At 67.7% G+C, this 57,671-nt stretch carries 47 protein-coding genes (2 of these 47 cut by a window edge); 18 read left to right on the forward strand and 29 right to left on the reverse strand.

Going from position 1 to position 57,671, the window contains the following annotated elements:
- The 4 genes from C7H75_RS14435 to C7H75_RS14450 all read left to right on the forward strand — a co-directional run.
- A protein-coding gene (locus C7H75_RS14435; protein ID WP_064079444.1) for a GNAT family N-acetyltransferase crosses the window boundary here: on the forward strand, window positions 1-704 show its 3' portion. The gene continues 79 nt to the left of window position 1, outside the view; only the last 704 of its 783 coding nucleotides appear in the window; its start codon lies off the left edge, out of view; the stop codon is at window positions 702-704.
- A gap of 39 nt (window positions 705-743) precedes the next feature.
- Window positions 744-1,331, forward strand: coding sequence for a hypothetical protein (locus C7H75_RS14440; RefSeq protein WP_106851498.1), 588 nt, complete (start codon window positions 744-746; stop codon window positions 1,329-1,331).
- A gap of 30 nt (window positions 1,332-1,361) precedes the next feature.
- Complete coding sequence (locus C7H75_RS14445; RefSeq protein ID WP_044991136.1) at window positions 1,362-1,976, forward strand: hypothetical protein; 615 nt, start codon at window positions 1,362-1,364, stop codon at window positions 1,974-1,976.
- A gap of 211 nt (window positions 1,977-2,187) precedes the next feature.
- Complete coding sequence (locus C7H75_RS14450; protein WP_106851499.1) at window positions 2,188-3,486, forward strand: HNH endonuclease signature motif containing protein; 1,299 nt, start codon at window positions 2,188-2,190, stop codon at window positions 3,484-3,486.
- A 198-nt stretch (window positions 3,487-3,684) separates the two neighbouring features.
- On the opposite strand, the gene C7H75_RS14455 is transcribed toward C7H75_RS14450, so the two are convergent.
- Together C7H75_RS14455 and C7H75_RS14460 are read right to left on the reverse strand one after the other, a co-directional pair.
- Window positions 3,685-4,890 carry a PucR family transcriptional regulator gene (locus C7H75_RS14455; RefSeq protein WP_106851500.1) on the reverse strand — a complete coding sequence of 402 codons (1,206 nt, stop codon included), beginning with the start codon at window positions 4,888-4,890 and terminating at the stop codon, window positions 3,685-3,687.
- A 105-nt stretch (window positions 4,891-4,995) separates the two neighbouring features.
- Window positions 4,996-5,358, reverse strand: a complete 363-nt coding sequence (locus tag C7H75_RS14460) for a hypothetical protein (RefSeq protein WP_081122213.1) — start codon at window positions 5,356-5,358, stop codon at window positions 4,996-4,998.
- Window positions 5,359-5,487: 129 nt separating this feature from the next.
- On the opposite strand from C7H75_RS14460, the gene C7H75_RS14465 reads away from it, so the two are divergent.
- The 3 genes from C7H75_RS14465 to C7H75_RS14475 are packed head-to-tail and all read left to right on the forward strand — an operon-like array spanning window position 5,488 to window position 8,232.
- Complete coding sequence (locus C7H75_RS14465) at window positions 5,488-6,528, forward strand: NAD(P)-dependent alcohol dehydrogenase (protein ID WP_005512597.1); 1,041 nt, start codon at window positions 5,488-5,490, stop codon at window positions 6,526-6,528.
- A complete protein-coding gene (locus tag C7H75_RS14470; RefSeq protein WP_233281766.1) occupies window positions 6,525-6,920 on the forward strand; it encodes a hypothetical protein in 396 nt (131 codons plus the stop codon). The genes C7H75_RS14465 and C7H75_RS14470 overlap by 4 nt, the downstream gene beginning before the upstream one ends.
- Before the next feature lie 55 nt (window positions 6,921-6,975).
- Window positions 6,976-8,232, forward strand: a complete 1,257-nt coding sequence (locus C7H75_RS14475; RefSeq protein WP_106852017.1) for an ion channel protein — start codon at window positions 6,976-6,978, stop codon at window positions 8,230-8,232.
- Here the strand turns inward: C7H75_RS14475 and C7H75_RS14480 are convergent.
- Together C7H75_RS14480 and C7H75_RS14485 are read right to left on the reverse strand one after the other, a co-directional pair.
- Window positions 8,225-9,901 (reverse strand): ammonium transporter, encoded by a 1,677-nt coding sequence (locus tag C7H75_RS14480; protein WP_106851502.1) that lies wholly within the window; start codon window positions 9,899-9,901, stop codon window positions 8,225-8,227. The two genes, C7H75_RS14475 and C7H75_RS14480, sit on opposite strands and share 8 nt — an antisense overlap.
- Window positions 9,902-10,074: 173 nt before the next feature.
- Window positions 10,075-10,383, reverse strand: coding sequence for a PepSY domain-containing protein (locus tag C7H75_RS14485; RefSeq protein WP_050804406.1), 309 nt, complete (start codon window positions 10,381-10,383; stop codon window positions 10,075-10,077).
- A gap of 143 nt (window positions 10,384-10,526) precedes the next feature.
- Here C7H75_RS14485 and glgX point away from each other — a divergent pair, with 143 nt between their 5' ends.
- The 4 genes from glgX (at window position 10,527) to treZ (ending at window position 17,770) form a co-directional block, all read left to right on the forward strand.
- Window positions 10,527-12,644 carry a glycogen debranching protein GlgX gene (gene glgX, locus C7H75_RS14490; protein WP_106851503.1) on the forward strand — a complete coding sequence of 706 codons (2,118 nt, stop codon included), beginning with the start codon at window positions 10,527-10,529 and terminating at the stop codon, window positions 12,642-12,644.
- Window positions 12,641-15,019: a malto-oligosyltrehalose synthase gene (treY, locus tag C7H75_RS14495; protein ID WP_084924395.1), complete on the forward strand. Its 2,379-nt coding sequence runs from the start codon at window positions 12,641-12,643 to the stop codon at window positions 15,017-15,019. Before glgX ends, treY begins: the two co-directional genes overlap by 4 nt.
- Window positions 15,020-15,131: 112 nt before the next feature.
- Complete coding sequence (locus tag C7H75_RS14500; RefSeq protein ID WP_064079393.1) at window positions 15,132-15,944, forward strand: mycofactocin-coupled SDR family oxidoreductase; 813 nt, start codon at window positions 15,132-15,134, stop codon at window positions 15,942-15,944.
- 65 nt (window positions 15,945-16,009) lie between these two features.
- Window positions 16,010-17,770: a malto-oligosyltrehalose trehalohydrolase gene (gene treZ, locus C7H75_RS14505; RefSeq protein ID WP_064079394.1), complete on the forward strand. Its 1,761-nt coding sequence runs from the start codon at window positions 16,010-16,012 to the stop codon at window positions 17,768-17,770.
- Here treZ and C7H75_RS14510 read toward each other — a convergent pair.
- The 5 genes from C7H75_RS14510 to C7H75_RS14520 all read right to left on the reverse strand — a co-directional run bounded on the left by C7H75_RS14510 (window position 17,751) and on the right by C7H75_RS14520 (window position 24,212).
- Window positions 17,751-18,488: a class F sortase gene (locus C7H75_RS14510; protein ID WP_233281767.1), complete on the reverse strand. Its 738-nt coding sequence runs from the start codon at window positions 18,486-18,488 to the stop codon at window positions 17,751-17,753. The two genes, treZ and C7H75_RS14510, sit on opposite strands and share 20 nt — an antisense overlap.
- 14 nt (window positions 18,489-18,502) lie before the next feature.
- Window positions 18,503-18,655, reverse strand: a complete 153-nt coding sequence (locus C7H75_RS25990) for a hypothetical protein (protein WP_175280036.1) — start codon at window positions 18,653-18,655, stop codon at window positions 18,503-18,505.
- A 4-nt stretch (window positions 18,656-18,659) separates the two neighbouring features.
- The gene (locus C7H75_RS14515; protein WP_106851505.1) at window positions 18,660-19,463 is read right to left on the reverse strand and encodes a class E sortase; all 804 of its coding nucleotides are present in this window, start codon (window positions 19,461-19,463) and stop codon (window positions 18,660-18,662) included.
- 33 nt (window positions 19,464-19,496) lie between these two features.
- Window positions 19,497-19,637, reverse strand: coding sequence for a hypothetical protein (locus tag C7H75_RS25995; RefSeq protein ID WP_005512581.1), 141 nt, complete (start codon window positions 19,635-19,637; stop codon window positions 19,497-19,499).
- A 150-nt stretch (window positions 19,638-19,787) separates the two neighbouring features.
- Window positions 19,788-24,212, reverse strand: coding sequence for a DUF5979 domain-containing protein (locus C7H75_RS14520; RefSeq protein WP_233281768.1), 4,425 nt, complete (start codon window positions 24,210-24,212; stop codon window positions 19,788-19,790).
- Here C7H75_RS14520 and C7H75_RS26220 point away from each other — a divergent pair.
- On the forward strand, window positions 24,187-24,690 hold the full coding sequence (locus C7H75_RS26220) for a hypothetical protein (RefSeq protein WP_233281769.1): 504 nt from the start codon (window positions 24,187-24,189) through the stop codon (window positions 24,688-24,690). The genes C7H75_RS14520 and C7H75_RS26220 overlap by 26 nt on opposite strands.
- Before the next feature lie 347 nt (window positions 24,691-25,037).
- On the opposite strand, the gene C7H75_RS14525 is transcribed toward C7H75_RS26220, so the two are convergent.
- Window positions 25,038-29,798, reverse strand: coding sequence for a CLIPPER-2 domain-containing protein (locus C7H75_RS14525; protein ID WP_106851506.1), 4,761 nt, complete (start codon window positions 29,796-29,798; stop codon window positions 25,038-25,040).
- A gap of 450 nt (window positions 29,799-30,248) precedes the next feature.
- Window positions 30,249-31,763, reverse strand: coding sequence for an MFS transporter (locus tag C7H75_RS14530; protein ID WP_064059199.1), 1,515 nt, complete (start codon window positions 31,761-31,763; stop codon window positions 30,249-30,251).
- 120 nt (window positions 31,764-31,883) lie between these two features.
- On the opposite strand from C7H75_RS14530, the gene C7H75_RS14535 reads away from it, so the two are divergent.
- Window positions 31,884-32,450 carry a TetR/AcrR family transcriptional regulator gene (locus tag C7H75_RS14535; protein WP_005512576.1) on the forward strand — a complete coding sequence of 189 codons (567 nt, stop codon included), beginning with the start codon at window positions 31,884-31,886 and terminating at the stop codon, window positions 32,448-32,450.
- Here the strand turns inward: C7H75_RS14535 and ilvA are convergent.
- From ilvA to C7H75_RS14550, 3 genes are all read right to left on the reverse strand, one after another.
- A complete protein-coding gene (gene ilvA, locus C7H75_RS14540; protein WP_084955187.1) occupies window positions 32,443-33,795 on the reverse strand; it encodes a threonine ammonia-lyase IlvA in 1,353 nt (450 codons plus the stop codon). The genes C7H75_RS14535 and ilvA overlap by 8 nt on opposite strands.
- A 73-nt stretch (window positions 33,796-33,868) precedes the next feature.
- Window positions 33,869-35,644 (reverse strand): pyruvate dehydrogenase, encoded by a 1,776-nt coding sequence (locus C7H75_RS14545; protein WP_106851507.1) that lies wholly within the window; start codon window positions 35,642-35,644, stop codon window positions 33,869-33,871.
- Window positions 35,645-35,739: 95 nt separating this feature from the next.
- Window positions 35,740-36,177 carry a nitroreductase family deazaflavin-dependent oxidoreductase gene (locus C7H75_RS14550; RefSeq protein WP_005512572.1) on the reverse strand — a complete coding sequence of 146 codons (438 nt, stop codon included), beginning with the start codon at window positions 36,175-36,177 and terminating at the stop codon, window positions 35,740-35,742.
- 163 nt (window positions 36,178-36,340) lie between these two features.
- Between C7H75_RS14550 and C7H75_RS14555 the strand changes: the two genes are divergently transcribed.
- A complete protein-coding gene (locus tag C7H75_RS14555) occupies window positions 36,341-36,586 on the forward strand; it encodes a hypothetical protein (protein ID WP_022596502.1) in 246 nt (81 codons plus the stop codon).
- 121 nt (window positions 36,587-36,707) lie between these two features.
- On the forward strand, window positions 36,708-37,595 hold the full coding sequence (locus C7H75_RS14560; protein ID WP_106851508.1) for a DUF5995 family protein: 888 nt from the start codon (window positions 36,708-36,710) through the stop codon (window positions 37,593-37,595).
- 46 nt (window positions 37,596-37,641) lie between these two features.
- Here C7H75_RS14560 and C7H75_RS14565 read toward each other — a convergent pair whose 3' ends face one another.
- From C7H75_RS14565 to rarD, 4 genes are all read right to left on the reverse strand, one after another.
- On the reverse strand, window positions 37,642-38,838 hold the full coding sequence (locus C7H75_RS14565) for a fatty acid desaturase family protein (protein ID WP_081181731.1): 1,197 nt from the start codon (window positions 38,836-38,838) through the stop codon (window positions 37,642-37,644).
- 59 nt (window positions 38,839-38,897) lie between these two features.
- Window positions 38,898-39,395 carry a DUF5994 family protein gene (locus C7H75_RS14570; protein ID WP_064058715.1) on the reverse strand — a complete coding sequence of 166 codons (498 nt, stop codon included), beginning with the start codon at window positions 39,393-39,395 and terminating at the stop codon, window positions 38,898-38,900.
- 216 nt (window positions 39,396-39,611) lie between these two features.
- Complete coding sequence (gene dnaE, locus C7H75_RS14575) at window positions 39,612-43,148, reverse strand: DNA polymerase III subunit alpha (protein WP_022596510.1); 3,537 nt, start codon at window positions 43,146-43,148, stop codon at window positions 39,612-39,614.
- Window positions 43,149-43,192: 44 nt separating this feature from the next.
- Complete coding sequence (gene rarD, locus C7H75_RS14580) at window positions 43,193-44,125, reverse strand: EamA family transporter RarD (protein ID WP_005512567.1); 933 nt, start codon at window positions 44,123-44,125, stop codon at window positions 43,193-43,195.
- A gap of 73 nt (window positions 44,126-44,198) precedes the next feature.
- On the opposite strand from rarD, the gene C7H75_RS14585 reads away from it, so the two are divergent.
- Window positions 44,199-45,224, forward strand: a complete 1,026-nt coding sequence (locus C7H75_RS14585; RefSeq protein ID WP_106851509.1) for an alpha/beta hydrolase — start codon at window positions 44,199-44,201, stop codon at window positions 45,222-45,224.
- 7 nt (window positions 45,225-45,231) lie between these two features.
- Here C7H75_RS14585 and C7H75_RS14590 read toward each other — a convergent pair whose 3' ends face one another.
- The 4 genes from C7H75_RS14590 to lspA are packed head-to-tail and all read right to left on the reverse strand — an operon-like array spanning window position 45,232 to window position 48,127.
- On the reverse strand, window positions 45,232-45,837 hold the full coding sequence (locus C7H75_RS14590) for a chorismate mutase (RefSeq protein ID WP_233281770.1): 606 nt from the start codon (window positions 45,835-45,837) through the stop codon (window positions 45,232-45,234).
- A 58-nt stretch (window positions 45,838-45,895) separates the two neighbouring features.
- Complete coding sequence (locus C7H75_RS14595) at window positions 45,896-46,570, reverse strand: hypothetical protein (RefSeq protein WP_005512564.1); 675 nt, start codon at window positions 46,568-46,570, stop codon at window positions 45,896-45,898.
- Between the two features lies 1 nt (window position 46,571).
- The gene (locus tag C7H75_RS14600) at window positions 46,572-47,498 is read right to left on the reverse strand and encodes an RluA family pseudouridine synthase (RefSeq protein WP_013416350.1); all 927 of its coding nucleotides are present in this window, start codon (window positions 47,496-47,498) and stop codon (window positions 46,572-46,574) included.
- Window positions 47,495-48,127, reverse strand: a complete 633-nt coding sequence (gene lspA / locus C7H75_RS14605; protein ID WP_005512562.1) for a signal peptidase II — start codon at window positions 48,125-48,127, stop codon at window positions 47,495-47,497. Before lspA ends, C7H75_RS14600 begins: the two co-directional genes overlap by 4 nt.
- A gap of 62 nt (window positions 48,128-48,189) precedes the next feature.
- On the opposite strand from lspA, the gene C7H75_RS14610 reads away from it, so the two are divergent.
- Window positions 48,190-49,140: a hypothetical protein gene (locus tag C7H75_RS14610; protein ID WP_005512560.1), complete on the forward strand. Its 951-nt coding sequence runs from the start codon at window positions 48,190-48,192 to the stop codon at window positions 49,138-49,140.
- On the forward strand, window positions 49,128-49,886 hold the full coding sequence (locus C7H75_RS14615; protein WP_013416351.1) for a sensor domain-containing protein: 759 nt from the start codon (window positions 49,128-49,130) through the stop codon (window positions 49,884-49,886). The genes C7H75_RS14610 and C7H75_RS14615 overlap by 13 nt, the downstream gene beginning before the upstream one ends.
- Before the next feature lie 82 nt (window positions 49,887-49,968).
- Here the strand turns inward: C7H75_RS14615 and C7H75_RS14620 are convergent, their stop codons facing one another.
- The 7 genes from C7H75_RS14620 to C7H75_RS14650 form a co-directional block, all read right to left on the reverse strand.
- The gene (locus tag C7H75_RS14620; protein WP_022596520.1) at window positions 49,969-50,457 is read right to left on the reverse strand and encodes a WKL family lipoprotein; all 489 of its coding nucleotides are present in this window, start codon (window positions 50,455-50,457) and stop codon (window positions 49,969-49,971) included.
- A gap of 140 nt (window positions 50,458-50,597) precedes the next feature.
- Entirely contained in the window at window positions 50,598-51,941 is a 1,344-nt protein-coding gene (locus C7H75_RS14625; protein ID WP_064058708.1) for a DNA polymerase IV, read from the reverse strand.
- 63 nt (window positions 51,942-52,004) lie between these two features.
- The gene (gene ileS, locus C7H75_RS14630) at window positions 52,005-55,172 is read right to left on the reverse strand and encodes an isoleucine--tRNA ligase (RefSeq protein WP_106851511.1); all 3,168 of its coding nucleotides are present in this window, start codon (window positions 55,170-55,172) and stop codon (window positions 52,005-52,007) included.
- A 248-nt stretch (window positions 55,173-55,420) separates the two neighbouring features.
- Window positions 55,421-55,675 (reverse strand): hypothetical protein, encoded by a 255-nt coding sequence (locus tag C7H75_RS14635; RefSeq protein ID WP_013416355.1) that lies wholly within the window; start codon window positions 55,673-55,675, stop codon window positions 55,421-55,423.
- Between the two features lie 43 nt (window positions 55,676-55,718).
- Window positions 55,719-56,576, reverse strand: a complete 858-nt coding sequence (wag31, locus tag C7H75_RS14640; RefSeq protein ID WP_005512552.1) for a DivIVA-like cell division protein Wag31 — start codon at window positions 56,574-56,576, stop codon at window positions 55,719-55,721.
- A gap of 114 nt (window positions 56,577-56,690) precedes the next feature.
- Window positions 56,691-56,993: a YggT family protein gene (locus C7H75_RS14645; protein ID WP_005512551.1), complete on the reverse strand. Its 303-nt coding sequence runs from the start codon at window positions 56,991-56,993 to the stop codon at window positions 56,691-56,693.
- A 117-nt stretch (window positions 56,994-57,110) separates the two neighbouring features.
- A protein-coding gene (locus C7H75_RS14650) for a cell division protein SepF (RefSeq protein WP_005512550.1) crosses the window boundary here: on the reverse strand, window positions 57,111-57,671 show its 3' portion. Its footprint extends 27 nt past the window's final position; 561 of the gene's 588 nt are visible here — the last part of the coding sequence; its start codon lies beyond the right edge, outside the window; it ends in the stop codon at window positions 57,111-57,113.

A 57,671-nucleotide genomic window follows, 5' to 3' on the forward strand; every position in this document is an offset into this window, starting at 1 on the left:
CCGACGACCAGGTGCTCGATCACCCGGTCCACTTCTCGCTGACCGGCGCTCACGCCCACCTCTCCCGCACCGTCGGTCGGGCGAATGCGTACGCCGACGAGGTGTCGACCTTCTGCTCGGTTCCGACCGACCCGCGACCCGAGGATTGGGAAGATCTCGCCCGCCTGCTCGGGGCCGGCGGCTTCGCCGATCTCTTCAGCTGCCCGGAACTCCCACCGGCACACTGGGAGCCGGTTTTCGTCCTCGACGGGTTGCAGATGCTGGCGCCGCCCACGGGCGTGCACCCTGCTACTGCCGAGGACGGGCTTGCCGCCGGATTCACGCTCGCCGAACTCGGTGACGCGGATCTGCCGGAAATGCTCGCGCTCGTGACGGAAACGCGTCCGGGTCCGTTCTGGTCGCGCACACCCGAGTTCGGAACCTACCTCGGGATCCGCCGGGACGGCGCACTGGTGGCCATGGCCGGTGAGCGCCTGCGCCCGCCGGGCTGGACGGAGATCAGTGCCGTCTGCACCGCACCGGACGCGCGCGGCCACGGCCTGGCCGCGCACCTGGTCCGAGCGCTCGCCGACCGGATCGCGGCCCGCGGCGAACGAGCGTTCCTGCACGTCGCCGCCACCAATGCCCAGGCGATCAGCGTGTACACCCGTCTGGGGTTCAGGCAACGGCGAAACGTGACGTTCCGCGGATTCCGAGTTCCCTGAGTAGCGCCGTGCATCGGGTGTCGCCGCCATAATCTTCGGATGGGCATTACGCGGTGTGCCGACCGGACGGTCGCGCGGTGGCTGGAGCGGTCGGACGAAGATTGGCGACATCTGGCGGCACGAGGTCCACGCGACTTCGAGAAGCACGCGCGCCTACGGTTCATTCCCGACCCGAGCTTTCCGGGGCAGTCAGAGGGCGACGTCCGGCGCGCCCCGGGCGCGCTGTCCGACAACGAACAGCTGGGCGTGGCTCTCGCGGAGTTGACGCCCTACACCGCGACGCCCGACGACTGTTATTTCTGCATCTGGGAAGGATGGCCGAGCTTCTCCGGGGACGATCCGATGCCGAAAATTTCGATCCCGAACCGCGCCTACTTCCTCTTCCGCGGATCACTCGCCGACGTCGCCGACTGGGACTCACAGGTTTCGGAGCTGCTCCAGGACACGGTAGCCCCCACGCCCGCGTTCGTCTGGCCGGCCGATCACGCGTGGTGTGTCACATGCGACGTCGACCCACACTTCGCAACGATCGGCGCAAGCGCCGACGCGATCGCGCGGCTCGTCGCGGACACCCGCGTAGACGTCGTGGTCGACGATCCCGACACCGAGCCGCCGTACTACGGCTGAGGGCGCGCCTTTTCGACCTATCCTCGGAGGATGGCGTGCGAAGCGAGGCCGGTCCACGACCGAGGCTCCCTCGGCTGGGTTGTGTGGGTCAACCTCGCGGCGGCGGTGGCCGCGGCAGCGGTGATGACTGCCGTGGCGTGGCACCTCCCGTGGCCGTCCCCTTCCGACAGCGCTGTCGCACGCGCGAGTGCCCGCACCGCACTGGCGCTTTCAGCCGTGGTGGCGACCGTCGTCGCAGCCCTCATCGTGACGCGGCGTCGGCGCTGGACATGGGCAATCGTGGTCTGGCTTCTCGTTGCCGGGTGCGCACTCGGCGCATCCACATTCGGCCGTCCCACCTTCGCCGACCATCGACGAGAGTTCGAAGAGGTTGCACACCAACTACTTCGCGAGCCCGAGAATCTTCGCGGCGGCCGCTACCAGCGCGACGTAAGAATCGGACGATTCGACGTCGCGTACGCCCATGTCGGCGGCGATGGCTCGGTGTACTTCCACGATGCACGAACGGGACTGTCGCCGTTCGACAATCCGGGATGGATCTACGCACCTCACGGCCTCTCCGAAGCCACCCTGAAACGCACGGCCTCACGCAACATCGGGGACGGCTGGTACACCTTCCCCAACCTCGTCGTCGACGACTACTGAGTTCGGCACAGAAGGACCGTGGGGTGATTCGAACCGAGGTCGACCTACATCCGCATCTTCACCTCGAACGGGACCTTCGTCCGTCGCGACCTCGCCATACGCCCACCCACGCCGGCTCGCGTCCCGGCTCTTCAACGCCGGGACCTCCCGGAAAGTCTGACGCAGGAGAAGCCCCATTGACTCGAACATATATTCGAGCTAGACTTGGGTCATGAATCCGGGGGGACTCAATTCGCTGGTCACGGTCACCGCACCGCGACCAGGAGACGTGCACACACTGCCAGAAATCCTGCTGGTGCAGACCGGCCTCGACATCTGCCACGCGATCGAACAACTCGAAGCACTACGTGCAGCCATCGTCGCCGAAATCGATGAGCGCGCAGTCTCGTTCGACACCCTCGGCTTCCGCAGCGTCAAGCAGTGGCTGGCCGCGAACACGTTGCTGGAGGTACCGGCCGCCGCACGCATCCTCGCATTGGGCCGGATGCTGAGCCGGCAGCCCGAGATCGCCGACGCCTTCAACGCCGGCGATATATCGGCCGAGCACGCCGCGTTGATCGGGAAGTTCTGCGAAACCCCACCCCGCGGCATGCCGAACGAAGCGTTGGATTCCTGCCGGAAAGTGTTGCTGGACAGCGCCACCGGACCCACTGCAACCACCATGACCGTCCGCACGTGCATCTCCCGGTTGGAGCGGATCTTCGAATCCGACGAACTCCCACCCAGCGAAGACACCGAACGCAACGAATTCCACGCCTCGAAAACGTTGAACGGACGCGTCGCGGTCAAAGGTGACCTCGACGCCGTCACCGGCGAGATGCTGTTGACGGCACTGTCATCACTGACCAAGCCGAGGAATCCGGTCGACGACCCCGCCGAGAAACGCACCCCGGCACGGCAGCGGGCGGACGCATTCTCCGAGATCCTGCGCCGCTACCTCGACTCCGGCTACGCCCCCATCGAGGGCGGCGAGCGACCCCACCTGTCACTCCATGTGAACGCCGCCGACCTCGCCCGCAGCAAGTCGGCTCACGAGTGGGTGAATCCAGACAGCGATTCGGATCTGTTCGGCGACAAAGACATCGCACGCATGCCCCACACGGGGCCCCTGTCGATCGCGACCGCCCGCCGGATCGCGTGCGACTGCCACCTCACCCCCATCGTCATGGACGACGGCGTCCCCCTGAAACTCGGCCGCACCAGCAGAACCGTGTCGAAAAAGCAGCGTCGAGCGTTGATCGCCCGCGACCACGGCTGCGCCTTCCCCGGCTGCGGCACACCACCCGCCCACTGCGAAGGCCATCACGTAAAGCATTGGGCAGACGGTGGACCCACCGACCTCGACAACCTCGTCCTACTCTGCCGCTACCACCACCAACTCCTCCACCACAGCCACTGGGACGTGAAAATCGGCGCCGACCGGCACCCGTGGTTCACACCACCGAGCACCGTCGACCCCTACAAGAAACCCGTCCCCGCCCACAACCGGGCGGGACCACACGCCGCATGACACGGCAGCCGGCACCCGAAACAGGGTGCCGGCTATCGCCGGATGCACAAACGCAGCTCGCCGTGTTGTGCTCTTCCTTCTCGCCGCTGCGCTACTGACGGCGATTCTCGGATCACGTGCCGACCGAGCTCGGCATCCCGAAGCGGCGGCTGACCGGCAGTGAGTGTTTCATCGCGTGCCAGCGGACAGCGATCTCCGTTATCCGCCGAATGCCTCGAAACACTCCAAGGCGAGTTCCAGTTTCAGCCTGCGCGCCAGAATGTCGCCGCCGAGAAGTTCTTCCGCCCGCTGCATGCGGTACCGGACGGTGTTCTTGTGGATTCCCAGCCGACGGGCTGCGGCCTCATGGTTGCCGTGACAGTTCATCACGGCGCGCAGGGTGTCCCGCAGACGCTCGGACGCAGGATCCTCACCGAGGAGACCGGCCAGCTCCCGGGCGACGAGGGCGCGCATCGCGTCGGGATCGGCCGACAACATCGAGACCAGTTCGACGTGGGTGTAGCTGGTCACGGCCTTTCGCTGCTTGCCGACCTCGGCGATCCGCTGCGCCGCGAGCGCCTCACGATGGCTGCTGCGGAATCCCTCGATTCCCGGAGCACGCTCACCGACCGCGAGGCGGACGCCGTCCGGAATCCGACACTGGTCGACGACCCACGGGTCGTCGCTGTCCTGCGCGATCCACGACCACACGCCGTGCGCACCCGACGGCACCGACAGGGTGCGCCGGCCGGCCGCAACTCGTGACATCACTCGGTCGAGGGAACCGGCGAACACAGTCGAGTCGTCGACCCACGCGACCACGGCGGTGTGTGTGAGTCGCAACGGGTAGCCGAGCAGTCCCGACGACTGCGCGACGCCCCCACCGCCGTCGAGGACCTCGCGCACCGTGGTCACGCGGGACGCGAAAGCGCCCTGCAGCAGCCGCTCCCGCTCGTCCGCGTACGTGACGGCAAGTTCGTCGAGCATCGCGTTGAGCAGTTCGCTGGTCTGCGACCACATCGTGGTGAGGACCTCGAGTTTGAACTGGGCGTCGAGGTCCTCCTGCTGCAGGAACTCGGTCGCGAACGACAACATGGCTCGGTGACCGGCGTGATAGAGCTGAGACAACACCCGCAGCTCGAGTCCCCGCTGTGCGACCGTGCGGGCGAGCGCGTGGGCCTCGACGGAGACCGGCGCCTCGGCCGATCCGTCGGCGGACTGTCCGGACGCACCGAGGAACGCGCCGAGCTGACTGCGCACCGCCGCTCGTAGGTCGCGTTGAAGTTCGGCGTCCGCGGCCAACTCGGGAATGTCCGTGGTGAACGACTCCTCGAGGCCCGACAGGAAGAGATCGAGGTCGTGCTGCGTCAGCGTGCTGGTGAGGTAGTTGCGCAGCCAGCGGTCTGCCGGTTCCCGCGCGTTCACTCGCCATCACACCTTTCCGGATCGAGCTCGCCGCCGACGATCGGCGGCATCCACCGTAGACGCGGCACCTGTAGTGCACAGCGACGAAACGCCGCGGACGGGCCGCTAGCGCAGATCCGCACCGGTCAGCCGCAGTGTGACGTAGTCGCTGTCGACCAGAGAAGAGTCGAACACGCGGTCTCCGTTCGCCAGCGATCGACGTACCCCCGGCTCGAGGGCGTCCCACCAGGCGTCCAGACACTGACGGCGGACGAACAGGTAGTCCGACAGTGGGCCCTGGAAGATCGCGAAGTGCGGCACGTCGTCGTCGGAGGTGACGTAGCAGACGCTGTCGTCACCGCAGACACTGATGACCTGGCCGATGAACTCCGGGGGCACGAAGCCCTGCGGATTGCGAAGCAGCGCAAGTCGCGCCCGCTCCGACAGGCGGCCGTAGACGTGTTCGGGTTCCGGGATCGCGTCCCCCATGTCCTGCAACCTAACGCCCGGGGACGGGGCCTGTCCCCCGAGTCGGCGGATCCGTGCGATGCTCGAGGCGCGACACGTCCTCGACCGCGAGTGCCCATCGAACGCGAGAGCCCATCGAAGGAGTGCATTGTGAAGGCGATCCAGTACACCCGTATCGGGGCGGAGCCCGAACTCGTCGACATCCCGACGCCCGAGCCGAAAGCCGGTGAAGTGCTGCTCGAGATCACCGCTGCGGGCGTGTGCCACTCGGACGAATTCATCATGAGCCTGCCCGCCGAGCAGTTCGGCTACGAACTGCCGATGACACTCGGTCACGAGGGCGCCGGCCGGGTGGCCGCCGTCGGCGCAGGCGTCACCGACCTCGACATCGGCACGAACGTCGTCGTGTACGGGCCGTGGGGTTGCGGACGTTGCTGGCACTGTGCGCAGGGGCTCGAGAACTACTGCTCCCGCGCAAGGGAACTCGGCATCGCCCCACCCGGCTTGGGCGCGCCGGGCGCGATCGCCGAGTACATGATCGTCGACTCGCCGCGTCACCTGGTCCCGATCGGTGACCTCGACCCCGTCACGACGGTGCCGCTGACCGACGCCGGGCTCACCCCGTACCACGCGATCAAACGGTCGCTCGGCAAGCTCCGCGCCGGCTCGTACGCAGTCGTGATCGGCACCGGAGGCCTCGGACACGTCGGCATCCAGCTGCTCCGCCACCTGTCCCCTGCACGCATCATCGCCCTCGACGTCAACGACGAGAAGCTCGCGTTCGCCCGCGAGGTCGGCGCGCACGAGACCGTGTTGTCGAACGCCGACGCCGCCGCGAACGTCCGGAAGATCACGGGTTCGGCCGGTGCCGCGCTGGTCCTCGATTTCGTGGGTGTGCAGCCGACGCTCGACGTCGCGACCGCAGTGGCCGGCGTCGGGTCCGACGTCACGATCGTCGGGCTCGGCGACGGGAAGTCCGCGGCCCGGGTCGGCTTCTTCACCGGTGCGTACGAGACGAATGTCGCGTCTCCGTACTGGGGTTCACGCAGCGAGCTCATCGAGTTGATCGACCTCGCGCACCAGGGTGTCCTGGACATCGCGGTCGAGCGGTTCGCGCTCGACGACGGCGTCGAGGCGTACCGCCGACTCGCGGCAGGAACGTTGCGCGGTCGGGCTGTCGTCGTGCCGTGAGCCGTGCTGCAGATGTGCTCCGCAGGCTCGTCGGCGGTCTCTTCGTATTCACCGCCGCCATCCACGTCGGCATCGTCGCGGCAGACCCCGAGTTGTACCGACCGTTCGCCGATCGGACGTATCTGCCTCTCGTCCGGACTGCGTGGCGAGACGTCTTCATGGCCCACCCTGCCGGGTGGGGTCTGGTAGTCGCGGCCGGAGAGCTGGCGATCGGCGTGCTGACCCTCGCGGGCGGTCGGTGGACCAGGATCGGACTGATCGGCGCGATCGTCTTCCATGTGGCACTCATGATGTTCGGCTGGGGATACTGGATCTGGAGTGTTCCGATACTCGTCGTGCTCGGATATCTGCTCCGGGAGAACCTCCGGCAGCCTCGGCGTCGTAGCGTGTAGGGACTAGCGCTCCGACCCGTCGAGCAGGGAAGCACCGGAGGCACCGTTGGACGTCATGTTCCCGAGCACCCGGACGATCGCGCGGGAGGCCGTCCCCTCCGTCCTCGTGGGTGTCGCGGCCGCGGTCATCCCGATCGCGATGGTGCTCGTCACCGACCGGGTCACCGACCTGCTCTACAGGTGGATTCCCGATCTCATCGGGTTCGACGGTTACGCCCGATGGTGGATCTTCGCGGTACTCACCGGAATCGGACTGCTGGTGGGTGTGCTGGTGTGGAAACTGCCCGGGCACGGTGGACCCGACCCCGCCACCGCGGGGCTGGTAGGACCGCCGATTCCGCTCAGGTCGCTACCGTCGCTGGCGCTCGTCGTGGCGCTCGCGCTGGGCGCCGGGGTGAGTCTTGGTCCGGAGAATCCGCTCATCGCGATCAACGTCGCGGTCGCTGCCTGGATCCTCGGGCGGCTGTGGCCGACGATGCCGACCAAACGCGTCGTGTGGCTGACGACGTCCGCGACGATCGGTGTGCTGTTCGGCACCCCACTGGCAGGGCCGTTGGCGTTCGTCGAACTGGCCGGCCGCCGCCCGAAGGGCGAGCTGTGGGAGAACATGTTCGCGCCTCTCGTCGCGGCCGGCGCCGGCACCGCGACGATGTTCCTCCTCGATCGCCCGATGCTCGTCATCGACGTCCCCGAGTACCGCGCGCCCACCATCGGGCACATCCTGATCGGCACGCTCATCGCAGTCGGTACCGCCGCCTTCTTCCTGATGGGCGTCCCCGCCTTCCACCGGATGCATGCGCTGTTCCACGCGCTGCCGAACCCGGTTCTCGCGATCGGGCTCGGCGGTGCGGTTCTCGGCGCGCTCGGCGCTGTGGGCGGACCCGCAACACTCTTCAAGGATGCCGAGAACATGGGGCGGGTCACCGCGAGCGCTGCCGACGAGTCGGTGGGCCGCCTCGCGCTCTACGCGCTGATCAACCTCGTGGCGCTGCTCGTCGCGTCCAGCTGCGGCTTCCGCGGCGGCCGGACGTTCGCGTCCGTATTCGTGGGCTTGAACGTCGGATTGCTGGTGCATGCCATGTTCGACACCGTCCCGCTCGCACTGTCGATCTCGTGTGCGGTCCTCGGCGCGCTCGTGGTGGCGGTGCGCAGTTGCTGGCTGGGCCTGTTCATCGGTGCGACGATGGTGGCGTCGTTCGGGATGATTCCGGTGTTGTGCATCGCGGTGCTACCAGTCTGGCTGCTGGTGGTGCACCGCGGCCAGCTGGTCGTGGGTCCCAACACCGTACCGCTCGAGAAGCACGTCAGCTGACGGGGTCCTCGTCCGTACGGGCTTGTGGCGAGAGCGGTTCCGCGGCCTGCTGCACGTACCCCTCATGGCCTCCGATGGTGTCGGAATCCAGTGCGTCCAGCACACGCTCGACGTCGGTGTCCCGGACCAGCACCTCCACCTTCAGTCGCTGCGCGAGCGCGAGTTCACTGCGCTGGTCGCGCATCACCACCGTGTCGCGATGGGTGGAGGGGGCGTGGACTTCCGTCACGACGATCGACCGGGCCCCGGCCTCCCGCAGCGCGCTCTCGAGCGCTCCTGCGTCGATGGCCCGCACGAGCACCGTGACGAGGCGGTACTGGACGCTCGACGGCGCTGCGGCGATCCGCGTCGCCGTCAACGGCGGCTCGTCGACAGCACCCGACGCCAGCCCGGCCCCGGCAACGAACGACGGGGCGAACCGGTACGCGTCCATGCCCTGACGGCGGCGGTCCGAGCCGAACTCCTCGTCGGCGGGCAGGCGCAGGCCCACGGTTCGGTCTGCCGCGAACGCGATCACGAGTGTGACGACGAAAGAGAACGCGACCACCGCGACGACAGCGAGAGCCTGATTCCCCAGCAACGAGAAGCCCCCACCGAAGAACAACCCGTCCGCTCCGATCCCATTGATCGCCTTCTTCCCGAACAGGCCCAACAGGAGGGAACCGAGTACACCACCGACGAAGTGGACGGCGATCACATCCAACGCGTCGTCGAAACGGAACAGCACTTTCAGCCGTAGCGCCACCTGGCACACGAGCCCGGCGACCGCCCCGATCAGCAGCGCCGACGCAGTGTCGACGTATCCGGCGCACGGTGTGATCGTGGCAAGCCCGGCCACCGCTCCGGTCGCCGCACCCACCACGGTCGACCGCCCCTGCCGGAAGCGTTCCGCTATCGACCAGATCACCATCCCCGCTGCCGCCGCGACATGGGTGTTGATCAGGGCCTGCGCGGCAATTCCGTTTGCCTGCAGGCTATCTCCCGCATTGAATCCGAACCAGCCGAACCACAGAATTCCGGCACCGATCATCGTGAGCGGCACCGAGTGCGGAACGGTCTCGGTGCCGGGCCAACCGGTCCGCCGGCCGACGACCAGGAGGATCGCCAGTGCGGCCGCCCCCGCCGACGCGTGGACCACCATGCCGCCCGCCCAGTCCTGCGCTCCCCGGACCGCGAGCCATCCCTCGGGGTCGAACAGCCAATGCGCGATCGGCGCGTACACGACGACAGGCCACACGGCGAGGATCACCACCCAGCCCGCGATCTTCAGCCGATCCGCCGTCGCGCCGGTGATCAGCGCGGGAGTGATTATCGCGAACATCATTTGATAGGCGACGAAGGCCAGGGTCGGGATCGCGATGCCCGGGACGACGACATGCAGTGCCGGGCGCGGCGCTTCGTCCAGATTCTGCAGGGCGAACAGCTTCAGATCGCCGAACAATCCGGCACCAGTGTCCTCGCCGAACGCGATGCTGTGGCCGATCAGGATCCACACCACCGTCACCACGCCGAGCGCGACGAAGTTCTGCTGGATCATCACCAATGTGTTGCGGCTCTTGACCATTCCGGCGTAGAAGAATGCCAGTCCGGGAACCATGAACAACACCAGTGCGGCGCACACCAGCACCCAGGCGGTGTCGCCTCCGTCCATCGGATTCGACGCGGTCACGGAAAAGCACCTCCGGAGAACGACTCCGGTCGCCCCTTCGTCACGGAACAGGTTGCGGGACAAACCGTTCAAACGACACAGCCGAAGCGCCGGGTCGCCGGATCCTCAGTGTAGAGCGGCCACCGTGCGGCGGTAACCCCCGCGATCGACACGCGGTAGGGAGACGCGAGTCGTCAGCCCGGCAATGTCGAGGCTGGCGCCGTCGCCTCGTCGTCCGGCTCGTCCTCGGTGATCAGGCCGGTCTGCAGATCCACGTCGATCTCGCGCCGCTCGCCCTGCAGATTCACGTAGTCGATCTCCACCGTGGGGCGACCGTCCTCCTCGTCGAGTTCGACGCCCAGGATCGCAGGTCCCGGCGGCGTCTCCTGCGCCGCGGCGGTGCCGGCGCCGAGTACGAGTGCGCCGGATCCGACGACGGCGGAGCAGATCACCGCGATGGCCGACCCGGCTCCCCGAGAAGCTGCACGAGAATGGGAGAACACAGGACCTCACCCCTCCACTGGAAGTGCGACTTCGTCTCCACGCTAGACCGAACCACTCACCAGCGACAGGGTGAACGAACCTGCGATCGAACCCTTGTCACAATCCGGGTGCACCGGTCGGCTTACAGCTAGGGTTCAGCAGCATGGAGCGCAGCGGGCCCGGCGTAGCGCCGCCGATCGAGACGTGGCCGGGAGCCGCGTATCCGCTCGGCGCCACCTACGACGGGGGCGGCACCAACTTCTCACTGTTCTCCGAGGTCGCCGAGGCGGTGGACCTGTGCCTGATCGCGAGCGACGGCACCGAGACCCGCGTCCGGCTCGACGAGGTCGACGGCCACGTGTGGCACGTGTACCTGCCGTCCGTAGGACCTGGGCAGCGGTACGGGTTCCGGGTCCACGGGCCTTTCGACCCGGAGGCCGGGCTCCGGTGCGATCCATCCAAGTTCCTGCTCGATCCCTACGGCAAGGCTTTCGACGGCGTGTTCGACGGCCACCCGTCACTGCACGCGTTCGGCGAGGACACGCTCGGCCACACGATGACGACTGTCGTGATCAACCCGTTCTTCGACTGGGGCGCGGACCGGCCGCCGCGCACGCCGTACCACGAGACCCTCATCTACGAGGCTCACGTCAAGGGCATGACCGCGACCCATCCGGAGATTCCGGCTGAGCTGCGCGGCACCTACGCCGGGCTCGCGCACCCGGTGGTGATCGATCACCTCCGTGCGCTCGGGGTCACGGCGATCGAGCTGATGCCGGTACACCAGTTCATGCACGACCAGATCCTGCTCGATCAGGGGTTGCGAAACTACTGGGGCTACAACAGCTACGGATTCCTGGCGCCACATGTCGAATACTCGTCGGCCACCGAGCCGAGCGGTGTGGTCACCGAGTTCAAGGCGATGGTGCGCGCGTTCCACGACGCCGGTATCGAGGTGATTCTCGACGTCGTCTACAACCACACCGCCGAGGGCGACCACCGCGGCCCGACCGTCGTCTTCCGCGGCATCGACAACGCCGCGTACTACCGACTCGACGACGACGATCCGTCCCGCTACAAGGACTACACGGGCACCGGTAACAGCCTCAACGCCCGGCATCCGCACACCCTTCAACTCATCATGGACTCGCTGCGCTACTGGGTGACCGAGATGCACGTCGACGGTTTCCGTTTCGATCTGGCGTCGACCCTCGCCCGCGAATTGCACGACGTGGACCGGCTTTCCGCGTTCTTCGATCTGGTGCAGCAGGATCCTGTGGTGAGCCAGGTGAAGCTGATCGCCGAACCCTGGGACGTCGGCGAGGGCGGCTACCAGGTCGGGAACTTTCCCGGGTTGTGGACCGAGTGGAACGGCAAGTACCGCGACACCGTCCGCGACTTCTGGCGCGGACAGCCGGCCACCCTCGGGGAGTTCGCGTCCCGCCTGACCGGGTCGTCGGATCTGTACGAGGCCACCGGGCGTCGCCCCAGCGCGAGCATCAACTTCGTGACCGCCCACGACGGTTTCACTCTCGCCGATCTCGTGGCGTACGAGGAGAAGCACAACGAGGCCAACGGTGAGGACAACCGGGACGGTGAAAGCCACAATCGGTCGTGGAACTGCGGCGTCGAAGGGCCCACCGACGACCCCACTGTCCTCGCCCTTCGGGGCCGGCAGCAGCGCAACATCCTCGCCACGCTGCTCCTCAGCCAGGGCACCCCGATGCTTGCCCACGGCGACGAGATGGGCCGCACCCAGAACGGCAACAACAATGTCTACTGCCAGGATTCGCCGCTGTCGTGGATGGACTGGTCACTGACGCGAACACACTCGGATCTGTTGGCCTTCGCCCGTCGTGCGTCGGCATTGCGGGCCGCGCACCCGGTCTTCCGCCGACGGCGCTTCCTCGCCGGCCGCCCCGTCCGCGACGAACACCGTCCCGACATCGCGTGGCTCACCCCGACCGGCCGGGAGATGACCACCGAGGACTGGGACAGCGGATTCGGCAAGGTCCTGGCGGTGTATCTGGGCGGTGATGCGATACCCGAACCCGATCACCGCGGGCGCCGTGTGGTCGACGACTCGTTTCTGCTGTTCTTCAACGCGCACGATGCCGACGTCGAGTTCGCGGTTCCGTCGGGCCCCGAGGAGAGCCGGTGGGTCGGCGAACTGGACACCTGCTCGCCCACCGGGGCAACGGATCTCGCTGCCCACGCAGGAGACACGCTCACCTTGCCGTCCCGATCCCTGCTGGTGCTGCGGCGGGACCGGCCGTCATGAGACCGATCACCGCGACGTACCGACTGCAACTGCGAGGTGACGCCTTCACCCTCGACGACGCACGCCGACTCGCCGACTATCTCGATCGTCTCGGCGTCTCGCACGTGTACCTCTCGCCGATCCTGACGGCGATGCCCGGATCCACCCACGGCTACGACGTCGCCGACCCCACATCGGTGTCGTCCGAACTGGGCGGGCGTCCCGCACTGGTCGCGCTGTCCGCGGAACTGAGCGAGCGCGGCATGGGACTGGTCGTCGACCTGGTGCCCAACCATCTCGGAATCGGCCGGCCGCAGCACAACCGCTGGTGGTGGGATGTACTGACGAACGGCCACCGCTCCCCGTTCGCCCGGTTCTTCGACATCGACTGGCGGGACGACAACGGCACCGACGGGCGGATCGCGCTGCCGGTGCTCGCCGACGAACGTGATCTGCTGGCCCTGCAGGTCGATCGCACGGGCGGCACTCCCCTGCTGGCGCTGGGCGAGCAGCGCTTCCCGATCGCCCCCGGCACCGACGACGGCGACCCCCGGGAGATTCACGCACGACAGCCGTATCGGCTGGTGCCGTGGCGGGACGGCCGGGTCGGCTATCGGCGCTTCTTCGCGATCAACGATCTGGCCGCGCTCCGGCAGGAGGATCCGCGGGTGTTCGACACCACCCACCACCAGTTCGCATCGTGGGTACGCGACGACATGGTCGACGGTGTCCGGGTCGACCACCCCGACGGGCTGAGCGATCCCGCCGGATACCTGCGCAACCTCCGCGGGCTCATCGGACCCGATCGTTGGCTGGTGGCCGAGAAGATCCTCGCGGCAGGGGAACCGCTCGATCCCACTCTGCCGATCGACGGCACCACCGGCTACGACGCCCTCGCCGAGTACGGTGGCGTGTTCCTCGATCCGGCCGGGACGGCGGCGCTCACCGAGTTGGCGGCCCGTGCCGGCGCGGCCGGGGACCGTGCCTGGTTGGACGAGAACGGAACCGAATTGCGCCGCAGCGTCGCTCGCGGCGACCTCGCTCCCGAGGTACGCCGGCTGACCCGGGCGATGCTGCGGGATTCACCCACGTTCTGCAATCCGGAGCAACTACGCGACGCCCTGGTGGAGGTCCTCGCACACATGCCGGTGTACCGGGCCGACTACGCGCCGCTCGCCGGCATCGTGCCGCGCATCATCGGGGAGACCGTCGACCGGCACCCGGAATGGCAGACGGCCCTGACGACGCTCGCGAGCGCCCTCGTCGACGGCTCCGAGTCCCGGACCCGATTCCACCAGGTGTGCGGTGCCGTCACCGCGAAGGCGGTGGAGGACTGCCTGTTCTATCGGACCGCTCGCCTCGTGTCGCTCCTCGAGGTCGGTGGCGACCCGGGTGTCGTCGGCTGCTCTCCTGCCGAGTTCCATCTGCGTGCCCACGAACGTGCACGCTTCTGGCCGCGCACGATGACCACCCTGTCCACTCACGACACGAAACGCGGGGAGGACGTCCGTGCCCGCATCGGGGTGCTCTCGCAGGTGCCGGAACTGTGGGCCCGCTGCGTCGCCGACTGGGAGATGTCGGCCCCCAGCCCGGACGGCGTCCTGGGACTGATGATGTGGCAGAACATGTTCGGGGTGTGGCCCGTCGACGGACCCTCCCCCGACGGCGCGGACCTGCGGCCGCGTCTGCACGCCTACGCCGAGAAGGCCGCCCGGGAAGCAGGGGTGCGCACGTCGTGGACCGCGATCGACACGAAGTTCGAGGACGCCCTGCACGAGTGGATCGACCGGGTTCTCGACGGTCCGGTGGGCCGGAGCATCGGTCGGATCGCCCAGCACCTGGCACCGCACGGTTGGTCGGACGCGCTGGGCCAGAAGCTGCTGCAACTGTGCGGGCCGGGCATCCCGGACGTGTACCAGGGCACCGAACTGTGGGAGGACTCGCTGGTCGACCCCGACAACCGGCGTCCCGTGGACTTCGCCGTCCGACGCGCCGTCCTGAAATCGATGGACACCCCCGGTGTCGAGACCCCGCCGATCGACGCGTCGGGTACCGCGAAGCTGCACGTGACGCGCATTGCGTTGCGACTGCGGCGGGAGCGCCCCGACAGTTTCGTGGGCGGACACTACCGCCCGGTCTTCGGGGTCGGTCCGGCCCGGGACCACCTACTCGGGTTCGCGCGCGGGCCCGTGGGCGCTCCCTCGGACGTCATCGCACTCGCGACTCGGCACAGCGTGCTGATCCACGAGAACGGTTGGGGTAGTTCGAGCATCGCACTTCCGACCGGAAGCTGGTTCGACCGGCTGACAGGTGAACTCCACACCGGTTCGATCCCGCTGGCGAAGGTCTTCGGCCGGCTACCCGTCGCCCTGCTGGTCCGGCTCGACCGGCCCTGAACGAGGCTCGGCCGCCGCTCGTCCTCCCGGTGACCGGGACCGCGCCGACACCGGTCGCCACCGCTTCATATGGTCCAGATCACACGATCGTCGAAGACTGGAGGCAGTACCCATGAGCGCGAACCGTTTCGTCGGCAAGGTTGCATTCATCACCGGAGCGGCGCGGGGCCAGGGCCGCGCCGAGGCAGTGCGGCTGGCATCCGAGGGCGCCGACATCATCGCGATCGACGCGTGTGCCGACTTCGACTCCACCGCCTACGACGGCGCCACCGAGGCGGACCTCGCCGAGACCATCGCACAGGTCGAGGCACAGGGCCGAAAGATCGTCGCCACCAAGACGGATGTGCGCGACTTCGCCGCGGTGTCCGAAGCGCTCGCAACCGGCATCGCCGCGCTGGGCCGACTCGACGTCGTCGTCGCGAATGCCGGCATCTGTTCGGGCGCCATGTCGTGGGAGATCACCCCCGAGCAGTGGCAGGAGACGCTCGACGTCAACCTCACCGGCGTGTTCCACACCTGCAAGGCCGCGATCCCGCACCTGATCGAGCAGGGCGAGGGCGGTTCGATCGTCATCACCAGCTCCGTGGCGGGTCTGCGCGGGCTGCCGTTCCTCGGCCACTACGTGGCCAGCAAACACGGCGTCACCGGGCTCGCGAAGACGCTCGCCGTCGAACTCGGCGCGCACAACATCCGCGTCAACACCGTTCACCCCAACGGCGTCGACACGGGCATGCAGGTCAACGACATGCACGCGCTGGTGCAGGAGTACGCGACCACGCTGGCCCCGATCTTCATGGGCAGCCTGCCCGACCAGATCAGCCGGCCCGAGGACATCGCCAACGCCGTCGCGTGGCTGGCGTCGGACGAGGCCCGGCACGTCACCGGCATCCAGCTGCCCGTCGACCTCGGGACTCTCATCCGCTGAGAGACTGAGCGGCTGATCGACACAGGTCGGCTGCGGTGTGCACGCGATCGGGGCATGCTGATCACGTGCACACCTTCGAGGTCTGGGCCCCGATCCCCCGCTCGGTGCGCGTCCACGTGGACGGATCCGAGCACGAGATGACGCGCTCCGCCGACGGCTGGTGGCACGCCGACGTCGCCGCCGCGCCGGGGGCGCGGTACGGGTACGTGCTCGACGACTCCCCCGTCGTGCTCCCCGATCCACGCTCCCCGCGTCAGCCGGAGGGCGTACATCTGCCGTCCCAGCTGCACGAACTCGACCCGAACCGGTGGACGGACGCGGCGTGGACGGGCCGGCAGTTGGCCGGCAGCGTCGTCTACGAACTGCACATCGGCACGTTCACGCCGGAGGGCACGTTCGACGCCGCGATCGGCCGCCTCGATCACCTCGTCGACCTCGGCGTCGGCTTCGTCGAGCTGATGCCGGTTGCGGCCTGGGGCGGCACCCACAACTGGGGCTACGACGGCGTGCTCTGGTACGCCGTCCACGAACAGTATGGCGGCCCGGACGGGTTGCAACGGTTCGTCGACGAGTGTCACCGGCGCGGGCTCGCGGTGGCTCTGGACGTCGTCTACAACCACCTCGGACCGTCGGGCAACTACCTCGACAGATTCGGCCCGTACCTCGCCGACGGCGCCAACTCGTGGGGGCGCGACGTCAACCTGTCGGGTCCCGAGTCCACCGAGGTCCGCCGCTACGTCGTCGACAACGCGCTGCGCTGGTTCCGCGACTTCCACGTCGACGCCCTGCGGCTCGACGCCGTGCATGCCCTGGTCGACAACTCGGCGACACACCTGCTCGAGGAGCTGTCGATCGAGGTCCACCGGCTGTCGGCTCATCTGCGACGCCCCCTCACGCTCATCGCCGAGAGCGACCTCAACGACCCGCGGATCATCACGGCACGGGCCGCCGGCGGACTGGGTCTCGACGCGCAGTGGGACGACGACATCCATCACGCGATCCACGCCGCGGTGTCGGGCGAACGTCAGGGCTACTACGGCGATTTCGGCTCGCTGCAGGCCCTCGCCCGCACCCTCACCCAGGGCTACTTCCACAACGGCACGTACTCGACGTTCCGCGGGCGAATCCATGGGCGCCCCATCGACATCCGGAGGATCCCCGCCGACGCGCTCCTGGCCTACACGTGCACGCACGACCAGATCGGCAACCGCGCCACGGGCGACCGCCCGGGCACGTACCTGTCCGACGGGCAACTCGCGATCAAAGCGGCGCTGGTCCTGTGCTCCCCCTACACGCCGATGCTGTTCATGGGCGAGGAGTGGGGCGCCCGAACACCGTTCCAGTACTTCACGTCGCACCCGGAGGCCGACCTCGGTGCGGCGACGGCGGAGGGACGTCGCCGTGAATTCGCCGAGCACGGGTGGACCGCGGACGCCGTGCCGGATCCGCAGGAGCCCGCGACGTTCGAGCGCTCCAAACTCGACTGGAACGAGCCGACGCGTCGGCCGCACGACCGCCTGTTGGAGTGCTATCGGGCACTGATTGCGCTGCGGCGCAGACGATCCGAGATCAGCGACCCGTGGCTCGAGCACCTCGGCATCGAGTACGACGAGGATACGCAGTGGATTGCGATGACTCGCGGGTCGCTGCGCGTGGTGTGCAACCTGGGTCCCGACCCGGTGACGGTGCCGATCGGCGGGATCCCACTGCTGTGGTGGGACGAGCCCACCGTGGACGCGACAGCCTCCGCGGTGGTGTTACCGGGACATTCGTTCGCCGTCCTGGACGCCGATCCGGTCGCCCGGATCAGAACGGGACGGCGGTGACCACCACGTTCTCGAGGTAGGTGCCACGTCCCTGGGCGTCCTTCACGATCTCCCCGCCACACGTGACGACGTGCAGTTCGCGCGGGCCGCCCGGACCCTGGAACGCCCAGTCCGGCAGCGCCTGCTTGACGAACCGCTCCATTTTCGTGATCTTCCAGCGCGTCACGACGCCGTCCTTCGTCACGTACACCGCGTCGCCGGGATACAGCGTGTGCATCCAATACAGGGCACCCTCACCCTGATTCGCGTTGTCGACGTGACCGGCCACCAGGATCCCTCCGTCCGGGGCATCGATCGGCGCCGAACCGGTCCAGTACGTCACCTGGCTCACATCCCGCGGCAGCAACAGGCTCTGATCCGGCGCCAACCCGAGCGGATCGAGCGTGGTCTGCACCCCGATCGCCGGGATCACCACACTGTTGTCGGGCAGCGGTCCGGCGGGCACCTGTGGTCGGTCCGACGGATTCTCCGCCGCCGGTCCGGGTTTGCGCGCCTGCCCACCGGCACCGATCCCCGGCAACGCGCCGTCGACCGGATCCGCGACGCCGTCGGGGGGCAGTTCGAACGTCGATCGCGGTACCGGCGCGGCCGCCGCAGGCTCTGGCTGCAACCCACGGAAGACGAGGAATCCGCCACCCGCGAGCAGGACGAGCGCGACGACGACCATCAGGATCGTCCCACCCCGACCTGCTCGTCGCGCGGCCTCGTGCCTACCCATGAACGCCATCCTCCCTAGACGGTGACGTCAGAGTAGGGCATCTGCGCCGACACCCAGGGGAAGACGACTTCCATGAGGAGCAGCACGAGCGCGACCGCGATGAGGATCACGAGCGCGGCCTTCACCGGACGGGGTCCGGGGAGGGCGCGCCAAAGGTAGCCGTACATCTGTCTACTCCTGCAATGCCGCGGGGAGGGTTCCCGCGGACTTCGACACGGATTCGACGCGAACCGCGTGCACGATCATGCGTTCGGTGTTCGAGAACAACGGATGGCACGTGGTGAGCGTCAGGGTGCTTTCGAGCCCGGAGTGCGGTTCGACCCACGGGGCCCCGGGCAGCGGGTTGACGACCTCGATGTCGTCGGGGGTGGTGATGTGCCGCCCCACGACGTGGGCATAGTCGCCGTCGGCGACGCGATCGACCTGCTCCGGGCTCAGACAGGCAGCCGCCTCGGCGCGGCGCCCGAGCTGATCGTTTCCGAGTGGGAGAACCCGATACGTGATCCATCGGAACTCGGTCTCCACGACCACGGCATCACAGGTGTCGAGCCGATCCAGGTGCTGGAACACCGCACCGGTACCGATGCGATGCCCGGCGAGCGCGAAATTTCCCGGCTCGCCGGGCATTTGGGTGTCGACGTAGTGGCCGGGGCCGGCCCGCAGGTCCTCGTTGCGCGTGCCCTCGACGACGGCGTAAGCGGCATCGAGGGCGGGAATGTGCACGCGCGCAAACCCTTCGCCCAGCGCGGGAGGTGCCGCGGCGACCGACTCGTCGCCGGTCGCCCCGTTGCTCCAGGACTCCGTCAGCCCGCTGTCGACCTCGTCTTGCAGCCGCGCCGAGACGATATTGGTCCAGAACGCCTCGTAGAAGACGTACAGCAGGAGGACGGCCCCCGCAGTGAGGAGCAGTTCGCCGATGACCCGGCCGCTGTTCGGCCGGGCCCGTTCCGGACCCGGAACTTCGGTGTCGCGCATGGGCCGGAGCCCCTTCCACAGGTGTCGAACCGGCTAGCTACCCACGTTGATCGCAGCGCTGCCGGCGCCACCGAGCAGGTCGTAGAGAAGCACGGACAGCCGACCGAGACCGTCGATCACGGCAGAGCCGGTGGTCTGGACGTCGAAGGTGAGGGAGAGCGGGAGGACGAGCACGGAAGTATCTCCTTTTCGAGGGCGACCGAATCATCGGCCGCGATATTCCTTGTCCGCTGTGGAGCGGTGTTCGATTCGAGCGAACTGCGGCGCGGGGCGGATGCGACAGACGAGGTCGCACCCGCCCCACCAGCCGGGTGCCTGAGGGAACTATCCCTCGCCGGACACCCTCCTTCGGCTACGCAGAGTCAGCCATCCACCACCGGCGATCAGCGCGAGCGCTGCACCGGCGAGCCAGACGACGTTCGCACCCGTCACGGGCAGCGACGACGACTGGTCCGGCGCCGGCTTGCTCGGCGCAGGCTTGCCCGGAGCACCGTTGTGGCCGGTCTCGCCCGCATTCTCCGGCGAGGCAGGTCCGCCCGGTTGCGCCGGCCCGCCCGGCTCACCCGAGACCGGCGGCGTCGGCCACTCGGAGCCCGACCCCGGCGGGGTCAGCGATCCGTTCCACGGCGGCAACGGAATCGGGAGCGGGATGATGATCAGACCGTTGCTGCTGGTCTTGTTCTCGAGTCCCAGCACCACCGGCTCGTTCGCGTCACCGGTAAGGGTGACCGAGACTCCGGTCGGCTTGCCGTCGATCGCCGCGACGTCCGCACTACCTTCCTCCACACCCCAGACGACCTCGCCCCACTTGACGTTGGTCACGTCGGTGTAGGCGCCGGTCTCGGCGAAGATGATCTCGGTGCCCAGCGGGAACTGGACCCGGCCGTCGACGACCGGAGCGTCACAGTCGGCCGTCGGGGTGGCCGGAGCGCCCGGCTTCACGTCGAGGACACAGGAACGGTTCTCGTCGTCGACATCCGTCCACGAGGCCGTGACCTGGAAGATCGTCGAACCGTCCTTGGCGACCTGATTGCCCTTCGGACCGCTCACGATCTTGTCGATGTCCACGTCCGCCGTGGGGATCGGTCGGTTGCGGATCTCCACCACGGATTCGTCGCCCGCAACGATCTGGACCGTGTTGCGGTCACCGGGCTCACCGGCATCCGCGGCCACGTAGTAGAACGGCCGCGCCCAATCCATTCCGGGCAGGGCGGCGGGATCGACCTCGGAGAAGGTGATCACCGTGTTCCGCGGCAGAACGTCGCCGGACTTCCAGCTCCAGCCGTTTGCGGCGTCGAGGGTGATGGTCTCACCCACGGCCGGGAAGTCGGTTCCTCCCGGAAGTGCCGGATCGATGCCCTCGATCCGGACCTCGAACGCCGCACCGTCGGGCAGGTCGGCCTCGGTGGCGGGGACGGGATCCTCACCGTCGAAGACGAACTTGGTGAACTCGACGGAGCCGTTCTTCCACAGCGCCTCGTTCGACAGCGTGATCAGACGGCCGTCCGTCGGGTCGTCGGAGACGATGCCGGTCGCGGTGCCACCGGGATTCGTGACGAGCCACGATTCGCCGTTCGGGTCCGTGCCCCACGAGATCGTGCCCCATTCGACTCCGGCGATCTCGGGACGCCCGGTCTCGGTGAAAGTCACCTCGGTACCGACGGGGAGGTCGACACCGAGCGACGTGGCCGCGCCCTGCTTCACGGTCAGGTCCTTGGTGACGTACTCGGTGCCGTCCTTCCAACGTGCCTGCACCGTGAACTCGGCGTCGTCACCGACCGCCTCGGCGGCCTCGCCGCCGACCTGCTTGGCGATGCGCAGGGTGCCGTCGTTCTTGTCGACGTAGTTCGTCACCTCGACCTTGCCCGCGTCCTTGCCGATGGTGACCGCGGCCGAGCCGTCGTCACCGATCGTCACGTTCCCGGAGTACGAGGGCACGCCCCACGCGAGGCCGTTGCCGTTCGCCGGAACCGTCTCGGTCAGCGTGACTTCGGTACCGCCCGGCAGATTCACACCGAACGGAACCGCGGTGCCGTCGGCCGGGAGCGTGAGCGTCTTGGACTGCGGCGCTCCGTCCGCGTTCCAACTGGCGATCACGTCGAACGTCTTCGGCACGGACTTGTCGAATGCCTCGGGACCCGTGAGCTTCTTGCTGACCGCGAAGGTGCCCATGGTGACCTTGGCCTCGTTCGTGACGGAGACCCTGTTCGCCGTGGCATCGGTGCCGATGGTGAGCGTCTTCGGCTCGATCACCGGTGCCGACCACGTCACCCGATCGGTGTTCAGCGGCAGTACCTCCGAGAAGGTGACCTTCGCTCCGATAGGTAGATCTGCCAGCTCGAAGTGCTGGCCATTCCGCAGGGTGAACTGGCGCACCTCGTCGCCGGTGGTGTCGTCGTCGTCGGCGATGTGTGCGTCGATGACGAAGGACTCGTTGCCGGTGAGACCGCCGAGCCCGTCACCCACGACGGCCTTGGTGATCGTCGCCTTGCCCAGGACGGCGTTGTTGACCAGGGTGACACCGATGTTGGTCTTCGGTGCAATGGTCACGACCGCCTGGGTCTGATCCGCGTTCAGGGTCACGCCCTCTGCCGGACGGAACTTGCCCTGCTCGAAGTAGACGCCGTCGACGGTGGGCAGATCGATCTCGGACAGGCGGATCTGCCAACCGGTACCGCGGGGGTTGACTCCGCTGACGGGTGTGCCGTCCGCCTTCACCTTGACGTTGTACGAGCTGTCCGGCTTGTCGGTCGCCGGGTTCTTACCGGGGGCGAACTCCTCGACCTTGACGGTGAACTCGGTGCTCTGCGGGAACGGCTTGGAGAAGGACGCGACCTCCTTCAACAGCGAGAACGAGCCGCGCGACACGCCGGTGCCGGTGCCGCCGCCACCCCACTCCTGTCGGACGCTGCTCGTGATGGCATCGCGGCCCTGGTAGGTGAGCGAGTTTCCGTACACCGTGCCACGCCCGTCGAGACCACCGCTGGCGGTGCAGAGGGTGTAGTCGATGTAGTACCGGGTCTCACGGTCGTACTCCTCCAACGGCAGGGTGAAGTCGACCCCGCCGGCCGTGCGCACGACGCCGGTGGTGGCGGTGAGGTCCCGCTCGGCAACAGCCTTGTCGCCGAGGAAGTCCCGCGCGATCACCCGGAGATTGAGGTTTGCCTTGATGTCGTTGCCGACGTCGCAGACGGTCAGGGTGCCCGAGAAGGTGTCACTGATGACCGCCGGTTCCGTCAGGCCTTCGAGGTGACGTCCGGGAATCTCCACCTTCCAGTCGAGGGTGGTGCCGGCCGGCTGCTTCTCACCGGCGACGTCACGCTCGGTGGTGTTGAGCTGGCCGCTCTTGCCGCTCTTGAACTCGGGGCCCCTCACCGAAGCGGTGACCGGGGGGCGGCCGTTGAGGCTCGCCGAGTTGGCGAAGACCTCGGTGTTGTCCGGGACCCTGTCCTCGGTGAGGCAGGTCCGGTAGCTCACGTAGTAGTACTGCTCGGGGTCGAACGCGGCGACGTCCTTCGGCGTGATCGTGACGCTGATGTCCTTGGCGCCGGGGGCGGCATCGACATCGATCGTGAACTGGGCGGTGACATCCGTCCGCCCGGGGCTGTTGCCGCTTGCATCGGGCAGGTAGTTCGCCTTGGCGATCTTCACGACGAGCCCCGTCGCGCAGACGGCGTGGTTGCCCGTGAGGGTGTCGGCGATGGACACCGTATGGTCGGCGCTGCCGGCGATGAACGTCCCGGGGACCATGATGGTCCAGGCCGCCTCCTTGTAGCGCTTGCCCTTGTCCAGGCTGCCGGACTTCGACGGCGCGGTCTGCGGCGTCCAGTCCTGGCCGACGCCGGTCGACGGCACGTCCTTGTTGCCGATCGTCACGGCGTTGTCGTAGACGGTTCCGACCGGGTCCACCTGTCCACTGGCCGTGCACGAGGTGTACTCGATCCGGTACAGCAGGTTGCTGTCGAATGCCTTGCCGTTCGTGAGCGCGATCGAGACGGGTTCGCCCGCGGCATCCTGGGTGACGGTGACGCCACCGCTGACCGCCTTCAGGTCGCCCGGGCGACCGGACTGCAGCGTCGCGTTGAGCCGACCGGTGTCGCAGAGCTTCATGTTGGCCGAGAGCGCGTCGTTCAGGGTCACCGAACCGGTACCGGCTGCGTCCAGAGCGGCCAGGTCCTTGCCGGGAATGTCGATGGTCCACCGCACGGCCTGCTTGTCCGACTGCAGCTTTCCGGACTTCTTGGCAGCGCCGAGATCCTTGCCGTCGCTGATGCCGCCACCGCCGGGCAGCGGGTACGACTGCGTGAACTCGCCGTTGAGGACGAAATCGATGTTCTCGGCCGTGGTGTAGGCAACTGCCTTCGTGTAGACCTCGAAGTCGCCGTAGACGTCTTCGGGCCTGTCCGCCACCGCATCGGTGAGCACGCAGGTCATGAGGTTGGTGGCGGCCACCAACTCGCAGGTGCCCCAGACAGTGCCGTCGCCGACCAGATCGATCCTGGGGTTGGCGTCGAGTTTGAGGACCTCAGGGAACCGGACGGTGAACTGGTCGCCGGGCTGAGGAGCGGCGGTCCGCGCGTCCCACTTGCCCTTCACCGAGACGGAATCGCCGACCTTGATCTGCTGGCCGTTCGCCCCCTCGACCTGGACGTCGGTGATCTCGACGGTGATCTTGTCGTTGACTCCGCGCGGGGTGACGGCTGCGGCACGCTGCTGCGCCGTCGTGGTCGGCACGCTCGTCGTGGTCACCGGCGACGTCGACTCGGCCGGGGCCGTCGTCGTGGTCACCGGCGCCTGCGACGTGGTGGTCGTCGGCGCCTTGGTCGTGGTCGTCGGTGCGATCGGAGCGGAGCTCTGTCCCGTCGTCGAGGGCGAGCTCTCGGCGGTGCGCGTCGGAGCGGAGGTGGTCGATGTTTCGCTCGGGTTCGCCGAGGCCATCGGGGCGATGGAGAACGAGGATAAGACCAGAGTCAGAACCGCAAAGATCATCCCGAGCGCCGCCCACCGTGACACCACCTCCCCTCCGGCACGACGCAGGAACACACGTTTACGCATGAAGGACACCTCTCGTTCGACACTCCGATTTGCCGCACGCCTGACGAGGGGCCGGCGACCGACTACGGAAACAGGACAAACACCTCATATACACGAAGTGATGACACGAAAAGTGACACAGAAACTCGTCCACACCGGGGATGGGGTCTCGGGCGCGAGCGCGCAGTCATAACGAAATGGCATGCGCTGCTGATCAATTCGGAGTTGCGCCGCGATCCGATCGACACGTACCGGCGATGACCGGACACTTGCGTGCCGATCGGAATCTCACCCTCGAAATCATCCACCTCTCGGCCGAAAGGTGACCCACCGCACACCTCCGCGGTCCACCGGAGACCCCCCGTTCCGAGGGCGGTCGATGCAGCGAATTGTGTCGTACACCACTGTGCCGCAACCGGTCCGCGGCCGCCAGCCGAAGCGGGGCGAAGGCGCCACCCGATTGCCCCACGGGGCCGCGCCGAAGCAAGGGTGGCCCGAGACGATTCCGTCTCGGGCCACCCCGTCAATCGTCAGGGTTCATCACAGGTCCGTGACATCACCGTCCTCGGCCCTGCGCCTGCGCAGTGCCACAACCAGCACACCGCCTGCGGCGATCAGCAGTGCCAGTCCGCCGGCGACGAGACCGGAGTTCAGCCCGCCGTCACCGTCGGCGCCCAGACCGGAGTCGATCAGCCCGCCCTTGGGATTCGAGGCCTGGGTCTCGGCGTCCGTGCCCGACTCCGTGCCCCCCTGTCCCGGCTGGTTGCCTTCACCGGTGGGGTTGCCGTCGATGACCGGCGTGTCCGTACCCGCCGGCTCGCCCGCAGGTCCGGTCGACCCGGTCGAGCCGAGCGAGCCGGTCAGGAGCCCCGGGATAATCGGGATGATGATCAGACCCGGGAAGCTCGACTTGTCCGGTGTCACCGTCTCGTTCGACGGCTCCGACACCACCTCGTCGCCCTTCGGGTTCGTGCCCGACGCGGTCGCGACGTTGTCGATGCGTCCGTTCTTCACGTCGGCCCGCGTCACGACGTAGGTCGCGGTGCATGCCACCGAGTCCTTCGGCGCCAGCGACTTCGCCTCGTCGGGGCAGGTGATCGCCGACATCGTGCCGGTGCCCGTGAAGTCGCCCTCGTTCACGGTGACGTCCTTCAGGGTCACGTCTCCGACATTGGTGATCACGAACCGGTAGGTCACCTCCTGCCCCAGCTTCACCTTCTCGCGCGGGTTCGCCTTCTTGACGATGCTGATGCCCGGGTGCGGATGGCCCGGCAGCGACACCTGCGACTCCGGCGACTCGATCGGCTCCTTGCCCGGCGGGGTGCCGGTCGCGGTCGCGACGTTGTCGAGCTTGCCGGCATCGATGTCGGCCTGCGTCAGCGTGTAGTTCGCGGTGCAGGTCACCGCGTTGTTGGGCGCCAGCGCGCTCGCGCCCGCCTCGCAGACCGGATCGGACATCGGCCCGGATCCGGTGAACGACTTCTCGTTCGGGCGAACGTCGGTGAGCGTGACGTCACCGGTGTTCGTGATCACGAACGAGTAGGTGATCTCCTTGCCCACCGTGAACTCGGACGAGTCGGAGATCGACGCAGTCTTCACGATCGACAGGTCCGGGTTCGGGTTGCCCTCGATGCCGCCGTCCGACGGCGGGGACTCGATCGGCTCCTCGGTACCCGGAGGCGTGCCGATCGCGGTGGCCGTGTTCTCCACCTTGCCGGCATCGACATCGGCCTGGGTCAGCTCGTACAGCGCCGTGCAGGTCACCTGCGCACCCGGAACCAACGACTTCGCCTCCTCCGGGCACGAGAGATCGGTGATCTCGCCGGTACCGGAGAAGTCGCCTTCCTTGATCGAGACGTTCGCCACCGTGACATTGCCCGTGTTGGTGACCGCGAACGAGTACTTCACCTTCGCGCCGGCCTTGAAACCGTCCAGGCTCGTCAGTGAGGCCGACTTCACGACCTCGAGCTGGGGCGCCTGCGCACCGGTGACGTCGACGTCCGACGGATCGGACTCGATCGGCGTTCCCGACGGCGGGGTACCCGTCGCCGTGGCAGTGTTCTCGACCCTGCCCACGTTCATGTCCTCGACCGTGAACGTGTAGGTGGCCTCGCAGGTCACCGACTTCCCGGGATTCAGCTCCTTCGCATCGTCCGGGCAGCTGATCGCGGACAGCGTTCCCTTGCCGGAGAACTCGTTCTCCTTGACACCGACGTCCTTCAGGGTCTGATCACCGGTGTTGGTGATCGTGAACTTGTAGGTGACGGTGTCGTTCACCTGGACGTTCTCCCGCGGTTCCGCGGTCTTCTCGAGCTTCAGTCCCGCCTGGGGATCACCGGCGAGGTTCTCCTCGTCCTGCGGGGACTCGATCGGGGTGTCGGCGCCCGGGGGCGTGCCGACCGCGGTCGCGACGTTGTCGAGCTTGCCGGCGTCGATGTCCTTCTGCGTCAGCTCGTACGTTGCGGTGCACGACACCTCGGCACCCGGCGCCATGGACTTCGCTTCCTCCGGGCAGGACACGTCGGAGAGCTCACCGCTGCCGGAGAACGCACCCTCGACGACCTTGACGTCCGTCAGGGTCTGGTTGCCCGTGTTGGTGACGTCGAATGTGTAGGTGACCTTCTGGCCGACCTTGAAGTCCGAGACACCCTTGGGCGACGCTGTCTTGACGATCTCGAGGTTCGGCTTCTGGTTACCCGTCAGCTTCGCGTCGTCCTCGTCGGACGTGACAGGATTACCCGATGGCGGAGTGCCCGTCGCCGTCGCGGCGTTGTCGAGCTTGCCCCGGTCCACGTCCGCCTGGTCGAGCGTGTACGTGGCGGTGCACGTCACGGATTCGTTGGGTGCCAGCGACTTCGCGGCATCCGGGCAGTCGAACGCCGAGATCCTGCTGCTCTCACCCGTGAAGGCGGTCTCGTTCGGACGCACGTCCTTCAGTGTCACGTTGCCCGTGTTGGTGATCGTGAAGCTGTAGGTGACGGTCTCGCCCACCGCGAACTTGTCCGCGTCCGTCGGCGACGCCGACTTCTCCAGGGCGATCGCGGGCTTCGGCTCGCCCGAGAGCGTCTTGTCCGACGGCTTCGAGGTGACCGGCTCACCCGACGGCGGCGTACCCGTCGCGGTCGCGGTGTTCTCCAGCTTGCCGGCATCGATGTCGGCCTGCGTCAGCGTGTACTTCGCCGTGCAGGTCACCGACGCACCCGGCGGCAGCGACGCCGCTCCTGCGGGGCAATCGAACGTCGACATGTCGCCCGAACCCGAGAACTTCGTCTCGTTCGGATGCACGTCGGTGAGCGTCACGTCGCCCGTGTTCTTGATCAGGAAGGTGTACGAGATCTCCTGGCCCACCTTGTAATCCGCGGTGGTCGACGGCGATGCGTCCTTCACGAGAGACAGTGACCGGGCAGGATTGCCCTCGACGATCTCCTTGCCCGGCGGGGACACGATCGGCGTGTCTGTGCCCGGCGGCGTGCCCGTCGCGGTCGCGGTGTTCTCGATCCTGCCGTTGTCGATGTCCTTCTGCGTCAGCGTGTACTCCGCGGTGCACGTCACCGATGCCTTCGGCCCGAGCGCCTTCGCCGTGTCGGGGCACTCGACCGCCGACAACGGACCGGCGCCCGTGAACGCGCCCTCGTTCACCCCGACGTTCCGCAGCGTCACGTCACCGGTGTTGGTGATCTTGAAGCTGTACTTGATCGTCTGACCGAGCTTGTAGCTCTCTGCATCCTTCGGCGACGCGGACTTCACGATCGAGATGCCGGGCGTGGCCGGACCACCCTTCAGCGGCACCTTGGACTCGGCGGAGTTCACCGTCTTGCCACCCGGATCGGTGCCGGTCGCGATCGCGGTGTTGTCGACGGTGCCGCGGTCGATGTCCTCCTGCTGGAGCACGTACGTCGCGGTGCACGTCACGGAAGCCTTGGCGGCCAACGATTTCGCGCCCTCAGGGCACGAGAAGTCGGACATCTTCGCCTTACCGGAGAAGTCCTTCTCGACCGGCTTGACGTCCTTCAACGTCACATCGCCGGTGTTGGTCATCTTGAAGCTGTAGGTGATCGTGTTGCCGACCGTGAAGTCGGCTGCGGTGTTCGGCGCAGCCGTCTTCTCCAGCGCGAGACCGGACTTGCGTGAGCCGTTGGTGAAAGTGCAGCTGATGCTCTTGCCGGCGGAACCACTGGGAACCGCCACGGTGCCCGTCGCGCCGTCCCCACTCGAGATCGTGGCCGACGTCTTCGCGTCGACGCACTCCCACGTGGTGCGGTAGTTCGAGAGATCGGCTCCGCTCTTCGCAGTCTCCTTGATCGTGTAGGACTTGCCCGAGAGTCCGAGCACCGGCCCCGCCACCGCGTCCTGGAGCCCCTTCTTGTCGCCAGACGTCGTTGCCGTGTTTCCGGTACTCAGACCGTTGCCGGTGATCTCGAGGCCGAACTGGTCACCGGATGCGACACGGCCGTCGGGGAGGTTCTTGTGAAGCTCGATGGTGACCGGATCGGTGCACGAACCCATGTCGGTCATGTCTCCCGCTTGGGAGAACGACGCCACCTGGCCGCCGGTGCTCGGATCGACGCGCACCAAACTGCTGCTGCTGCCGACGTACAGGTAACCGCTGGGACCGAAGGCGATCGAGTTCGACTTCTTGAACGCGCTGGTCTGCTCGGTGACAGCAGTACCCGTCAGGTTGTTCGAGCTCGGAGTGATCGGCCCCGCGATTCGGTACACACGGCCGTTGGAGTCGCCACCCGCGACGACGTACATGTTGCCCGTCGCATCGAAGGCCAGGTCGCCGTTGCCTCCGGGTGCACTCGGCAGCGAGGCGGTGATGATCGAGTTCGACACCACACCGGTGCCGGGGTTGTAGGAACCGAACTTGAACGTGTCACCGCCGTCACGACCGCCGAAATAGAAGATTCCGGTGGTGGGGTCGATGGCGCCGTGGGTCCCCGAAAGGCTCAGCTTGTGTGTGGCGCTCGTGGTCTTCTCCGTAAGGGCGTCGTACTTGTAGATCGTCTTCCCGGAGGTGTAGACGGCGTACGCGCCGCCCGGCGCGATGCCGAGCTGGTTCGCCTCGTTGCCCGAGACCGGGAAGGATGACGTCGCAGCTCCGGTGTTCGGGTCGATCCGCTTCGCAGCATTCGAACCGTCGTCTACCGAGTAGAGAACGTCGCAGCTCAGCGGTGTTCCCGCTGCTGCCGCCGTCCCCGCCCCGACCGTTGCGGTCGTAATCGTGACCATGGCGGCCAACATGGCCATGACCACAGTTCGGATGACGCCCCTGCGCAGGGCGCCGCTCAACCTCACCATTTGAGGCCCTTCTTATGGACGCCCGGCCGGATTCGGCTGCGAGCGATGGATGACATGGACAATCACCCCGACGCGGGACATACAAACACAATCGGTAGTACACGTCCTTCATCCCCGGAGCGCCTCGAACCGCTTCACCCGAGCACTCACCCTCGCGAAAAGACAAGCACCGCAGTGTCTTTCATATAGGGGATGCACCGAGGGTGAAAAGCCAGGGTGATAGCGCAAGATTCAACCATTTCACCCGCAGATTCATACCTTTGTACTGCAGTCCAAACTCGCTGCGCACCAGAGGTATTCGATCAGAAGGACACGGACCGGCGCAGGACTGCGGGCTGGCGCCCTACTCTGCTGTGACGCTTGATAATTCCCGTTACTCGTGTGACTCGATGCGCACACGAGAACGACCCGCTCGATCATCAATCGAGCGGGCCGCTGTGGCGTTACGGATCAGCGACGGCCGAGCATGCGCGCCACGAGGATTGCCGTGATCAAGAGCACGATCGCAGTTGCGCCGGCCGCGATGTGCATGCCGTCGACGAAGGCCGCCTGCGCCCCGTCGACGAAGGCCTCGGCTTGCGGCGCCGGCATCCCCTTCGAGACCTCGACGGCGCCACCGAGCGTGCCCTGCGCGACGTGCGCCTGATCGGGGGTGAGTGCCGAGACGTCCATTCCGCGGCGGAAGATCGCCAGTACGACACTGCCGAGGATGGCCACACCCAGCGCCACGCCGAGTTCGTATGCGGTTTCGGAGACCGCGGACGCTGCACCGGCACGTTCCGGCTCCACCGAGCTCACCACCAGATCCGACGTCAACGTCAGCGCCACACCGACACCGGCGCCGGCGAGCACGAATCCGATCACGAAGGCCTGCGGGCCGCTGTCCGGCTGCAGTGCGATCATGACGGCGGCACCGATTGCCGCGATCACCAGACCGATGCTCAGCACCCGGTTGGGCGCCCAGCGGCGGACGAGCCACGCCGCAGCCAGCGAGGCGAACGCACTGACCAGGGTTCCCGGCAGCATCAGCAGTCCGGCCTCGAGCGGCCGGTAGCCGAGCACCAACTGCAGGTACTGCGACCCGAAGAACAGCACGCCGGCGAGCGCGAAGATGGACAGCAGGTTCGTCAGGACGGCCGTCGAGAACGCGGGCCGGGCGAACAGCGTCAGGTCGATCATCGGATCGGCCAGCGTCTTCTGCCGGCGCACGAACGCCCAGCCCGCGGCGAGTCCGACGACACCGACAGCGGTGAGTACCCAACTCGGCCCGTGGACCGCGGTCTCCTTGACCGCGTACACCATCGGCACCATGGCCAGCATCGACAGTCCGGCGCTCACCAGATCGAAGCGGCCCGGGGCCGGATCCTTCGACTCGGGAATCACCAACGGCCCGAGAGCGATGAGACCGATCATGACCGGGATGTTGACGAGGAAGACCGAACCCCACCAGAAGTGCTCGAGCAACCAGCCACCGACCAGCGGTCCGGCCGCCGCGCCGCCACCGGCCATCGCGCCCCACACGCCGATCGCGGTGGTCCGCTGACGAGGGTCGACGAACATCGTGCGGATGAGCCCGAGGGTCGCGGGCATCAGCGTCGCACCCGACACACCCTGGAGCACACGCGCCGCGATCAGCATCTCCGGACTCGACGACCACGCCGCGATCAACGACGCCAGGCCGAAGCCGGCCGCACCGATCAGCAGCAGGCGGCGGCGCCCGATCCGGTCGCCGAGGGTGCCCATCGTCACCAGCAGACCCGCCAGCACGAACGAATAGACGTCGATGATCCACAGCAACTGCGTGCTGCTCGGTTCGAGGTCCTCACTGATGAACGGCAGCGCGAGGTCGAGGACCGTCGCGTCCACCGAGATGAGCAGCACGGCGAACGCGAGCACGACGAGGCCGAGCCAGTCCTTCCGGCTCGCCGTCACGTCGTGCGAATCCCGCACGGTGCCCACAGACATGCTTCCACTCCCACACGAACTGGTTGATGAACAGGAACCGACCGGGGAGTTAACCGTCCAGCCGGTACAGTAGCGAACTCCAGAATAGCAGTCGACCGTCCAGCCGGTACAGTGATTTTCATGGCATCCGACACACGCGATCGCATCCTCGACGCACTCGAGAGCCTTCTCCTGACCCAGGGACTCGCGCAGGTCACCCTCGAGGCGGTGGCGGCGGAGGCAGGCGTCTCCAAGGGCGGTCTGCTCTACCACTTCCCCAGCAAGGAAGCACTCCTGGCCGGGATGGTGCGACGACTCGGCGACCGCTCCGACCAGCAGCTGGCCGACGCCGTCGCCTCCGGGCGGACCGTCTCGGAGATCTATCTGCAATACCCGCCGGCCGAGTCCGCCGACGAGATGACGCTGTATCGGTCGATGCTGGCCGCGATGCGCAGCGCCGACGGCCGGCACGACGAGGTGCAGCAGGCGATCGCCGACGTGATGCGGTCGTGGGACGACGGGCTGCTGGCCGAGATCGACGACCCGGTGCAGGCCGAGATCGTCCGCCTCGTCGGCGACGGCATCTATCTGGCGGCCCTGCTCGGACTCCCGGAATCCGACCCCGATCTGCACCGCCAGGTCGTGAACCGACTACTCGGCACCGACCCGGCGGGCAGAGATCGTTCGGACGAGACGCCCGCTACGTGAGGTAGCGGTACGCCGGCGAGCCCGGCTCGAGCTGCTCGACGACGATGCGCGACGTGCGCATCCGATCGAGCAGATCCGACAGACCGTCGGCCGACCCCAGTTCGATACCCACGAGCGCGGCACCGGTCTCACGGTTGTTGCGCTTGACGTACTCGAACAGCGTGATGTCGTCGTCCGGGCCCAGGACCTCGTCGAGGAACCGGCGCAGCGCGCCCGGCTCCTGGGGGAAATCGACGAGGAAGTAGTGCTTGAGCCCCAGGTGAACCAGCGATCGTTCGAGGATCTCGCCGTAGCGGGACACGTCGTTGTTGCCACCCGAGACGAGACACACTACGGTGCTGCCGGGCGCGACGTCGAGCTGCCCCAGCGCGGTCACCGAGAGCGCCCCGGCAGGCTCGGCGATGATGCCCTCGTTCTGGTAGAGCTGCAGCATCGCGGTGCAGATCGCGCCCTCGTCGACCTGCGTCATGGCGAAGCGCTCGGGTCCGCGCCCCGCACGAGTACCGGCGACCAGGGGCAACGACGCGTGCGAGACGACGCTCGCCCCCAACCCGGAAACCACGGCGTACGGCAGATCGCCGACCCGCTTGACCGCGGCACCGTCCACGAACGGGTCGACCTCGGGCAGCGTGACCGGCCCACCCGCCACCAACGCGGCGGTCATCGACGCGGCACCGGCCGGCTCGACGCCGATGATGGTGGTTTCGGGCGCACGCTCGTGCAGGTAGGTGGCGATACCGGCGATGCAGCCGCCGCCGCCGACCGGCACGACGACACTGTCCGGCGCCTCTCCCAGCTGCTCGAGGATCTCGGCGGCGATGGTGCCCTGACCGGCGGCGGTGCGGGCGTCGTCGAACGGCGGCACCATGGTGGCACCCGTCCGCTCGACATCCGCGGCCGCGGCCGCGGCCGCGGCATCGTAGGTCTCGCCCGTCGGGATCAGTTCGACGAACCCGCCGCCGTGCACCATGATCCGGTCGCGCTTCTGCTTGGGGGTGTTGGCGGGCACGTAGATCCGGCCACTGATCTCCATCGCCCGGCACGCGAACGCGACACCCTGGGCGTGGTTCCCGGCGCTGGCCGCGACCACGCCGGCGGCGCGCTCGGCGTCACTGAGCTGCATGATCAGGTTGTAGGCACCGCGGAGTTTGTACGAGCGCACCACCTGCAGGTCCTCCCGCTTGAGGTAGACCCGGGCTCCGGTCAGCGCCGACAACCGCTCACTGAACTGCAGCGGTGTCGCATCGATAATGTGTGCAATTCGCTCCGCAGCGGCGTCGATCTCGTCCGCGGTGAGCGCGGGCGAGGTTACCTTCAGATCTGCGAGTTCCGGCGAATTAGACACCCATGCATTTTCCCACTACAGGCGGGCAGGCGCGCAACCGCCCCACCGTTCGCCGGACGCGATGTCCGCGCAGTCACCCTCGCGGCGAGAACTGGGACGGTCGCGGTACGTTGCGCAGATTCGACTTGGCCATCTGAACCGCTTCGGCCACACCGCCGTTCATCACCATCTTGGACATGGCCAGTGCGAACCCTCGGACCTGACCGCCGGTGATCGAGGGCGGCAGCGACAGCGCGTTCGGATCGGTCACGATGTCGATCAGAGCGGGTCCGTCGTGCGCGAACGCCTCTCGGAGCCCCGACTCCAGATCGGCAGGATCCTCGATCCGGCGTCCGTAGAGCCCCAAAGCCGTTGCAACAGCGGCATAGTCGACAGAAGGGACATCCACGCCGAAATCGGGCAAACCATCGACGAGCATCTCGAGCTTGACCATGCCGAGGGTGGAGTTGTCGAACACGACGATCTTGATCGGCAGTCGGTACATCGCGACGGTGATCAACTCGCCCAGCAACATCGACAGCCCGCCGTCACCGGACATCGCGACCACCTGCCGACCGGGTTCGGCGAACTGCGCGCCGATCGCATGCGGCAACGCATTGGCCATCGACCCGTGCAACGCCGACGACAGGAACCGGCGACGGCCGTTCGGGTTCAGGTAGCGCGCAGTCCACACGTTGCACATACCGGTGTCGGCGGTGAAGACCGCGTCGTCGGCGGCGATGTCGTCGAGGATCGAGGCGGCGTACTCGGGGTGGATCGGAACGCGCTGTTTCGCGGGTTCGGTGTAGGCACCGACGACCTTCGTCATGAGCTTCTCGTGCCGGTCGAGGGTCTTCTCGAGGAAGGTGCGACTCGACTTGCGGTGCACGAGCGGTTGGAGGGCGCGCAGCACGGAGCGGGTGTCCCCGTGAACGGGGAGGTCGACACCGGTGCGCCGGCCCAGCGTCTGCGCCGCGACGTCGATCTGCGCGGTCCGCACGTCACCGGGCAGGAACTGGTCGTACGGGAAATCGGTGCCCACGAGAATCAGCAGGTCCGCGTCATGGATCCCGTCGTGCGCGGCCCCGTACCCCAGCAGCCCGGTCATGCCGACGTCGAACGGGTTGTCGTACTGGATCCATTCCTTGCCACGCAGCGTGTGACCGATCGGCGCCCCGACGGTGTCGGCGAGGGCGAGAAGTTCGTCCCGGGCACCGCGCACTCCTGCGCCAGCGAAGATCGCGACGGCGGAAGCCTCGTTGACGGCGTCCGCGAGAGCCTGGACGTCCTCGTCCGCCGGAACGAGCGACGGGGTGCCCGTGCGGGCGAGCGGGGGCGCGGTGCCCTCGGCCGGCTCCTCGGCGATATCGCCCGGCAGCGTGATCACGGCGACGCCCGACTGTGCGATCGCGTGCTGTATCGCGCTCTGCACCACCCGCGGGGATTGCGCGGGAGTGCTGATCATCTCGGTGTAGCGCGAGCACTCGACGAACAGCCGGTCCGGGTGGGTCTCCTGGAAGTAGCCCATCCCGATCTGGGTGCTGGGGATGTGGGAGGCGATGGCGAGCACGGGCGCACCCGAGCGGTTCGCGTCGTACAGACCGTTGATCAGGTGCAGGTTGCCCGGTCCACACGATCCCGCGCAGACCGCCAGTTCTCCGGTGACCTGCGCGTCCGCTGCGGCCGCGAAGGCGGCAGCTTCCTCGTGCCGGACGTGGATCCAGTCGATGCCACCCTCAGCCGCCCCGCCTGTTCTGCGGACGGCGTCGACGACCGGGTTGAGACTGTCCCCCACGATGCCGTAGATCCGCCGCACGCCCGCTTCGACGAGTTGGGAAACCAATTGATCTGCAACAGTTTTCGACGCCATCCCAAGCCTCCGGCCACGGTTCCGAGTGTGGTTGTTCCTGCTTCGCAGGCTACTCGGAACCGGGCCCGACGGCTGGGGGACGGCGACACCGCCCGCTACTTCTGGGGGGACAGAACGAAGACCGGGATCTGACGATCGGTGTTCTGCTGGTACTTGGCGTAATCCGGCCACGCCTCGACCGCACGCTCCCACCAGACGGCCTTCTCGTCGCCGGTGACCTCACGCGCGACCATGTCCTGCTTGACGGGGCCGTCCTGCAGTTCGACGCGAGGATCGGCCACGACGTTGTAGTACCAGACCGGGTTCTTCGGGGCACCGCCGAGCGACGCGACGACGGCATACTCGCCGTCGTGCTCGACGCGCATCAGCGGCGTCTTGCGCAGCTTGCCGGACTTGGCACCGACGGTGGTCAGGATGACGACGGGTTTGCCCTCCATCGTCGTTCCCTCGGTTCCGCCCGAGCGTTCGTAGAGGTCGACCTGGTCCGCGGCCCAGGACGAGGGGCTGGGTTCGTATTCACCGGTGAGAGGCATGCCCTCAAGTGAACACCCCACACTTGATCTTGACCACCCGATCGGCCGGACGACGGGATTTCCGTCACACGTCGCAAATTGTTCGTTGCGCCGAACTTCGTGCCGTCGGTAAGCTGAACACACCGGCAGGACGACCCGAAACCACGCGAGAGAGGTGCACGCAATGACCACCGCTGCACTCCCCCGCCGCTCCCGCGGCCGGTCCGGCGCCACCGTCGATCTCGCCGGCACCGCCTGGCCGCTCTACAAGCTCGAAGCCCTCGCCGCGGGACTACTCGTCTTCGTTCTGGTTCTCGCCGTGACACAGGTGCTGCAACCAGCAGTTCTGACGGCGGCGGGCGTGGCCGTCATCGTGTGGTGGGGGCGGCGCGTCATGCTCGCGCGCCAGTCGACGACACCTCTCCGCTGAGCTTCCCGGACCGGTTTCCCGGACCGACCGGGCCCGTCCCCACGCGACGCGGCCGGCGCCGTGACCCCCTCGCGGATCGCTTCGTCCGGCGCGGTCGCCGTCGACGCCCTACGCTCGGGCGATGCGCTCACGCCGATTGCTCGCGCCCCTCGTCGCTGTCGGAGCGGCCTTCACGCTCCTGAACCCCGCTCACGCCTCGGCCGACACCGCGGTGGCCACCGCGTGCGGAACGCCGTTGAGCTCGAACGAGATCGACGCCATCGTCGCTCTGAGCGATACGTCCACTTTGTCCGGCACCGGTCTACCGCGACTCGAGTCCGCGATCGACCGACACCACCGGATCACCGAGATCCTCGTCGACCACCGGGACCGGCGCGGGCTGTTCTCGATCGGGCTGGACGCCGTCGAGTACGAGGCGGTCCTGCCTCTCCAGCGCGACCCGGCCGCGTTGCCGGACCGCACCTGGTCGCCGACCATCAGCTACGACCTGCTGACACGCTATCTGCGCAACCTGCACGCCGAGTTCACCGGCGCCCCGGTCGATCCGGCGTGGTTCCACTACTTCGCCCTGACCCGGCAGTGCGCGCAGAGCCCGGCCCGGGTCGCGATGGCCGGCTACAACGCCCACCTCACCGTCGACCTCGCGCACGCGGTCGACACCAGCGGCACTCGGCCCGAACATGTCCCCGACTTCTATCGGATCGTCGATTCGATTGCACTCGAAGGCGATTCGATCGTGACACTCACCAAGGACCGGTACGGCGCCGACCTCGGACCACTCTGGCGCTTCTACTTCGTGGGTGAGGGCCTCGATCGCCTCGCCGGCAACGACCAACCGTCGCGGACGCTGCTGCGTGCCGCCGACAGCGGCTACAACACCGTCACCCTGGCGAACGGTTTCGCGCTCCAGGACCCGCAGGTGCGTCCGTCCGCCGAACAGGAGATCGACGGCCTCTGGCGAGTGACGGACACTGCCCTGCAGACCCTGTCCGACCTCGGCGGCCTCTGACCGATCGGAGGTTTGCGGGCACCCGGGTCGGATCCACCGCCACCTTCTACCAGGAGGACGTGCTGCGATTTCGTAGTGCCGTCCGTAGCCCACTCCGGCGCGATTCTGCACTCGACGAAGCGGATCGCACACCCGCTCTCGACTGCGCGCGAAACTTCGACTCGGAGGCCGTCTCCGGTGCGTCGTCGGCGGTTGCGACCAACAGGCAGTCCGGGAGTGCCAACTTCAGGATCGTCCGGAATGTCTGCCAGTACTGTCGCGCGAGCGGACCGGTCGTGTACGGCAGATCGTACTTCTCACACAGCGGCCGCACGCGAGCGGCGATCTCGGCGTACCTGTTACTCGGCAGGTCCGGGAAGAGGTGATGCTCGATCTGATAACAGAGGTTGCCGCTCAGGAACGCCAGCACCGGGCCGGCACGAAAGTTCGCGGTCCCGAGCATCTGCCGCAGATACCACTCCGACGATGTCTCCCGCTCCAACTCTTCGAGCGTGAACTTCTCCGCCCCGTCCGGGAAGTGGCCGCAGAAAATCACCAGATACGCCCACACGTTGCGCAACAGGTTCGCGGTAGCGTCTGCGGCGAGCGTCCGTCGCCACCGCCTCCCGCTGAGCGCGGGGAACAGCACGTAGTCCTTCGCCGATTGCCGAGCAATCTTGACCGCGACGGCGCGGACACCGCTGCGTTGGTGGATATCGACGTCATGCACGGCCACCCCCCACTCGAACGTGGCGGCCAACACCAGATTCTGGATCGGTTGCAGCAGGTGTCGAGGACGCCAGCGCTGATCCCTCGTCACCCTCATCACGCCGAAACCGACATCTTCGTCCATACCGACGACATTGGTATACCGATGGTGGACGAAATTGTGGGCGTACTTCCACTGCGTCGATGTGCCGGCCATGTCCCATTCCCAAGTGGTGGAATGGACTTCCGGATCGTTCATCCAGTCCCATTGGCCGTGCGACACGTTGTGCCCGATTTCCATGTTCTCGATCGACTTCGCGACGCCCAGGCCAGCCACGCCGAGGACCCACCCGATCCGCCCGCGACTCAGAGCGAGCAGCAACCGCGACGACGCGTCGAGCGCTCGCTGGAACGCGATGGTGCGTCGGATGTATCGGGCATCGCGCCGACCCCGCGAATCCTCGACATCCCTGCGAATGGTTGTCAGTTCCACTCCCAGCGCCTCGATGTCATCCCTGCTGAGGTGTGCGTACTCGTCGATGTTCGTAATAGCCACCGCGTTACTCCCGTCCTGAGCCGGGCAGGACGCGTCGACATCCGATACGGCGGCCCGTATCAGCGTGCCGACGCTCCACCCTCGCCGTCCCACCGACTTTCCGCGAGCTCACGGTCCGCCCGACTCGTGGCGCGGCGGACGTCGGCCATCAGAAGATCGTCTGCGGTGGTCGCATTGTTCGGCGCGGCGGCACGCATCATGGTCCGATGCGAGTACCCCGGATCGGTTTCCGGCGCCAAGACCAGCAGGGTCAGCCGGTCGCGATTGACTCCGACCACATACACCGTGTTCATCGGCTGGTAGTGGTATCCGTCCAGGCGAACCGAACGACCCAGTGCCACAATTCGATCGGGCGTCCGAAACCAGTTGGCCAGGCTGTAGACCACGCGCTCGATCGGCCCGAGTCGCACCGAGAGCACGGCCAGAAGATCCGGGAGCTCGTCGACGAGACTTCGCGAGTGCGGCCACCACGCACCGTCCACATACCCGGTGCCCGGCGCCTTGGGCTTCAACCTCAAGCGCGGCGTGTACCGCGGACCGTCCACCCCTCGATGCATGGCCGGTCCGGGCCGGGACTCCGCCACTGGCTCGAACTGGGCGCGCTGCAGCGTCATGACGACGCTCCTACCTCGGCCGAGAAATAGGCCGGATCATTTCAATCGACAGGCGACGCAGTCTCGAATGCCCACGTGCGAAATGCCGTCGATACAGTCCAGCCTACGCTCCCACGCGCCGGCGGAGAGAATCGCCGAAGCGTGGACGCGGGTTCCTCGTCAGCCCGCCAGGCAGCTCGGCCCGAGCAGTGCTTTGAGGTCACCCATCAGCGACGACGACGGCTCCACCCGGAGCACCTCGTCCACCTTCCATAGTGTGGTGCCACGCGATCCGATCAGCTTGACGTGCACGTCCGCCGTCCCGGGATGCTTCGACAGCACCTGCCGCAGGGCACCGAGCTTCTCCTTGGTGCACTGGCGCACCGGCAGGCTCACCGACACCGGCTTCGCCACGCCGATCGCCGACAGATCGGGCACCGCGAGATCGTTGGCGATGAGGGACACCCGGTCGTCTCGAATCGACACCCTGGCCTTGACCAGCACGACCGAGTCCTCGACCACGTCCATGCCGTACACCGAGTACGCCTGCGGGAAGAACAGCACCTCGATGCCACCGGAGAGGTCCTCGAGCTGAGCGGACGCCCAGGTCAAGCCGTTCTTGTTGATCCTGCGGTTCACCGACGCGAGGATGCCGCCGACGGTGACCTGGGTCCCGTCCTTGATGTCTCCTTCGAGGATCACCGGGATGGACGTGTCGGACTGCGCCGCCAGCACGTGCTCGACGCCGTTGAGGGGATGACCGGAGACGTACAGGCCCAGCATCTCCCGTTCGAGGGCGAGCTTGTGCTTGGTGTCCCACTCCTCGTCTGGCACCTTGACGTTGAACACCGAGGTGATCGACTCGTCGGCGTCGTCGCCGCCGAACAGGTCGAACTGACCCATCGCTTCGGCCTTCTTGGTGCCCATGACCGCGTCGATCGCGTCGGCGTGCACCAGCATCAGACCCTTTCGTGGATGCCCGAGTGAATCGAATCCGCCTGCCTTGATGAGGGATTCGGTGACCTTCTTGGAGCAGGCGAGCGCGTCGATCTTGTTGAGGTAGTCGGAGAAGTCGGTGAAGCTGCCCTTCTCCTCGCGGGCCGCGATGATCGACCCGACCACGTTGGCGCCCACGTTGCGGACCGCACCGAGGCCGAACCGGATGTCCTCTCCGACGGACGCGAAGTCGACGCGGGATGCGTTCACGTCCGGCGGCAGCACGGTGATGCCCATCTTCCGGCAGTCCGAGAGGTACACCGCGGCCTTGTCCTTGTCGTCACCGACCGAGGTGAGCAGGCCCGCCATGTACTCGGACGGGTAGTTCGCCTTGAGGTAGGCGGTCCAGAACGAGACGAGGCCGTAGCCGGCGGCGTGCGATTTGTTGAACGCGTAGCCGGCGAACGGCAGAACCGTGTCCCACAGTGCCGTGATCGCGGCCTGGGAGAAGCCGTTGGCCTTCATCCCCTCCGCGAAACCGTCGTAGGCCTCGTCGAGGATCTCCTTCTTCTTCTTACCCATCGCTCGGCGGAGCAGGTCTGCCTGTCCGAGCGAGTAGCCGGCCACCTTCTGAGCGATCTGCATGATCTGCTCCTGGTAGACGATCAGACCGAAGGTGTCGGCCAGGATCTCCTTGAGCGGCTCCTCGAGTTCCGGGTGGATCGGCTTCACGTCCTGCCGGCCGTTCTTGCGGTCGGCGTAGTCGTTGTGCGCGTTCATGCCCATCGGGCCCGGGCGGTACAGCGCCAGGACGGCGACGATGTCCTCGAAGCCGGTGGGCTGCATGCGCCGCAGCAGATCGCGCATCGCGCTGCCGTCGAGCTGGAACACGCCGAGCGTGTCGCCCCGCGCGAGCAGTTCGTACGTGGCCGGGTCCTCGAGCGGCAGCGTGTCTAGGTCGATGTCGACGCCGCGGTTGGCCTTGATGTTCTCGATCGCGTCGCCGATGACCGTGAGGTTGCGCAGACCGAGGAAGTCCATCTTGAGCAGACCGATGGCCTCGCACGACGGGTAGTCCCAGCCGGTGATGATCGCGCCGTCCTGCGCGCGCTTCCACACCGGAATCGCGTCGGTGAGCGGCTCCGACGACATGATGACCGCGCAGGCGTGTACGCCTGCGTTGCGGATCAGGCCCTCGAGGCCCTTCGCGGTCTGGTAGATCTTCGCGACGTCCGGATTGGAGTCGATGAGGGCGCGAACCTCGACGGCTTCCTTGTACCGCTCGTGCTCGGGGTCGGTGATACCCGACACCGAGATGTCCTTTGCCATGATCGGCGGCGGCAGCGCCTTGGTGATCTGGTCGGCGATGGCGAAACCGGGCTGGCCGAACTGGACTCGCGCGGAGTCCTTGATGGCGGCCTTGGTCTTGATGGTGCCGAACGTGATGACCTGCGCCACCTTGTCGCTGCCCCACTTGTCGGTGGCGTAGCGGACCATCTCGCCGCGGCGGCGATCGTCGAAGTCGATATCGATATCGGGCATCGACACGCGTTCAGGGTTGAGGAACCGCTCGAACAGCAGCCCGTGCGGGATGGGGTCGATGTTGGTGATACCCATCGCGTACGCGACGAGCGAGCCGGCCGCCGAGCCTCGACCCGGGCCGACCCGGATCCCGACCTCGCGGGCGTGGTTGATGAGGTCGCCGACCACGAGGAAGTAAGCGGGGAAGCCCATCTGGTTGATGACGCCGATCTCGTACTCGGCACGCTCGATGTACTCGCGCGGCGGCCCGGCCGGGAAACGCCGGTCGAGGCCCCGCATGACCTCCTTGTGCAGCCAGCTCGCCTGCGTCTCGCCCTCGGGCACCGGGAAGATCGGCATCCGGTCTCGGTGCTGCCACACGTCCTCGTACGGCTGCACTCGCTCGCCGATGAGCACGGAGTTGTCGCACGCGCCGGGAACCTCGGAGTCCCAGATCGCCCGCATCTCCTCGGCCGACTTGAGGTAGTAGCCGTCCCCGTCGAACTTGAAGCGGGTGGGGTCCGAGAGCGTCTTACCGGTCTGGATGCACAGCAGTGCCTCGTGGTTCTCGGCGGCGTCCTTGGTGACGTAGTGGCAGTCGTTCGTCGCGAGCGGCGGGATCCCGAGCTGTCGGCCGATCGAGAGCAGGCCCTCCCGGACGCGGCGCTCGATGGACAGCCCGTGGTCCATCAGCTCGAGGAAGAAGTTGTCCTTGCCCCAGATCTCCTGCCATTTCGCGGCGGCCTCGAGCGCCTCGCGGTCGTGGCCGAGCCGCAACCGGGTCTGGATCTCGCCCGACGGGCAGCCGGTGGTGGCGATGATGCCCTCGGCGTGGGTGGCGATCAGCTCCTCGTCCATGCGCGGCCACTTGCCGAGCTGGCCCTCGATCGACGCGAGCGACGACAGCTTGAACAGGTTCCGCAGACCGGTCGAGTTCTCGGCGACCATCGTCATGTGGGTATACGCGCCGCTGCCGGAGACGTCGTCCGACTTCTGGCTCGGGTCGCCCCACAGCACGCGCTTGGTGTTGAACCGCGACTCGGGCGCGACGTACGCCTCGATGCCGATGATCGGCTTGATGCCGTGCTTCTTGGCCGAGTTGTAGAACTCGCTGGCGCCGTACATGTTGCCGTGGTCGGTCATGCCGACCGCGGTCATGCCGAGGCGTTCGGCTTCCTTGAACAGCGGGCCGACTTTTGCCGCACCGTCGAGCATCGAGTACTCGGTGTGGTTGTGCAGGTGAACGAACGAGTCAGCCACGCGTGCCTCTCTGTAATTCGGTAGATCCCAGGCAAGCCCAGAGTCTATGCCCTGTCACCGACGGTCTCGGGCAGCCGTGACCCGGCCCTGCGCGTCCGCCGTGCACGAGCCAGTGCGTCCGTGGTGAATACCACCAGGGCGACCCAGATCAGGGCGAATCCGACCCACCTCGACGGTGGCATCACCTCGTGCATCACGACCACTCCCCAGACCATCTGCAGGGCCGGGGTCAGGTACTGCAACAGGCCCAGCGTCGTGAGGGGAATGCGCTGCGCGGCGAGGCCGAACAGCAACAGAGGCGCCGCCGTGACCGGTCCGGCCGCGACGAGCAGCAGGCTGTGGCCCACGCCGTTACCGAGGAACGACCCGGTGCCGGAGACCAGGAGAACGACGAGGTAGACGATCGCGAACGGCGCCGCGACCAGACCCTCGGCCGTCAGACTCGTGCGCGGATCCAGCGGGACCACCTTCTTGACGACCCCGTACAGCGCGAACGACAGCGCCAGAGTCAGTGCGACGACCGGTGGCCGGCCGTAGTCGACGGTGATGATCACCACGGCGATCGCTGCCAGGACCAGTGCCGCGATCTGGGCGGCACGGATCTTCTCGCGGAAGACGAGCACCCCGATCAGCACGCTGACGAGCGGGTTGACGAAATAGCCGAGAGCGGCCTCGACGACATTGCCGGAGACGACCGCGTAGATGTAGACGCCCCAGTTGACGGCGATCGCGACGGTGGCCGCCGTCACGAGCCCCCACGTCCTCGCGGACAGGCCGCGCAGCGATCCCAGCTTGCCGAGGACGAGCAGGACGGCGAGCATCAGCAGGACTGTCCACACCATCCGGTGCGCCAGCACCTCGAGGGAACCGGCGGGGTCGAGGAGACCGAAGAAGATCGGGAACATTCCCCAGATCAGGTACGCGCCGAACCCGGCCGCCAGTCCGGTGGAATCCTCGGTTCTACCCTGCGGTGTCACGTATGCCGACGATAGCCCTCCGGCTACTGTGACTCGTCACACGCCGAATCCCCCGAGCCAGGAGGACTGCACCTTGACGATCGGTGACCGGACGCTCCGACGGATCCTGGGCGCGGCCGGCCTGCTCGCCGGCAGCGTCGTCGCGTTCGCCGCCGGCCCGTGGCCCGGGGCGCTGGTCGTGCGCACCGTGTTCGGCCGGGACGCGCGCAGGACGACGGAAGCCCTGCGCAAGCACGCTCCCGGAGGAGTCGCGTCGATCACCGCGCAGCGGTACCGGGCGGGCGACGACGACGCCCACCTCGACGTGTACTTCCCCGCCGAATCGGGAGGCGCCACGCACGCCCTGCCCACGGTGATCTGGACCCACGGCGGCGCCTGGATCTCGGGGCACCGGACGAACTGCGCGACCTACTACGAGCTCATCGCCGCGGCGGGCTTCACCGTCGTCTCGCTCGACTACTCCCTCGGACCGCGCCACCGGTACCCGACGGCCGTCGAGCAGTTGCGCGACGCCCACGCCTACATCCTCGCGAATGCCGAACGCCTGCACGTCGATCCGGACCGAATCGTCCTGGCCGGTGACTCGGCCGGCGCCCAGTTGACGAGCCAGCTCGCGACGATGGCCACCGACGCCGCCTACGCCCGCGCGATCGGGATCGAGTCGGCGCTGCGACCCGAGCAACTGCGCGGCGTCGTCCTCAACTGCGGCATCTACGAGGTGACCGACATGGTCGGCGGCCCCGGCATCCTGGGCTGGGGCACCTCCGAGTCGATCTGGGCCTACACCGGCACCAAAGACGTCGCGAACTCGCGCGCCGTCGCCGAGATGTCGACGCTGCGCCACGTCACTGCGGACTTTCCGCCTACCTACATCTCGGGCGGCAATGCGGACGGGCTCACCGAGAAGCAGTCGAAGGCGCTCGCGGTGAAGCTCACCGATCTCGGCGTCGACGTGACGGCCCTCTTCTACCCGGACGACCACGAACCGCCGCTGGCACACGAGTACCAGTTCGACCTCGACAACGCCGACGGCCGGCACGCACTGGATCGGACGATCGAGTTCCTGCGAAAGCACACCGGCGACGCCCCGGTGGACTGACGAGCCGTCAGCCGGAGACCGCGCCGCACACCGACCGCAGCGCCCGCACCAGACCGGCCAGATGCAGCACGTCCGGTCGCTCCGCGCCGACGACTTCGGCCGCACCGGCGACGAGGTCCGACAGGCACCGCGGATCGGCCAGTACGTCCTTCTCCTCACCGGTCCGCGTCACGATCTCGGCGTTCAGGCGATCCAGCACAGGCCGCACCGCTGCGAGGTCGGGCCGCGGCTCGGGCACCGCCTGTGGCACGACGTCCCAGTACGCGAACAGGCCGCGCTGCACGTCCTTGCTCGCCTCGATCTGATCGCGGAAGATCTGCGTGACCCGGGCCGGGTCGAGGCCCTGGCCCCGCGCCTGCTCGGCGACCGCACGGAGCACATCGGCCTCGCGTGCCGGGTCGTCGATCGGCTTGCCGGTCCCCCACTTGGCCGCCGCGACCGCATCGGCGATCGCCAGGCGTTCGGAGAGCGCGGAGATCAACGGGACCAGGTCCGAGCTCGGCGCCGCCGACGACGACTCGGCCGCAGCCGTCGCCGTCCCCACCGACGACATTGCGGCACCTACGGCGAGCACCACCGTCAACGCTCGTATCGACATGGATTTCCTCGGCATTGCGACATTGTGCCGCCGCCCCCACGCGGGTGGTCGGATTCGACCGAGGGCGGGCGCGTCAGCCGAGGGCGGGCACCGGGCCGTCGTCCGGCCCCGGAACGACAGAGGTGGACTGCGTCGGCAGCAGTGGGTTGACCGAGAACGCCCCCGCGATCGCGTCGGCGGGCAGGGCCTCCACCGCCCGCACCCCCGGGACCGCCGCGAGCGCGCGCAACCGGTCCAGCGAGCCCCGCACCGTCGCGCCCACGACGCACGCACAGTCCGCGGACAATCGGCTCGCCGAGTAGGCCGCGATCTGGGCACCGCGATCGTTCCCGACGGCTCCGGCCTGTAGACGTGCCGCCGCGACCGACGGCGCGCGGTGCACCGCGACATCGTTGGCGGGGACCGGTACCGCGACGATCGGTGTCTGGACTCGATCGACAGGGACCCGGAAGAGCACCTGGGACACCCGCACGTCCGGCGTGTCGGTCAGCAACTGCGAGGTTGTCACCGGGGCGTCGAACGACACCAGCGCCCACCGTGGCCCGGCGTCGGCGGAGTCCGCGGCAGAGGCGTCGGTGAGCGAGGCAGCGGCCCGCGCCAGGTACTCCGCGACCAGTTCACCCGATTCGGGACCGAGTGCATCGGTCCCGACACGCCCCGGCTGCGGCGGATTCGCCACCCCCAGGCCCACCACGACAGCCGCCAGCGCGACCGTCGCGGCGACGGCCGGCCACGTGCGCGAACTCATCTCACGCGCCCCGCAGGACTCCGAGCGCGTGCTGCAGGTCCTTCGGGTAGTCGCTCGTGATCTCGACCCAGTGCCCGTCGGCCGGATGCGCGAATCCCAGCGAGCGGGCATGTAGCCACTGCCGCTCCAGTCCCAGCCGCTCCGCCAGGCGCGGGTCGGCACCGTACGTGAGGTCACCGCAGCACGGGTGGCGCAGCGCCGAGAAGTGGACACGGATCTGGTGCGTGCGGCCCGTCTCGAGGTGGATGTCGAGCAGACTGGCCGCCTGGAACGCCTCGACCGTGTCGTAGTGCGTGACGCTGGGCTTGCCGTCCGCCGTCACCGCGAACTTCCAGTCGTTGCTGCGGTGGCGACCGATGGGCGCGTCGATCGTGCCGCTGCTCGGATCCGGGTGTCCCTGCACCAGTGCGTGATACCGCTTGTCGATGGTGCGCTGCTTGAAGGCGCGCTTGAGGACGGTGTAGGCGCGCTCGGACGTCGCCACGACCATCACGCCGGACGTGCCGACGTCGAGGCGGTGCACGATGCCCTGGCGCTCGTGCGCACCCGACGTCGAGATGCGGAACCCGGCGGCCGCGAGGCCACCGATCACCGTCGGCCCGGTCCAGCCGACGCTCGCGTGCGCCGCGACACCCACAGGCTTGTCGACCGCGACGATGTCGTCGTCGGCGTAGAGGATCTCCATGCCCTCCACCGGCTCGGCCTCGATGGTGAGCGGGCGAGGCGGCTCGGGCAACTCCACCTCGAGCCAGGTGCCGGCCGAGAGCCGATCCGACTTGCCGGCGGCGGCGCCGTCGACCAGCACCGCGCCCTCCTCGGTGAGGGTGGCCACGGCGGTCCGCGAAAGCCCGAGGAGCCGCGCGAGGCCGGCGTCGACCCGCATGCCGTCGAGCCCGTCGGGCACCGGCATCGATCGTGTCTCCCTCATTCCGCATCTCCCTTCCGCGAGACCTTGTCGCCACTGGGTTCGATGCCGAACAACGTGAGCGCAACCAACAGGACGGCGCCGCAGACGATCGACGAGTCCGCGACGTTGAAGACCGGCCACCAGCCGACCGAGACGAAGTCCACGACGTGACCCTGGAGCGGACCCGGCGAACGGAATATCCGGTCGATCAGGTTGCCCAGCGCACCGCCGAGAACGAGACCGAGGCCCAGGGCCCACCACGGCGAGCGCAGGGTCCGCCCGATCCGGATGACACCGATCACGACACCGACCGCGACGAGCGTCAACAGCCAGGTCATTCCCGTCGCCATCGAGAACGCGGCACCGGGATTGCGGATGAGGGTCAGGGTGACCGTGTCGCCGATGATGCGGACCGGATCCCTCGGGTCGATCAACGCGACCGCCAACACCTTCGTCAGCAGGTCCAGCGCGAGCACGACGACCGCGATGACCACGAGCATCCGCATGCGCCGAGGGCGTGCCGCCACGGTGCCGGAGCCGGAATCGGCGGGCGGCACGGAGGCGTCACCGGGGTCGGGGACGGGTGGATCGGGAATCGGTTCACCTTTCACGGCGGCGTCGTCGCTGTCGGTGCGGTCGTCACTCACCACGCCATCATCCCTTACGCGGGAGACAGACCGGTCATGCCACCCGCGCCGACTAACCTGTTGGCGTGCCAGTTGCGTCGAAAGTCTTCCGTTCGGGAACCGCGGTCGTCGCGGCCACCCTCTCCCTCACTCTCCTCGCCGCGTGCGGCAACGGCGGCGAGGCTGCGCCCGTGAGCCCCGACGCGGTCGGGGCCGCCTCCGACGAGGTCACCGTGCCGGTGACGGCCGCGACGACCGAGATCGTCGACGCCGGCGCCGAACCGCGATCGGTGGTCCGGTTCCGGCCCGCGCAGGGCACGCGCCAGGAAGCACAGCTGGTCACGACTGCGACGGTGATGCAGCAGATCGACGAGCAGGCCGTCCAGGACGTCTCGACGCCTGCCCTGACCATGCCGCTGACCGCACTCGTGACGCAGGGCGCATCCGACAGCACACCGGCGACGACCGTGGACCTCACGCTCGGCGAACTGAGCACACCCGACCCGGACGTCGACGAGGTACTCGCCCCGGCGACCGGCTCGCACGCGGGGTTCACGATGAACCTGTCCGGCGCCGTCACCGCACTGCGCCTGCGCCCCGACCCCGACGCCCAGAACAAGGCGCGGGCCATGATCGAGCAGGCGTTCTACCAGGCGGTGTATCGGACGGTCGCGTTCCCGGAACAAGCGATCGGCGTGGGCGCCGAATGGAGGATCCGCCAGCAGGTGATGGGCGCGATCGCCGTCGACCAGGTGACGACCGCCAAGCTGGTCGCACGGGACGGCGACCGTCTCACCATCGACGTGCAGGTGGAGCAGACGCCCACCACGGCGCTCTTCCAACTGCCCAACGGGGCCGGGGCGCTGGACGTCGACTCCTTCGCCCTCCGTGGGTCCGGCAATGTGGTGGTCGACCTGAGCGTGCCGCTGCCGGTCGCCGGATCGATCACCGCCGAGGGCAGCCAGTCCTTCAGCGATCCGACCGACACGATGCACCTGCGCCAGACCACGAGCGAGCGGGTCGAATGGAACGGCTGACGCGCGTGGTCGTCACGGCCGCTGCCATCGCGCTGGCCGGCGGGCTGGTGGCATGCGGATCGTCCGACCCGGAACCCGGATCGTCGACCGACGCCTCGCCGTCGGTGCCGTCGGATCTCGGTCCGGCCGTGACCGCGCCCGCTGCGCCCGGCGCGGGTCCGATCACCGACCCGGCCGCGCTGCGGGCCGCGCTTCTCGCCGCGCCCGACCTACCGGTGGGGTTCGTCGCACTACCCGCCGCCGAGAGCCCGGGCGAGACGACCGGCGCCGGCACTGCGCCGCCGACGACCAACCCCACCCGGTGCGCGAACGTGCTCGACACGGTCGCCCGCCAGGCTCGCGGTGCGGTCGCCGACGCCGAGTCGAACTTCTCCGGGCCCGACTTCACGAGTATCGACATCGATGCCGCGAGCTACCCGGGAAGCGGTGCGGCCGAAGCTTTCTCGACGATCCAGGCCACAGCGCGGCAGTGCACCACCTACTCCGGCACCGACGGCGAGGGCGTCGGGGTCGACTACCGCGTCGAACCGCTCGCGACTCCCGCTGTCGGTGACGCGTCCACGGGAATCCGGCTGATCACCACGAGCGACGGATTCTCCCTGGTGTCCGACGCCGTGCTCACGGTCGTGGACTCGACCGTCGTACAGGTGGTCGCGACGGGACCCGAACCGATCGACGCCGGGGTTCTCGCGGGCCTCGCCCGCAGTTCCGCCGAGCGGATCCACGCGGCGGCGCCGACGCGCTGAGCCCGGAACCGACCGGGACCGAACACGCCGATGCCGTCGTCACCCGGGGTGACGACGGCATCGGCGCAGGGACCGTGAGCGCTTACGCGGGGCAGGCCGGCGAGGAGAGCTGAGCCATGGTGACGAGCTGGCAGGCGTAAGACTTCGACATCTTCCAGACGCCGTCCTCGGCGACGAAGTCGACCGTGGCCGGGTTGTTCTGGCCGTTGATGACGAGCTCCACACCGGCGGTGACGGTGTCGTCACCGGTGGGGGTCACGTCGACGACGTTGATCGTGGCGCCGGCATCCTTGGCGGCCTTGGCGACCTGGTTGATCAGCTCGGGATCGGCCTCGGCGCCCTGGACGAGCTGCGCCTTCTGCTCGACCGGCACGCTCTCGTCGAATGCGGTGGCCAGAGCGGCGTTGAGCTCGGCGGCCGTCGGCGGTGCGAGCGTCGGCGTGGCCGCCGCGGTCGTCGTGGTCTGCTGCGCCGTGGTGCGCTCGGTGCTTCCGCTGTCGTCCGAGCAGGCCGTCATGGTCAGAGCAGCGGCGATCGCCACACCAGCGATGGTCATCTTCCGGAGCTTCAAGTGCTTGTCCTTTACATTCTCGGTCGAACACATTCTCGGGTCGAACACGATTCGGGTTTGGCCGGGATGCGGACGACGATAACCGCCCACCCCAGCTGTCACGTACGTTCACAGCAACAATACCGGCGGTGAGGACGACCTCACGCCAGGCTGTCGATCACGTCCGCGACGACCAGATCACAATCGGTGTCATCGAATGTACGTGACGGCCCCCGCCCCGTGCTGCGCGTCTCGAACCGGACCGTCACCACACCGTGGCCCGCGCCCTGCACCCAGCCGTGCCCGTACTCCGGGTGCGAGACGTCCATGCCGGGCCGCCAGCGGACCGTCGTGTCGGAGCCGTCCTCGGCGATGGCGTCGGCCTCGGCTACGTCGTCCTCGGCGGGCACTGCCTGATCGAGCTCCGGGAACAGCGAACCCTGGCTCACCGCCGACAGGCCCCCGAACCCCACTCCGACGAGGCGGATCGGACCGAGCTCGAGCGGATCGATCACCTGCCGTTGCGCTGTCGCGGTGAGGATCTGCAGATCGGTCGTCGCGTACGGCAGCGTGAGCGATCTCGTGACGATGCTCATGTCCGACTTACGGAGCTTGAGCACGACGGTGCGGGCAGCGCGCCCGTCCCGGTCCAGGCGACGGTGCGCGGCCGCGGCACTCGCGTCCACCGCACGGCGCAGCCCGGCCAGCGTGACGATGTCCTCGGCGTACGTGGTCTCGGCACTGACCTGCTTGGCGTCGGCGCGTTCGGCGACCGGCCTGTCGTCGATCCCCCGGGCGAGCCGGTGCAGGCTCGGCCCGTTCGTTCCGCCGAGCACCGACACCACTTCGGCGTCGGGAAGCGCGGCGAGAGCGCCGATCGTGTCGATGCCGAGCCGCTTGAGTTTCTCCTCCGCCACGGGCCCCACTCCCCACAGCTTGCGCACCGGCAGCGCACTCATCAACTGCTGCTGGACATCCGGGGACACGACGGTGACGCCGTTGGGCTTGGCGAGCCCCGACGCGATCTTGGCCACCTGCTTACCGGCGCCGGCGCCGATGGACGCGACCAGTCCGGTCTCGGCCAGCACGAGGGCCCGCAACTCCTCGCAGTAGCGTTCCACCTCCGCCTTGCCCACGCCCGCCAACTCGGCCGGCTCACCGAACGCCTCGTCCATCGAAAGCTGTTCCAGCACCGGCATCCTCACGCGCAGCGCATCGAACACCTGACGGCTGACGTGCCCGTACAAGGAACCGCGCGGCGGCAGCACGACAGCGGCGGGGCCGACCAACCGTCGCGCCTGGTGCATCGGCATCGCCGAATGCGCCCCGAACACCCGAGCCTCGTAGCTGGCACCGGCCACCACTCCCCGACCGCCCAGCCCGCCCACGAGGACCGGACGGCCGCGCAACGTGGGACGGGTCAGTTGCTCGACGGACGCGAAGAACGCGTCCATGTCGAGGTGCAGGACCCACCGGCGGCTGCGGGTGGGGTCGGCGGAAACCATGTCTGAAAACTACGCCGGGCGGACGACAGGAATTTCGTCGTCCGCCCGGGGCGCCTCGTCCGGTCAGGCCTTGACGATCACGGCGCGCACACCCTCGCCGAGATCGACGACCGCGTCTCCGCTGACGGCACCGAGCTCGAGCGACGTCGCGAGGATCTCCCCCGCGATCAGCTCGCGGTGCCGAGCGGCCCACTCCAGCCGGTCCACCGGGACCTCCAGCGTGACCGAGATGCGGTCGGAGACGTCGAGTCCCGCGCTGCGGCGGGCGTCCTGCAACTCGCGGATGCGGTCCTTGGCCCAGCCCTCGGCCTCGAGCTCCTCGGTCACCCGCGAGTCCAGCACGACCAGGCCGGCGCCGTCCGGCAGTGCCGCCGTCGACTCGGGCTCGGCCGCGACCAGACGCTGGGTGTACTCGGACGGCAGCAGGTCGATGCCCGCGGCGCTGACGACGCCGTCGGTCTCGGTCCAGTCGCCGGCCTTGACCGCCTTGATGACGGTCTGCACGTCCTTGCCCAGACGCGGACCCGCGGCGCGCGCGTTGACGACGAGCTCGAAGCGGCCGTGCACGTCCACGTCGTCGGTGAGGTCGACCTTCTTGACGTTGACCTCGTCGGCGATCAGACCCAGGTACGGCCGCATCTTCTCGGCGTCCGGCGCCGCGACCGTCACCTCGGGCAGCGGCAGGCGCACGCGCAGGTTCTGTGCCTTGCGCAGTCCGAGCACCGTCGAGCAGACGCTACGGACGTCGTCCATCGCGGCGACCAGCTCGGCGTCGGCCGGCAGCTCGGTCTCGGTCGGCCAGTCGGTCAGGTGCACCGACCGCCCACCGGTCAGCCCGCGCCAGATCACCTCGGACGCCATGGGCAGCAGCGGCGCCGCGAGCCGTGTGACCACCTCGAGCACGGTGTGCAGCGTGTCGATCGCGTCGCGGTCCTCGTCCCAGAACCGGCTGCGCGAGCGGCGCACGTACCAGTTGGTGAGCGCGTCGCAGAACGTGCGCAGCTCGTCGCACGCTCCAGCGATGTCGGTCACGTCGAGCGCCTCGGTGATCGCGTTCCGCGTGGCCGCCAGCTTGGCGAGGATGTACTTGTCGAGCACGTTCGGCGAATCGGTGCGCCACTGGCCGGGCTTGGACGCGTACAGCTGCAGGAAGCTCCACGCATTCCACAGCGGCAGCAACGCCTGGCGGACACCCTCACGGATGCCCTGTTCGGTGACGATCAGGTTGCCGCCGCGCAGGATCGGCGACGACATCAGGAACCACCGCATGGCGTCCGAGCCGTCGCGGTCGAAGACCTCCTTGACGTCCGGGTAGTTGCCCTTGGACTTGCTCATCTTGAGACCGTCGTCGCCGAGGACGATGCCGTGCGCCGCAACGCATTTGAAAGCCGGGCGGTCGAACAGCGCGGTCGCCAACACGTGCAGCGTGTAGAACCAGCCGCGGGTCTGGCCGTTGTACTCGACGATGAAGTCGCCCGGGTAGTGCGAGTCGAACCAGTCCCGGTTCTCGAACGGGTAGTGCACCTGCGCGTACGGCATCGAGCCCGACTCGAACCAGCAGTCCAGCACCTCGGGCACGCGACGCATCATCGACTTGCCGGTCGGGTCGTCCGGGTTGGGGCGGACCAGCTCGTCGATCATCGGCCGGTGCAGGTCGGTCGGGCGGACACCGAAGTCCGCCTCCAGTTGGTCGAGCGAACCGTAGACGTCGACTCGCGGGTACGACGGATCGTCCGACACCCACACCGGGATCGGGCTGCCCCAGTAACGGTTACGGCTGATGTTCCAGTCGCGGGCGCCCTCGAGCCACTTGCCGAACTGGCCGTCGCGGATGTGCTCCGGCACCCAGGTGATCTCCTGGTTGAGTTCGACCATGCGATCGCGGAACTTGGTGACGGCCACGAACCACGACGGCACCGCCATGTAGATCAGCGGCTGGCCCGAACGCCAACTGTGCGGGTACGAGTGCTCGATCGTCTCGTGCCGCAGCAGCTTCCCGGCGGCCTTGAGGTCCTTGATGATGACCGGGTTCGCATCAAAAACCTGCACACCTTCGTAATCCGGGACCATCGAGGTGAACTTGCCGCCCGGATCCAGCGGCTGCACGATCTCGATGCCGTTGGCCGTCGCGCACTCCATGTCCTCTTCACCGAATGCCGGCGCGAGGTGCACCACGCCGGTACCGGAGTCGGTGGTGACGTAGTCGGCGGACAGCACGCGGTGCGCTTCCTCGTGTCCCTTGCCGGGGCCGTGGAAGAAGTCGAACGGGGGAACGTACTTCAGCCCCACCAGGTCGCGGCCCTTGTACTCGCCGAGCACCTCGGGCGCCTCACCGAGTTCGCGCGCGTAGTGCCCCACCCGCGCGGCGGCCAGCACGTAACGCTTGCCCGCGCCTTCAGACCCTGCCGCCCGCACCTGCACGTAGTCGACATCCGGATGGACCGCGATCGCGAGGTTGGACGGCAGCGTCCACGGCGTGGTGGTCCAGATCAGTGCGTTCGCGCCGTCGAGCGGCGAGCCGGGCGCGGTGAGCAGCATGTCGACGGTGACCGCGGGGTCCTGACGCATCTTGTAGGCGTCGTCGAGCCGGGTCTCCTGGTTCGACAGCGGCGTCTGCTCGTACCAGCTGTACGGCAGGACGCGGAAGCCCTGGTAGATCAGGCCCTTGTCGTACAACTCCTTGAAGGCCCACATGACGGACTCCATGAAGTCCAGATCGAGGGTCTTGTAGTCGTTGTCGAAGTCGACCCAGCGGGCCTGACGGGTGACGTAGTCACGCCACTCGTCGGTGTAGCGCAGGACGGACTGCTTGCAGTAGGCGTTGAACTCGGCGAGGCCCATCGCGTCGATCTGCGACTTGTCCTTGATACCGAGCTGCTTCTCCGCCTCGAGCTCGGCGGGCAGGCCGTGGCAGTCCCAGCCGAAACGGCGGTCGACCTTCTTGCCACGCATGGTCTGGAAACGCGGGACGACGTCCTTGACGTAACCGGTGAGCAGGTGCCCGTAGTGCGGCAGGCCGTTGGCGAACGGCGGGCCGTCGTAGAAGACGAAATCCTCGGCACCGTCGCGATTCTCGATGCTGGCGCGGAAGGTGTCGTCCGCCGCCCAGGCCGCGAGCACCTTCTGCTCGAGGTCCGGGAAGGAGACGGATCCGGTGGCGCGTCCGCCGACGATGTCGACGCGCGGGTACCCGTCGTTCGTCCGGGGAGAGGTGGATTCGTTACTGGTCACCGTTTGGCTCCTCGTGCCCTACTACCGGCACGGGGACGACGACGGCGCCCTGTGCGCCGTGACCGCGGTACCACCCCGCTTGCCCGCCGCGCGGACGCGGCGAACCTCTCGACCTCGGGCTGTGACGGGCCCACCCGTTCGGTTCTAGTGAGCCGGAACCCGGTGGCGCTTGCGCCCCCACCGAGTACCGACCGTTCTTCCGAAGGCTCCCCGGTGATGGCCGGATCGACGCCGAATGTGCGTTCAGTCTAACCCTGCGTCGAATCGCTTCCGGAATCGCCGTGGTCGGGCAGATCCGCGGTCCCGGTCTCGCCGGGGGGATTCTGCGCCCCCGTCTCGCCGGGCACCGCCTTCCTGCTCGCCAACGCACTGACGAGCAGGAGGACGGCGCCTGCGACACAGACCAGGATGCAACCCCACGCCCAGATGACGGAACCCGTCATCAGAGCGATCACCAGCAACGCGAATCCCGCCGCGGCAAGGACCAACGTCATGACCAGCACGATTCACCCCCTGCTCGGGAGCCGGCCGGGCGTCGACTCGGGGTCAGTTGTTTCCTTTGGCGTACGACTGGGTGAAGCCGGCCTGAGAGCCCGGACCGAAGGTGTCCTGGCCGCCGTCGACCGGAACCGCCGAGCCGCGCTGCTCGAGCTCCTCGAGCTGAGACTCCAGGTACGACTTGAGACGCACCCGGTACTCGCGCTCGAACGTCTTGAGCTGCTCGATGCGGCCTTCGAGGACCGAACGCTGCTGGTTGATCGTCGCCATGATCTCGGTGTGCTTCTTCTCGGCGTCCGCCTGCAGCGCGTCGGCCTTCTCCTTGGCCTGACGCAGCTGGGTCTCCGAGCGGGTCTGGGCATCGGACAGCAGCGACTCGGACTTCTGCTTCGCATCCGCGACCATCGTCTCGGACTTCTGCTTCGCATCCGCAACCATCGTCTCCGACTTGGTGCGCGCGTCGGTCACCAGTCGCTCGGAGTTGGTGCGGGCATCGCTGAGCAGCTGCTCGGCCTCGGTCTTGGCGTCGCCGGTGAGGCGGTCGGCCATCTCCTGGGCCAGACCCAGCACCTTCGCGGCCTGCATGTTGGCGTCCTCACGCGGCGCGGCCGCGGGGGCCGGTGCAGGCGCGGGCTTGGGAGGCTCGACGACGCGAACCGGCTCGGGCTCCGGCGCCGGAGCGGGCGCGGCTGCCGCCGCGGGACGCGGGGCCTTCTTCGCCTCGGCCAGCTCCTGGTCGAGCTCGCCGACACGCTGACGGAGGTCTGCGTTCTCCTCGATGAGGCGCGACAGCTCCTGCTCGACGAGGTCGAGGAAGGCGTCTACCTCGTCCTCGTTGTAGCCACGCTTCCCGATCGGAGGCTTACTGAACGCAACGTTGTGCACATCAGCTGGAGTCAGCGGCATGGAAGGATCCCTTCACGCATCTTTTGGCGGTCTAGCACGCATTCGGTTCTAGCGCGTTGCGCGTACTCGTTAACCATTTCGTTACCAGTCACACTGTAACTGCGGGCCATTCTGTCACACGAAACCTGCGGGTGAAGCCAGTCCTGCGACCACCTGCATCAGGATGAAGAGCAGGAACAGCAACACCATGATCGAGAGATCGAGCCGGACTCCGCCGAGCGAGATCGGCGGGATCAGTCGGCGCAGGAGCTTCACCGGTGGGTCGGTGACCGTGAAGATCGCCTCGAGGACGACCACCACGAAGCCCGTCGGCCGCCAGTCACGGGCGAAGACTCTGATGAACTCGACGATGATCCGCCCGATGAGCAACAACCAGAAGATGAACAGGATCACGTAGATCACCGAGAACACGGCCACACCTTCACTCTGCCTGACAGGAACCAGTCGATCAAAACCAATGGGGAAGCCGAGCCGCGTGTCACAATCCCGCGAAGCAGCCGACCGGGTCACACGATCCGGCCGACCGCGCCCAGGTCACTTCTGGTTGTAGAAGCCGGTCTCCGCGATCCGGCGGCGCTCCTCCGCGGAAACATCGATGTCGGCGGGCGAGAGCAGGAACACCTTGGTGGCGACCTTGTCGAACGATCCCCGCAGCGCGAAGGCGAGACCGGCGGCGAAATCGACCAGGCGCTTCGCATCGGCGTTGCTCATCTCGACCAGGTCCATGATCACCGGCGTGCCGTCACGGAAACGCTCGCCGATGGTGCGCGCCTCGCCGTAGTCACGGGGACGGAGCGTCGTGATCTTGGACAGCGGGCCGCTCTCGTCGACGGCGGAGCGGCGGCTCTCGACCCGATCGAGCCGCGGGTCGACCGCGAGTGAACCTCGGGTCGGTCGCGGAGCGACTCCGCGCGGCGCGATCGATTCGACGCGCTGATGGGACGGCCGGGGCGCGGGCTCGTAGCGATCGAAGTCGCTGTCGACGTCGTCGCGACGCGCCGACGCGTAACCCGGTTCCGCGTATTCGCGACGGCCCTGACCGGGCTCGTCGATGTAGTCGTCCTCGAAGTCCTCGAGGGGAACCATGCCGAAGTA

Source organism: Rhodococcus (subgen. Prescottella) equi (assembly GCF_003013675.1).
Classification (GTDB): Bacteria; Actinomycetota; Actinomycetes; order Mycobacteriales; family Mycobacteriaceae; genus Prescottella; species Prescottella equi.

Excerpts from the sequence above, each read along its gene's own strand:
- C7H75_RS14440 (WP_106851498.1), top strand. The coding sequence starts at position 744 with ATGGGCATTACGCGGTGTGCCGACCGGACGGTCGCGCGGTGGCTGGAG.
- C7H75_RS14445 (WP_044991136.1), top strand. The coding sequence starts at position 1,362 with ATGGCGTGCGAAGCGAGGCCGGTCCACGACCGAGGCTCCCTCGGCTGG.
- C7H75_RS14450 (WP_106851499.1), top strand. The coding sequence starts at position 2,188 with ATGAATCCGGGGGGACTCAATTCGCTGGTCACGGTCACCGCACCGCGA.
- C7H75_RS14460 (WP_081122213.1), bottom strand. The coding sequence starts at position 5,358 with ATGGGGGACGCGATCCCGGAACCCGAACACGTCTACGGCCGCCTGTCG.
- C7H75_RS14475 (WP_106852017.1), top strand. The coding sequence starts at position 6,976 with ATGTTCCCGAGCACCCGGACGATCGCGCGGGAGGCCGTCCCCTCCGTC.
- glgX (WP_106851503.1), top strand. The coding sequence starts at position 10,527 with ATGGAGCGCAGCGGGCCCGGCGTAGCGCCGCCGATCGAGACGTGGCCG.
- treY (WP_084924395.1), top strand. The coding sequence starts at position 12,641 with ATGAGACCGATCACCGCGACGTACCGACTGCAACTGCGAGGTGACGCC.
- C7H75_RS14500 (WP_064079393.1), top strand. The coding sequence starts at position 15,132 with ATGAGCGCGAACCGTTTCGTCGGCAAGGTTGCATTCATCACCGGAGCG.
- C7H75_RS14510 (WP_233281767.1), bottom strand. The coding sequence starts at position 18,488 with ATGGGTAGGCACGAGGCCGCGCGACGAGCAGGTCGGGGTGGGACGATC.
- C7H75_RS25990 (WP_175280036.1), bottom strand. The coding sequence starts at position 18,655 with ATGTACGGCTACCTTTGGCGCGCCCTCCCCGGACCCCGTCCGGTGAAG.
- C7H75_RS14515 (WP_106851505.1), bottom strand. The coding sequence starts at position 19,463 with ATGCGCGACACCGAAGTTCCGGGTCCGGAACGGGCCCGGCCGAACAGC.
- C7H75_RS14525 (WP_106851506.1), bottom strand. The coding sequence starts at position 29,798 with ATGGTGAGGTTGAGCGGCGCCCTGCGCAGGGGCGTCATCCGAACTGTG.
- C7H75_RS14530 (WP_064059199.1), bottom strand. The coding sequence starts at position 31,763 with ATGTCTGTGGGCACCGTGCGGGATTCGCACGACGTGACGGCGAGCCGG.
- C7H75_RS14535 (WP_005512576.1), top strand. The coding sequence starts at position 31,884 with ATGGCATCCGACACACGCGATCGCATCCTCGACGCACTCGAGAGCCTT.
- C7H75_RS14545 (WP_106851507.1), bottom strand. The coding sequence starts at position 35,644 with ATGGCGTCGAAAACTGTTGCAGATCAATTGGTTTCCCAACTCGTCGAA.
- C7H75_RS14550 (WP_005512572.1), bottom strand. The coding sequence starts at position 36,177 with ATGCCTCTCACCGGTGAATACGAACCCAGCCCCTCGTCCTGGGCCGCG.
- C7H75_RS14555 (WP_022596502.1), top strand. The coding sequence starts at position 36,341 with ATGACCACCGCTGCACTCCCCCGCCGCTCCCGCGGCCGGTCCGGCGCC.
- C7H75_RS14560 (WP_106851508.1), top strand. The coding sequence starts at position 36,708 with ATGCGCTCACGCCGATTGCTCGCGCCCCTCGTCGCTGTCGGAGCGGCC.
- C7H75_RS14570 (WP_064058715.1), bottom strand. The coding sequence starts at position 39,395 with ATGCATCGAGGGGTGGACGGTCCGCGGTACACGCCGCGCTTGAGGTTG.
- C7H75_RS14590 (WP_233281770.1), bottom strand. The coding sequence starts at position 45,837 with ATGCCGAGGAAATCCATGTCGATACGAGCGTTGACGGTGGTGCTCGCC.
- C7H75_RS14595 (WP_005512564.1), bottom strand. The coding sequence starts at position 46,570 with ATGAGTTCGCGCACGTGGCCGGCCGTCGCCGCGACGGTCGCGCTGGCG.
- C7H75_RS14600 (WP_013416350.1), bottom strand. The coding sequence starts at position 47,498 with ATGAGGGAGACACGATCGATGCCGGTGCCCGACGGGCTCGACGGCATG.
- C7H75_RS14615 (WP_013416351.1), top strand. The coding sequence starts at position 49,128 with ATGGAACGGCTGACGCGCGTGGTCGTCACGGCCGCTGCCATCGCGCTG.
- C7H75_RS14625 (WP_064058708.1), bottom strand. The coding sequence starts at position 51,941 with ATGGTTTCCGCCGACCCCACCCGCAGCCGCCGGTGGGTCCTGCACCTC.
- wag31 (WP_005512552.1), bottom strand. The coding sequence starts at position 56,576 with ATGCCGCTGACTCCAGCTGATGTGCACAACGTTGCGTTCAGTAAGCCT.